The sequence below is a fragment of the Nonomuraea sp. NPDC050663 genome (assembly GCF_044456985.1).
Lineage (GTDB): Bacteria > Actinomycetota > Actinomycetes > Streptosporangiales > Streptosporangiaceae > Nonomuraea.
Genome location: NZ_JBITGL010000030.1, coordinates 1 through 56,007, shown reverse-complemented (window position 1 = coordinate 56,007; position 56,007 = coordinate 1). Strand labels below are relative to the sequence as shown.

Here is a 56,007-nt window from a genome sequence, read left to right as displayed (position 1 = left end):
CACCGAGTCGGCCAGCAGCGCCTCCTGCTCGGGATCGACCCCGCCAGCGGCGCCCACGACAGGCTCGGGCACGTAATCCTCGCGCCTGGAAGTGCGGGCGCGGAGCATGTCGAGGCACACGCGCCCCACCACCGTCGTCAGCCAGCCGGGCAGGTTCTCCACGTCGCTGACGTCCGTACGGCTCAGCCGGATCCAGGTCTCCTGCACCGCGTCCTCGGCCTCGGAGAGCGAGCCGAGCATCCGGTACGCCACGGCGTTCAGGTGGTCCCGGGTGGCTTCGAACTGCTCTGTTTCCGTCATCATCCTCACATTCTTCTCTGACGAAGGGAGTGCTCCGAATGTGACCGTCAGCCCACCATCCCCAGGAAGAAGGCCGCCGGGACAAGCGCGGCGACCAGCGCGACAAGCCACCACCTCGGCGCGGAGCCCTCCCTGAGCACCCTCACCCCGAGCGGCACCAGCGCCACCGCGAGCCCCGCGAGAGCGGCCAGCGACACCGGGTCGCTGCTCCCCTTCAGCACCCCGAGCGGCAGCGCCGCCGCCAGCGCCAGCCCGACGGCCGCCACCGGATGGAGCGCCTTCGCCCGGAAAGCCCCCACGGCCAGCACCACCCAGCCCGCCATGATGCAGACGTTCACCGCCTTGAACACGTGGAAGGCCCCGTACGTCTCGCTCACGACCCGCAGCGCCTCCTCCCGCCCCAGCGCGTCGACCAGCTGGAACGCCAGATGGCTCACCCCGGCGTGGAAGACCCTGCCGAACAGGCCAAGCACCACCAGCGACACGCCCCAGGCCGCCCAGCCCGGATGCGTCACCCGGATCCGCATGCCCAGCTCCACCACCCCCGGCGCCAGCATCACGACACCGGCCGCGAACAGGCTGTACGACCACACCATCCGCCCCGGATCGGCCGCGTAGGCGGCCAGCTGGTCGGGGTAGAAATCCCCCACCCCGATCCTGGCCAGCACCCCGGCCAGCAACAACAACGGCCCCAGGACCAGCCCGACTCCCGCGATCTTCATGCGTCCCATTGAAGCCACCGCGGGCCCCTCTGGCACTGGCGCGACCGCCCGGATCGATGGTGAAGCCAGCACCACCGGAAAATCACTGGCCCATCGTCGAGGGACGCTTCTAAGGTGCCCCTATCGGACTCGACCTCGTGAGGACTTCACCCGCGTGACGCCGCCTGCTCTTTAGACCTGACCCCGCTCCGTCGCATGCGACGCGTTCCTTCCGCATGCCCAACGTCAGGTCTTCAGAGAGATCATGTCTTCACGTCTTCATATCGTGCTGCCCTGGGCCGTACGACGCACCCGCCTGCCCCTGCTGGCCCTGCGTTGCGTCGGCTGCGGCAGCGGTACGGCCCACGTCGGCGACGGCCGCTTCCGCGTCAACGCCAACGGCAAGTTGCTCGACATCTGGCTCCTGGTCCACTGCGTGGACTGCGACTGGACGAGCAAGCTCACCGTCCACGAGCGCGTCTCCGTCCGGTCACTCGCTCCTGGACTGCTCGACGGCTACTCCGACAACGCTCCGGAGCTCGTGACCGCGTTCCTGTTCGACCCGCTCGTGGGCCGGCGCAACCGGTTCACGCTGCTGTGGGACGGGTGCTGGGAGTTCGTGCACTCGCCCCCGCCGGAGAGCCCGTGGCCGGTGCAGGTGTCGGTCACCTTCCACGATCCGGTCCCGGTGCGCCCTGACCGGCTCATCGCCCAGGGGCTGGGGATCTCGCGTGGCGAGATCGCCGGCCGCATCAAGATCGACATCCCGCTGAACCGCAAGACCCAGCGGGATTTCTCGTTCATCCTTCTGTGAGGATCGCTGTCCGGCGAGGCACGAACTCGCCGGACAGCACCTACGTCCGAGGCTCGCCCACCATGGCGAGGAACGCCCCCAGCCTCTCGGTCAGGAACTCCCCCAGCGGCCGGTCCGCGCGGAACGCCCACCACGTGAGCGATCCCTGCCACTGCGCCGCCAGCGCGCTGCCGACGCCCTCCCCCGCGAGCCGGGCGTCGAGCGCCGCCGTCAGCGCCTCCTCCCACGCGACCCCCCGCGCCCGGAGCACCGGATCGCGCACGTCCTCCCGGAGCAGCAGCAGCCCTTCCCCGTACGCCTCCGCCCCTTCGTACTGCCCCGACAGTCCGACGAGCAGTTCGATGGCCCCCGCGGGTGTGGGCGGCGCCGTCGCGGCCAGTTCGCCGGTCAGCGCGTCGAGCCGGTCCCAGGCGTGCAGGAGCGTGCGCTGGACGAGCTCCTTCTTGTTCGCGAACCGCTGCACCAGCGTCGCCGCCGACAGGCCGCATCGGCCGGCGAGCGCCGCGAACGTCAGCTCGCCCACGCCGCCCGCGTGCATCAGTGCGAGGGCCGCGTCGAGCACCTCGTCATCGCTCAGGGTCTTGGTTCGTGCCACCTTTGCATTATAACCGAATGTTCGTTTATAAATAAGGCATGAACCTCACAGGCAAGGTCGCCCTCGTCGCCGGAGCCACCCGTGGAGCGGGCCGCGGCATCGCCGCCGAGCTGGGCGCCGCGGGAGCGACCGTCTACGTGACCGGCCGCACCACCCGCGACCGTTCCTCCGAGTGCGGCAGGCCGGAGACCATCGAGGACACCGCGGAACTCGTCGACAGCCTGGGCGGCGCCGGCATCGCCGTACCCGTCGACCACCTCGTCAAGGACGACGTGCGCGCCCTGATCGACCGCATCCGCGACGAGCAGGGGCGGCTCGACGTGCTCGTCAACGACATCTGGGGCGGCGAGCACCTCTTCGAGTTCGACAAGACGGTCTGGGAGCACGATCTCGACAACGGCCTGCGCCTGCTGCGCCTGGCCATCGACACCCACCTCGTCACCAGCCACTACGCCCTGCCGTTGCTCATCGAGCGCCCCGGCGGCCTGGTGGTCGAGGTCACCGACGGCACGACCGAGTACAACACCGACCATTACCGCAACTCCCCCTTCTACGACCTGGCCAAGGTCGCCGTGAACCGCATGGCCTGGCAACACGCGAAGGACCTGGAGAAGTACGGCGCCACCGCCGTCTCGCTGACCCCCGGCTGGATGCGCTCGGAGAACATGCTCGACCACTTCGGCGTGACCGAGCCGACATGGCGGGAGGCGACCGCCAAGGAGCCGCACTTCGCCATCTCGGAGACCCCGCGCTACGTCGGCCGGGCCGTGGCGGCCCTCGCGGCCGACCCCGACCGCGCGCGGTGGAACGGCCGGTCGTTGTCGAGCGGCGGCCTGGCCAAGGAGTACGGCTTCACGGACCTGGACGGCTCGCGGCCCGACGCGTGGCGCTACATCGTCGAGGTCCAGGACACCGGCAGACCGGCGGACACCACCGGATACCGGTGATCGTCGGCGATCCGAGCTCGGCGGCGTGCAGGAGATCTTCAGCAGGCGTTGGGGCTCATCCCTTTCGCCATCGGCTCAGCAGGGACACCATTCCCATCAGCACGAGCCCACCGGCCGCCGCGATCGCCAGGCAGGTGAGGAGGGGGAGTGAGGTGAGGAGCGCGAGGGTGCAGAAGATCAACGGCCCGCCGATCGCCGCGTCCGCCATCGGATAGCGTCTCGCCCAGGCCACCGTCGTCGCGCGGGGCACCAAGCTGTGCACGACGAGCAGCCCGTACGTGGCCGCCGCGACGACGCCCATCAGCGGCCCGTGCTTGGCGGTCAGCGACAAGGTCATGCCTACCGTCATTAAGGCGATTACCACCGCTCCAGCCCACTGCCACCGCGACCTGGTCAAGACCGCATCCGGCTCGCTCATGCGAGGAGTGTCGCACCCAGGAGGCAGCCCGCCTAGGCCGTCCCGCAGAACGCCTTGACCGCCATCCCCATGACCTCCTCCGTCGACGGGTTGCGTGTCGACGGGTTGATCGACAACGTCAGCGACTTGCCCGAGTCCGACCGGAACGCGAACGTCAGGTACCCGATCAGCTCCCCGCTGTGCCCCCACACCGTGCCGCACGGCAGCGGATAGGCCTGCAGTCCCAGCCCGTACCCGAACCCCACGCCCGTCCGCACGGTCGCGCGCATCGCCTGGAGCGACTCCTTGCTGGTCAGCCTGCCTCCCAGCAGCGCGCCCATGAACCGCTCCAGGTCCCCCGTGGTCGAGATCATCTCCCCGGCGGCCCAGTCGAGCGAGGGGTTCATCCTCGTCGCGTCCACGAGCTCGGGCATCGGCTCGTATCCCTTGGCGTGCGGCGCGGGCACCCCGGCCCGGTCGCCAGGGACGATCGTGTGGCGCAGTCCGAGCGGCCGCAGGATGCGGCGCGTGATCTGCTCGCCGTACGGCATGCCGGTCAGCTTCTCGATCAGCAGCCCGAGGACCACGTAGTTGGTGTTGGAGTAGTGCCATCGGCCGTCGTCGGGCAGCTGCTTGGCGAAGGCCACCTTGAGCAGCTCGTGGGGCTGGTAGGAGCGGAAGCGCGCCTCGCCGCGCCACCGGTTGGTGGAGTAGCCGGGCTCGCTCATGTAGTCGTACAGGTGGCTGGTGTGGTTGAGGAGCTGACGGACGGTGATGCGCTCCCCGCCGGGCACCGTGCCGGGCAGGTGGCCGGCGATGGGGTCGTCGAGCCGAAGCCTGCCCTCGTCCACGAGCTGGAGCACCACGGTCGCGACGAACGTCTTGGTGACGCTGCCGATCCGGAAGTGGCCGTTGGCGGCCGGCCGTCCTCCGCGTTCGAGGTCGCGCACGCCCACGCTGGTCGTCCGGGTGCGCTCTCCGTCGGAGACGCGTGCCAGGGCGGCCGTGGCTCCCTGGCCGGTCACGATCTTGTCCAGGTCGGGGCGCAGGTCCACGACCTGCCCGCTCGCCGCCAGCACCGTCGCCACCATCACATTGATCATCATGCGATCAACGCTAGGGAGATCGTTGACGACGCGGAATGAGGTGCACCACCGACCTGACCTGTGGAAAACCACAGCCCCCGCGGAAAACCTGGTGCGCGTCGTGGGCGCGGTGGTGTGGGATCGGGCGCATGCCGATCGTGTTGCGCACCCCGGGAACAGACGGATTGGGCCAGGTCGTGGCCGCGCTGCGGGAGTGGCAGGTCAACGGCGCCCCGCTGCAGTTGCATCCGGGCGACCTGGGCTGGTTCTGGCGGTTCGGCGCGGAGGCGACGGCCGCCGCGGTCCGGACGTGGAGCAGGGACGGGCGGATCCTCGCCGCCGGGCTCCTCGACGGGGCCACCCTGTTACGCCTGGCGATCGCGCCCGGCTACCAGCAGGACGAGGAGCTGGCGCGCCACCTGGTGGCCGACGTGATCGAGCCGGAGCGCGGCGTCCTGCCCGCGGGCAAGGTCAACATCGAGGCGCCGATGGCAGCGCTGATCCAGGAACTGCTGGCCGAGCAGGGTTGGGGCACCGAGGAGCCGTGGACACCGCTGCGCCGCGACCTCACGGAACCGGCGAAGGATCCGGGTGTCCGCATCGAGATCATCGGGCCGGAGCAGGCTCACCTTCGCACCGCCGTACAAAGGTCCGCTTTCGAATCGTCGACGTTCACGGACGAGCGCTGGCACGCCATGGCGGGCGGCCTGCCGTACGCCGACGCCCGGTGCCTGGTCGCCTTCGACGGCCAGGGCGAGGCGGTCGCGGCGGTGACGGTGTGGTCGGCCGGGCCCGGCAGGCCCGGCCTCATCGAGCCGATGGGCGTGCACGAGGACCACCGGGGCCACGGGTACGGCAAGGCGATCACCGTCGCCGCTGCGGCCGCGATCCGGGAGCTCGGCGCGCCCAGCGCGGTGGTCTGCACGCCGAGCTCGAACACCGCCGCCGTGTCCACGTACAGGTCAGGCGGGTTCGAGCCGCTTCCCGAGGTCCTGGACCGGTATCGGGACGCCTAGCCCGCGGCCGCCGTGCCGTACGCCGGGGTGTGCGCGCGGCGGGAGGTGGCCGAAGCCAGGAGATACTGGGCGGCGATGTAGGTCGACATCACCAGCACGCCGCCCAGCGGCAGGTCGATCCCGGCCAGGCGGACCGCGATGAGGGTGTCGGAGAGCAGGAACAGGCCGCCGCCGATCGCCGCGGTCAGGCTGTGCCGTGTCGACATGACGGCGGTGGCGGTGAGCAGGAGCGAGTAGAGCGCGATGGGGATCTGCAGCGCGCCGAGCGACGGCCAGAGCAACGCCATGAGTACGGCCCACGCCACCGCGTAACCGACCACCGCGGCGATGCGGGGACGACCGGCGAAGTAGGTCACGTAGCAGACGTGCGCCAGGGCGAAGCCGCCCATCCCGGCGATGAACAGCCCGTCGAACTGGAGCAGGACGTCGCCGAGCCACGAGAAGCCGAGCGCGGCGACGACCAGGCGCGGGCCACGGCGGCTGATCACCCAGGCGGCGAGGAGCGGCATGAGCAGGGCCTTGGTGACCCACTCGAGCCAGGTCGGGCCGGTCATCAGGGAGACCAGGTGGATGGCCGAGCAGGCCCAGAAGGCGTTAAGGAACACGGATGGACTCCTGTTCTGGCTGCCCCGCGTCTTGCGGCGGCTGCCATCCTGGGGCTCGTAGCAGGCGGCCCCCTCGCTCGCGCCACGTCGCCGCGCTGACCAGGTCACGGCCGATGGCAGCGTACTCGTGGAAGGCGATGCGCAGCGGGTTGTGGGTGTCGATGTTCTTGGTCAGGCCGTAGACCGGGCGCTCGGTCTCGGGGGCGAACGAGCCGAACAGGCGGTCCCACACGATGAGGATGCCGCCGAAGTTGCGGTCCAGGTAGCCGCCCTGCGAGGCGTGGTGCACGCGGTGATGAGAGGGCGTGTTGAAGGCGAACTCGAACCAGCGCGGGAGCTTGTCGATGCGCTCGGTGTGGATCCAGAACTGGTAGACGAGGTTGACCGAGCCGCAGAAGGCGAGCGCGGCCGGGTGCACGCCGACGGCGATCAGCGGGAGGTAGAAGACCCAGCTCGTGGCGCCCGTCCAGGGCTGGCGCAGGGCGGTGGAGAGGTTGAAGCGGCGGCTGGAGTGGTGCACGACGTGCGAGGCCCAGAGGATGCGGATCACGTGGTGGCTGCGGTGCGACCAGTAGTAGAAGAAGTCCTGGCCGATGAGGACGAGCAGCAGCGTGGCCGCGGCGACGGGGACCTTGAGCGGGGTGAGGGTGTAGATCGCGGAGTAGACGAGCGCCGGGATGATGCCCCAGAGCAGGTCGAATGCCAGGCTGCCCAGGCCCATGCTCAGGCTGGCGGCGGTGTCCTTGGGGGTGTAGCCCAGCTCGTCGTCGTCCGGATGCAGCCTGAATGATACCGCTTCGAGCAGAGTTAGCAGGATAAAGGCTGGTATCGACCATAGGACGACGTCTGGGAGATCTGGCATGCGCGGATACTAGTGAGTAGGGAGGCGCCCTCACCAGAGTGATCACATACAGTAGTTATATGCTCACAGCATGAGCGGAAAAGTCGTACATTTCGAGATTCCCGCAGAGAACCTCGAGCGTGCCCGCGCCTTCTACACCGAGGCCTTCGGCTGGCAGCTCGGCCCGGTGCCCGGCATGAACTACACCATGGTCATGACCGCGCCCGCCGACGACCAGGGCATGCCCACCGAGCCCGGCGCCATCAACGGCGGCATGTTCGAGCGCACCGGCGAGTGGGCGAACTTCAAGTCACCGGTGATCGTCATCGACGTGCCCAGCGTGGACGCGGCACTCAAGAAGGTCGAGGAGCTCGGCGGCACGATCGTCTCGCCCAAGATGCAGGTCGGCGACATGGGCTTCGCCGGCTACTTCACCGACCCGGAGGGCAACGTCCTCGGGGTGTGGGAGTCGGCGAGCTAGCCGGGGCCGCCGTCTGAAGGGAGGGCTCTCGGGGGTCGCCGTCCGAGGGAGGGCTCCCTGGGGGAGCCCTCCCTTCAGCACGCCGCGGGGGCTGGTCGCAAGGAACCGAAGATCGCATGCTGATGGACATCGCCCCCTTCCCCGAGGCGATCACTGAACGACATCGCCCTTTCCCGAAGGCGATCACTGGAGGCCGAGTGATGAACCCCGCCATCGACCACATCTCCGCCGGATACCACCCCGACCCCGCGCTCTCGATGTCCCTGCACGCCGACGCCTACACCGATCCCGCCTGGTTCGACATCGACGTCCGCGCCATCTTCGCCCGCACGTGGCAGTGGCTGTGCCACGTCGAGAAACTGCGGCAGCCCGGCAGCTACGTGACCGCCACCGTCGCCGGCATGCCGGTCGTCGCCGTCCGCGACGAGTCCGGCGCCCTGCGAGCCTTCTACAACGTGTGCAAACACCGCGCCCACGAACTGCTCACCGGATCAGGCGTACGGCGCAGCATCGTGTGCCCGTACCACGCCTGGAACTTCGACCTGACCGGCCGGTTACGACGAGCACGCAACACCGACGGCATGCCCGCCTTCGACCCCGCCACCGTCTGCCTCGACCAGGTACAGGTCACCGAGTTCGCCGGCATGGTCTATGTCAACCTCGACCCGTCCGCCGCTCCCCTCGCCCAGCAGAGCGGAGACCTCCAGGCGGAGATCGAGTCCAGGGCGCCCGACATCGCCGACCTGACCCTCGCCAAGCGGCTCACCTACACCATCGAGTCCAACTGGAAGAACGTCGTCGACAACTTCCTGGAGTGCTACCACTGCCACGTCGCGCACAAGGACTTCGTCTCCCTGGTCGACATGAACACCTACAAGGTCACCACCTACGGGATCTACTCCAGCCACATGGCCCAGGCGGGCAAGGCCGAGAACTCCGCCTACGACGTCTCGGGCGCCACGGTCACCGAGCACGCGGTCTGGTGGCTGTGGCCCAACACCTGCCTGCTGCGCTACCCCGGGCGGGGGAACTTCATGGTGCTGCAGATCATCCCCGACGGGCCGCAGCGCACGCGCGAGATCTGGGACTTCTACCTGGAGACCGCCGAGCCGAACGAGGCGGAGGTGGACAGCATTAGGTACATCGATGAGGTGCTGCAGGTGGAGGACATCGCGCTGGTGGAGAGCGTGCAGCGGGGGATGCGGACACCGGCGTTCACGCAGGGGAAGATCGTTTTCGATCCGGAGGGGTCGGGATTGTCGGAGCACGCGGTTCATCACTTCCACGGGCTGGTTCTTGAGGCTTATCGGCGGGAGTTGGGGTGAGGCTTGGGCCTGATCCACTCCTGCCGAATCCCCGATGAGACGGCGTCCAAGCCCACATGAGGCACAGCGCATGCACCCCACATTCACCACCTCCGTAGATCACAGGTAACAACAACCCCACCACGCTCGACCGCCCCTGAAACGCACCCATCCCCCACCCCAACACCGGAGCCCGCCCCTCACCCCCGACAACCCAACACCCAATGCCAGAAAAGCCCCCTTCGTCACCATCTGCGCCACACACCATGGTTTGACACGGCTTATAGCCCGACATTCAGGTTTGCCCCCGCATAGGGCATCTCGCAGATACCGGCCCTCCCCTCGGGCATCTGGCTGAGTGACCAAGGGGGGATAAGCATGATTACCCAGACGCAGATCGACAACCTGATCGGTATGACGGTCTACGACACCAACGGGGACAAGGTCGGCGAGGTGAAGAACATCTACCTCGACGACGACTCCGGCCAGCCCGAGTGGATGACCGTCAAGACCGGCTGGTTCGGCATGCACGAGTCCTTCGTGCCGCTCCGCTCCGCCACCCGGATGGACGACAGGGTGCAGGTGGACTTCGACAAGTCTCACATCAAGGACGCACCGCGGGTCGACGCCGAAGGCGGCCAGCACCTGTCCCAGACCGAAGAGCACGAGCTGTACCGCTACTACGGCCTCACCCAGGGCACCGGCCTCACCTCGGGCACGGCGGGCCCGGCGGGCACCGGCCCCACCGTCCCCGGCCAGGGCACCCAGCCAGGCGCCACGATGCTCACCCCGGCCACCTCCACGAACGCGGCCTCGATCCCCACCCAGAGCCAGGTGGGCGATGACGTATCGCGCGACCTGACCGACGACGCCTCACTGACGCTGTCGGAGGAGCGCCTGCGCGTGGGCACCGAAAGCTACGAAGCCGGCCGGGTACGGCTGCGCAAGTACGTCGTCACCGAGCAGCAGCAGGTGACGGTACCCGTCACCCACGAAGAGGTCCACATCGAGCGCGAGCCCATCACCGAAGCCGAGCGCGCCCGGGCCATGGCCGACGTGGACATCTCCGAGGCCGAACACGAGGTGACCCTCCACGCCGAACGCCCCATCGTCGACACCGAAGCCGTCCCGGTGGAGCGGGTGCGCCTGGTCAAGGAGGAAGTCACCGAGCAGGAAACCGTCTCGGGCGAGGTGCGCAAGGAGCACCTCGAAACCGACGGCACCGTCGACCCGCCCGAGGAGCGCTACTGACCGGGAACGCCCCTGCGACCGCACGCCCGCTCCGGCGGGTGTGCGGCAGCGCCGCCGCTAGGCACGCCGGGCTGATCACTTCGGATCCTTCGCCACCCTGGCCGCAGCCCTCATCTACTACCGCCAAATCCCCAAAGGGGACGGTGTCTTAGACACACAGAAGCCCCCTGATGCTCCTCAGGGGGCTTCTGACCTGGAGCCGCCTTCGGGATTCGAACCCGAGACCCCTTCATTACGAGCGATTCAAACAAGTGTTCCGATCATGGCGACGTGTTCCGTGACCTGCAACCAACCGTCCACCGGCGTCCGCCCGCGTCCGTGATCAACTGCCGCCGTTGGCACCCAGTTGGGCACCCAGGCTGAACCACTTGGCAAAGTCTCCACCTGCGACCTTCAACAGAACCTTGTAGCTTCTTCCGTCGTCACCTCCCCGAACGCAAGCATGCGCGCCCGGCACCTGCTCGCCATCGAGCGTGAAGCGCGATGAGAAGGGGACCCTTGACCGACATCAGCGACCTCCCTCCCGCCGCCTACAGCCGAACTCGTCCCGTACCGCCGCCTTGATGGAACCGCCGCTACGCCGCGACCGGCCTCACAACAGGTCTGGGCATCTCGATCGCTCTCGCAGTCCTGGCGTTCGCTCCCGGCCCTCCCAAATCGGGGGCTCTCACTGGGCACGTGAGGACGGCATCCCCTTCACCATCCTCCAGCCCCATGCCGCAGCCGACAGTGGCTGTGACCCGAATCGTCGCTGCACCCCCATCCCCTCCGCAGGCGTCTCCACCTACGTCGAGATCGACGCCGTCGGTGAAGCACCGCGTAGGCGCCCCACGCACCGCCACGAGGGCCGCCAGGAGCACCGCGAAGGTCGAATGAAGGAGGAACCCCGGGCGCGACCGCGCCCGTTCTGCTCTCGCTTCGACGGCGTGCGCCGGCGTGTCTGTCGCGCTCTCCTCGCGGGGAGACGCTGATCCCCCGTGTTTCAACCCATGCGATCCCCTTCACGCGACTGCCGGGGACACCAGGGACAGCCTGTCCCCGGCAGTGTCCCTCAAATGAGCGCCTGTTTCCGCAGGTCAATCCTAATACGGGGACGCCAGGGACACTGGGGACACGTACCGCACCCCGTTAGGAGAGCGTGGGGGCTTCAGCTGGTCTATGTAGTGCGATCTGCGCGAATGTCACACTGCCCAGCCGCGAGCAGCGAGATCATCCCCACGGGTCTCGCCACGACTGTCCCGTGTGCCTCGATCAGCTTCAGCAGTAGTTCGTGAACTGCGTGGGGCGTGATCGTGACCTTGGGGGTCATGGTTATTGCGCCGTTGACCTGGGATTATGGCTGCTGATGGTTGTGGTTGTTCACGGTTGCTTCTCGCTGCGGTGTGCCCTGGATGTGCCCTGATCTTGAAGCAGGTCGAGTCGGTGGCCAGCAATGGAGCCCTGTGCCAAGGCCCGACGAAGGAGGGCGTTGGCGGCGATCGCCCCGGCCCATGCGGTGGGTACCGAAGTCGGCGATCGTCATGGCCTCAACCCGCTCACCTGGGTCGCCCCTGCAGCTCGTAATCAAGTTGATATGACCAATAATGCTAGCGAGTTCGACGTTGCAGCGGCGTTCTACGCAAGGCTTGTCCTCATGGGAAGGCGACACTTGGCCCAATCGGACGATTTTGGTCGTGCCTGATAAGCCATTTTATCCCATAAGCAGGTCTATCGGACTTGCGGGTCCTGTGTCATTATCGCGATCCACCGATCACCAAGCGAGGTGTCGGACCTCGTGAATCGAACTCCGATCCACGAGGTCTTCTTGGCGTGGGCGGAGACGGGCGCGGAGGAACCTGCATTGCAATATGAGCTATTCGACTACCAGGAGTCCGCAGCGGCCGCCGTATCCAAGCACCTCATTAAGGCTGCTCGTGACCACGTGGACGATGCTGATGAGCTTACAGCCGTGGTGCTGGCCGCGCCGACGGGGTCCGGCAAAACGGTCATCGCGACTTCAGTGATCGAAGCGGCCCTCGATGGCGATGAGACTACTCCGGGCATCGAGGACGCGACTTTTCTTTGGGTTACTGACGATCCCTCGCTAAATCGGCAGACCCTGCACAAGATGATGGCCGCCTCTTCGGCGTTGGCCCTGAACCGACTGATCACAATCGAGCACGATTTCGATGAAGAGGTCTTTTCCTCAGGTCGGGTCTACTTCCTAAACATTCAGAAGCTCAGTGCTTCAGCTACCTTATCTAGGTCACAGGTCGATGGACGAACCTACTCCCTCTGGGAGACCATCAGCAACACAGTAATAAAACGGCCATACGGATTCGTAATAGTAGTTGACGAGGCGCATCGTGGTATGGCGACAGCGCGTAAGACCAGAGATACCATCGTCACCCAGATCATCGGGGGTGGGGGCACTGGCCGCCCTCCAGTGCCGGTAGTTTGGGGGATTTCTGCAACCCCAAGGCGGTTCCTGTCAGCCATGTCCGAGCTCGGACGCACCACTAAGGCCCATTCGGTGCGGATCGAAGATGTTCGAGCCTCGGGTCTTCTAAAGGATCAGATCGTCCTGGGCCATACGCGTGGAGTCGATGCGGCCGAATCCACCTTAGTGCGGCACGCGGTAAAGAGGGTGCGTGAGTACGACCGCAAGTGGTTCGAGTACACCACGTCGACATCCGAACTACCGGTACATCCCGCTCTGGTGGTTCAGGTTGCCGACAAGCCGAGTGGTAAAGAGCTCGGCGATTTAGTCAGTACCATCCTCGAAGAATGGCACGAGATCACCGCCAACAACATCGTGCATACGTTCGCTGATCATACGCAGGTGGAGGCAGGAGCGTATCAAATCGCTTGGTGTCCACCGGAGGACATCCAGGACCGAAAAGATATCCGCGTCGTCCTATGCAAGACCGCTATAACTACCGGCTGGGATTGCCCTCGAGCTGAGGTTCTGCTCTCGCTACGCGTCGCCAAGGACATTGATTTGATCACCCAGGTCATGGGTCGTATGGTGCGTACTCCCTTAGCTCGGCGCATCTCCACGGACGAGGATCTGAACGCTGTTCACTGCATATTGCCAAAGTTCGACCAAGCCGCGGTTGATGCTATCGCGGACCGTTTCAAGGCTGGCGATGAAGAAACGCTTGCATCCGGAACCAAGGTAGTCACCAAGCCGATTGAGTTGACACGTAACCCAACGTTGAACTGCGACACGCAGGCCGCTGCCGCTATCACTACCGCGGTTGAGGACGGGACTGCGACCGATGTTAGTTTTTGGCAGGAACACGAGAACATAAGTCCATCCAGGCCTGCCGCACCTACGATGAAAAATGATCGGAGAGCCGAAGCTCGATCTGATACAACGCTGCCGGGAGCTAGAGGGCTGGCGCAGGAAGGGCTGTTCGCTGTTGCCGCACCAGACCAGGCGTTGATCGCTACAGGGGACAAGAGCGTTTTCGATATCATCGAAGCCCTTCCCTCTTACACCATTCCACGTCGAACGCGTTCGCGTTCAGCGATCCATCGGCTGTTCAAGTTGGCATTCCTACTGGCAGTAGAGTATGACGGCAAATCCATTGAGCCGTATGCCCTGAGGCGCGCTCGCAACGCGCTCGTGGCAGTCATCGATGCCCACCGAATCGACCTGGAGACAACAGGAGAACTCACGATTCTGCGAGAGCGAGCCGCCAGCGCGCGGTTGTTCGAACGCGCCGTGAGCTTGGCAAATCTAGGCGAAGGTCGGAGTGAGACGGATACGGTTCTTCATCTCGACGCCCGCGGCATCGGCATTCTCATGGATCGGGCGCGCGCTGCTCTCCCGGAGGGTCTGGCAAACGACTACGTGGATCGCTTGGCTCAAACGGATGAGGACGTGGCCGAAGCGATGATTACAACCATCGCACTAGCCAGTGATCCGAAACTTCCCGAGCAGATAGAGCTACACGCGTCCCGAATAGTCGAGGAATGGTTTACTACCCACGGCTCGGCCATTACTCGGCTTCCTGATGGAGAGAAAGATCGCTTCGACCGTATAAAAGAAGAGTCCGACCAGCCATTGTTGACCGCCATCCGCCTACCTACTCGGCGGACCGAAGAAGCCGAAGGAACGGTATGGGAGCGCCACGTACTCTCGGATGCAAACGGTAATTACCAGATCAAACTTAGAGATTGGGAGGAACACGTACTCGGCACCGAACTTGAAGCTGGGGCGATCGCTTGGTACCGCAACCCGCCCAGTGGCCGCCACTCCTTGCAGATCCCATATGTAACGGCAATGGGCATATCCGGGCTAGCACCAGACTTCATCTTCATCAGTCGCATCGGGCACAAATTGGTCGCAGGCCTTATCGATCCACACGGCACACATCTGGCGGATTCGGTGCCCAAACTCAAGGGCCTAACTGTATATGCCACCAAACATGCCTCGCGATTCCACCGTATTCAATCCATTGCCAAGCTCGAAGGTACCTACTGGATGCTAAATCACCTCGACGCACAGGTGCGTGCGGCAATAGAGACATATCAGGGCGGCGACGCCGCTGATCTATTTCGTCAGTTTGGAATTAGTTACTGAGGCAGCTATGGCGCACATCGATAATCTAATTGCCACAATTAAAGACCCACAACTACGTGACGCCCTGCGTGCGGAATACGAAAAGATCAATAAGACACGGCGCTTCGGATTGGTCTTCGACCGACACCAACCCGAAACTATCGTCCTTCCGGTTTTCCCGGTCCGGATCGGCGACAAGGTCCAGGCGTTGGCTGGGGATGCAAAAGACCGTACTGCTGTCGACGGCACAGGAATCTGGACGGTCATCTCGATTGGCCGGGAGGAGGGCAAGGCGAGGCTGCGCGACAACGATGGCAACACCCGAAACGAGCAACTTGACCGGCTTGTAGTGACGCGCGAGTTTGGCGACCCGATTTATCCCGGGCTGAAATCTACAGATGTGATAATTCGCGGAGGTGGCGTAGAGGGGGATCCCGGAGGAAAACCTTTTCACTCGGTTATAAACGGGGAGAACTATCATGCCCTGCAGGCACTACTCTTTCCCTACGAAGGTTTAGTAGATGCGATTTATATCGACCCGCCATACAACACCGGCGCTCGCGATTGGAAGTACAACAACAACTACGTCGACGAAGCCGACCCATACCGGCACTCCAAGTGGCTAAGCTTCATGGAGAAGCGTCTCCAACTGGCTAAGCGCTTGCTTAATCCAGTCCGGTCGGTGCTCATTGTGACTATAGACGAAAAGGAGGTTCATCGCCTCACTCTTCTTCTTGAACAATTATTCCCTTCTAGCAAGATTCAAGTGGTTACCTCCGTTATGAGTTCAAAGGGGGTTATCCGAGCCCGTGAGTTTTCCCGCGTAGACGAGTACATCATCACAGTCCTGATCGGCGATGAGTCGGTGACTCCATGGGACAAGAGTATGCTAGAAGGGGGCACCCTCAGAGGGAAAAAGTCAAGTGCCGTAGAATGGCTACCCCTTCGACGTCGTGAACCATCTAGCACGAGGGCATCACGGCCTAACCAGTTCTACCCAATTTTCGTTCGTAAAAGCGATGGGTCTCTCTATTCGATTGGTGACTCTCTAGGGGTGCGCGATGACCGACACTCTGTAGTTGTTCCAGTCGGAACCATTGCAGTCTGGCCACTGAAGCCGAGCGGCGAGGAAATGGTTTGGGGGGTTCGCCCGGAGAGCTTGAGGCGTTTATGGGATAAAGGCTTCGCTCGCTTGCGGAACTGGAATCCACAGAAACAAACTATCTCTGTGCAATACCTTCCCGCCGGCACAGTGGCTAATATCGAAGAGGGGCAGATACGCACACTCGGCTACGATGAAGACGGCTCCGTTCAAGCAGAAAGAGTAGAAGATAAGGCCGTCATGCCAAAGACGGTGTGGAACATGGATTCTCATAACGCCGAAAATTATGGAACGCTCCTGCTGAAAAAGCTAATCCCTGGCCATCGTTTTCCTTACCCAAAGAGCCTCTATGCCGTAGAGGACGCGCTCCGCTTCTTCGTGAGGTCAAAGCCAGATGCTTTGATTCTTGACTTTTTTGGCGGATCCGGAACTACCTTGCATGCGGTCGCACGGCTTAATCGGCAGGATGGCGGCCAACGCCGATGCATTATTGTGACCAATAACGAGGTGTCCGCAGCCGAAGCCGTACAACTGCGCACCGAAGGTTTGAATCCAGGTGACGCCGAGTGGGAAGCTTTAGGGATCTGCGCTCTCGTGACAATCCCCCGCATTCGGGCAGCCATCACTGGTATGACCTCAGAAGGAGACCAAATCGAGGGGAGCTACAAGTTCAGCGACCCCTTTCCGATGAGCGAAGGATTTCCTGAGAATGTGGAATTCTTCGACCTTACCTATGAAGATCCGGCCCTGGTTTCATTAGGCCGTCGGTTCGCAGCAATAGCGCCGCTACTCTGGCTCATGGCTGGCGCGAAGGGCGCCCGTGTCGACAGGATTGACCCGAGCGGGTGGGCGCTACCTGAGGATTCAGCATATGGTGTCTTGTTCGATACCTCTACCTGGCCCGGGTTTATCCGCACAGCCGCGAACCGGAGCAGATTTGCCGTGCCTCTCACCCATGTATTTGTCGTTACGGACTCAATCGTGGAGTTTCAACAGATCGCGGGTCGGCTAGACCAGAGTTTATCGATCAAGAGGCTCTATGCCGACTACCTGAGCAGCTTTGAGATCAACAACAGCCAATGAGTCCTGGCTACGCCGTGCACTCATCGAGTCTGCGCTCGCCTGGGTTTCGTCCGTTGATTGACCGCGCGCGGGCGGTGCCGGCCGGGACCGGCCGAAGAGCCGCATGCCCGGTCGGCTGGCCGACTGGCGCGCGAGGCGGGCTGCCGTAGGCGGCTCGCCCTTGAGGTTGTGGAGAGAATCCTCTTCCACCAATGGGTTTCAAATGGGTTTCAGCCTGTGCAAGGCATCCCATCGTGATCGCCGAGACACCCCTCCCGGCAGCGTCTTCAGGAGTCCGTGCCCCCGCCACCAAGATGAAGCACCGGGGCACAGAGAAGCCGCGTGAACAGCAATCAGCTGTCCGATGATGTCGGCCACTGCTCGCGAGGGGAGACGAACGTCCCGCGCTGCGGCAGCGTGAACACCCAACCCTGGCCACGCAAGTACTCCACGGCCTGGCGGGCCGTGTCACGCGCCACGCCGTGCTCCTGGACCATCTGCGACTCGGACGGGATCTGGTCCCGCACCTGGAGCTTGCCCGCGCGGATATCAGCAATGACCAACTCAGCAAGCTGCCGGTAGATAGGCGTCGGGTCAAAGCGATCAACAGTCACCTTGCGGACGTTAACCACGTCGCCCACGCTGCTCATATGGGCGACGTGGTAGACGAGGTAGACAAGGCCAACGTATGGTCACCTCATGGCCACCAGCACGAATGACCTTGGCTGGACCGCATACACCCCGCACGGAATCCGGCTCAGGGTCCGCGACATCTATCGCCACGGCGCAATCGAGTACGAGCTATGCAGCGAGGGCGGCCAGATGCTCATCCGCCGTCTGGACTACGAAGGGAAGACGACGGTCGTTTCGGAAGCCTGCCGCGGCCTGGCCAGGGACACCGAGGCCGCGTGGGCAACCCTCATTCGCTCGCTGTGCTGAATCCCCAGCACAGCGCGATTGTGGCGTCGTCGCTCACCTTGTACCGAGGCCATTGCTGCTTGCTCGCGTCCGCCAGCTCGATCTCACGCACCCGGCGAAGCCATGCCTCCGGGCCGTCGGCCGCGAGCATCGCCAGAGCCCTCCCCCACTCCATCGACTGGTAGACGTCGACCAGGCATGAGGCCCCGTCCGACATGACCGCGACGGTCCGCACCTCCCCAAGGGGAAGCGACCCGGCCACCGCGTGCTGTGCAGCCTCCGGCACGGCCCCGGCCAGCCAGTAGCCGCCCTCGACGTTCCGAAGCCTGCGCTGCGTGGTGATGAGCTCCTCCATGCGCTCCTTCTGATCCTCACTCCCCGGCGTCGCGAGCTTGGCGGCAAGGGACAAGTCCCCCACGAGGGCATCGACGCGCTTGTCTGAGATGACCTCGACGCCGGCCCCGGTCTCGATGGCGATTGTGGCGTCCGAGAGCACTAGGTAGTCGAGCTGTTCACCGTACGGCCGCGCGATGGCCACGGTCGCCGAGGGCGTGCCGTCGGCAGTCAGATCGCAGGTGTCGGCGTGGCTTAAAGCCACACTCTGAAGCGCCTCAAACAGCACGCCACGCAGGTCCCGGCCCGGCTCCCGAGAAGCCGCCGCCACGATCTGCGTGGCCAGCGAGTTGGCGTACCACGGGGTGCCGTGAATGCACCCCGTGGCCAGTCGGGACGTGCTCACGCCATCAACGACCGCCACGACGCCCGAGGTGGCCGCTACGGCATCCTCATTGGCCACATCGACAGACCCGGCCAGCGTGGCGAAGGACACGTCCATGTCAGGCCCCCGGAACCAGGTAGTAATCGGAAGCCAGCCGCGTGGCCACGATCTCCCGGCCGGTCGTGCCCGGGTCGAAGTCGCACTCGATGATGGCTGAGAAGCGCTTGCCCTTGAGCTGCTTGTACATGTCCGCGATGTTGTGCTCCAGGAAGTGCGCGATGCCCGCCTCGCCGACCGCGTGGATACCGGCGCCGTAGAGAAAGGTCCCCTTTCCATCGGGCCGACGAAGGCGGGCCAGATACGCATAGTCCCGCGGCTCCCCCGCGTCCATCGGCGAGCGGAACACGCGGCCCGCCCGGTGGTCGATGAGGTGCCACCCCTGGTCGTCTTTGTCGAAGGAGATCGACTCATCCGACTCGATGACCTCGCGCAGGTTGGGGAAGTGGCGCGGACCGCACATGACGAACAGGTTGTCGCGGTTCAGCCGGACGAAACCCCCGCTTGCCTCTACCTCTGAGGTGGCATCGAGACCGAGCACCTTCGCCAGTTGGCGGATGCGCTCGAAGGCAATCAGGTCATCATGCGGCACGACCGGTTGAGGGTCAGGCCGTCCGGTTTCGAGCTTGCCGACCATCACCACGGTGAGCATGTCGGTGCCGAGGAACGCGCGCTCAGGCGCTGGTCCTGACTTCAAGAGCTGGCCGACACGCTGACGGGTCATCCCGAGCGCCTCGCCGATCTGGGTGTTGTTCATGCCACCGTCCACGAGCTCTAGCAGCGCCTCGCGCCGGACTCGGGCCAGCTCTTCCCCGCCTTTCTGGAACTCGTCGTGGACTCGCCCGGCCTCCTTGGCCCGTTCGAGCGGCTCCTTGATGCTCAGCACCTTGAGCACGTCTGGGTGCATCTGACCCTCCATCGCTACGGGGACTTAACAGTAACACGCAAGGGGGGCTTGACATCAGCCTTGAGTGATGGTCAGCTACTCTACGTAAGCGCAAGTCCCCCTTTCGCTCGTTGCGAAGGGGAGACTTGCGCGAACGGAGCACAGCCGGAAGACCAGGGATTGGCGGCATAGCCGCGCGCCGACGGGCTGGAGCTCACGCCACTTCCATAACTCCATCCGGGCCTCGCCTCCCACCGAAAAGGCGAACCACCAAGGACCTCGATCCCTGCGATTCCGCTCACGGACCGTGGCGCCACACGAGGCGCCACGGACCCCGCCCTTACTCGAAGGAACACCCGTGGAAATCCGCCTCACCGGCACCAGTTCCGAAGTCGCCGACGCTGTCCTTCACCTGCGCGACGTCTTCACCGTCACCGCCGCATCCGGCCTGTGCTCGCAGGCCACCGACGCACCCGTCCGCATCTACCTGGAGCTTCAGACCTCATGATCTCCCGCCTGTCTGAACAGATGTCAGCCGCTCTGTCCTGTCTGAAGGGAATCCTCACCATGCCCAACCGGTCCGCCTACGCCGGTGTCTCCTGGACCGCTCCCGACGCCTACGGGGTCCAGTGGACCTGCGGAATCTGCGACGGCGCGGAGGAGTGCGCGCCCGGTTACGAGCCGCCCTCACCGCCCGTCTGCTCCACCTGCGCCCGGCTCTGCCTGCTGGACGCGCTCAGCGCCCTGGGGGTGGCGCTGTGACAGCCAGCATCGCCCCGGTCCTGGCCGCCGGTCCCGTCTGCCAGCCGGCCGACGCAGACCTGTTCACCGGCCCCGGCTTTGACGAATCCGAGCCAGTACGGCAGGCACGCGAAGCCCGCGCCAAAGCCATCTGCCACACCTGCCCCGCCCGCCCGGAGTGCCTGGACTACGGGCTCGCTCTCCAGCCCACCGAGGGCGTCTGGGCCGGATACACCGCCTGGGAGCTGTACAGGCTGTCCTACCTGCTCAAGAAGGTGGCCTGAGATGGGCCGCTACCGCTGCGCCGACTGCGGCCAGCGCTCAGCTTCCGTCATCGGCTGCCGCCGCTGCGGCAGCACGACGGGCCGCCAGACGGCGCACTGCCCGGTTCACGGACCGACCGGCCGCCCCATCCCCGGCTGCATGCCCTGCCGCCGAGACTTCCGCGCTCACCACTGAGAGGAGAACGAACATGCTCACACTCCACCTGCTCTACGACGACCTGGCCCTCTGGCTCAAGGTTCGCCGGATGATCCGCCACCGCCAGGCCGACTGGATACTCGCCATCTGGGCGTCCGACCCGGCCAACTGGTGCGCCAAACCGGCCTGCTCCCGCTGCTGGGGGTGCCACTCATGACCAAGACGCCATCACGCTGGCCCCTGCTTCTACTCGCCCTCCCCGCCGCCGTGGCCACCTGGTCCGGCTGGGTCGGCCTGGGCCGGATGACCGGGTTCGGCAAGGTCACGCCGCTGCCCGGCATCGCTGACAGCTTCGTCATCGACACCGCCATCACACTCCCGATCGGAGTGGAGACGTACGCCGCGTACGCACTCGGTGCCTGGTTCTCCTCCGCCGCCGCGATCAGTCCGAGCACCCGGGCCTTCGCCAAGTGGTCGGCGATCGGGTCGCTCGCGCTCGGGATGCTCGGGCAAGTCGCCTATCACCTGCTGGAGATTGCCGGGCAGACCAAGGCCCCGGTCCTCATCACGACCGTGGTCTCGTGCCTGCCCGTCCTCGTGCTCGGCATGGGCGCCGCGCTCGGGCACATGCTCGCCCGCGATCTCCGCACCGACCCTGCCGGGGAACCGCCCGCCGAGATCACCGAGGACATCAAGCCCCTCACCGAGGCGGCCAAGCCGACACGCCCGGCCCGACCCAGGCCGCCCCGCCGTACGGCCAAGGCACGGCGGACCGCGACACCCACGCCTGACGTGGACGACCTGATGCCGGTCGGCTGGCAGATCGCCGCCGAACTCGACCGCGAGGGCGTGCCGCTCACCCGCGAGCGACTCAAGGAGGCCATCAAGCAGACCGGTCAGAGCATCTCGACCGACCGCGCCGGGGCACTGCTGGCCCGGCTCAAGGCCGAAGCCCCGACCGGTCCGGACACCACGGTCGGACCGCTTCCGGCTGAGGCCGCATGACCGCCCGATCGAGCGCGGACGCTAGGCGGTCCGACCGCTCAAACTCAACAGCCACCGACCGCACAACCAGCGAACAGGGCACGGCCCCAACTCCGCCAAGAACCGTGACCGTGCCCTGTCACCCCGCGACCCGCAGCAACGAGCACGAGGTGCACTCATCATGACCCACCACCCGTACGAACCCGACCGCGACCCGACAATCCGCCCGGCCAGCGATGACATGCGGTCCGACCGACCGGATGCCGAGGTGGTGCCGCTCGACGAACGACGCCGCGCCCGCTACCCCGATGACAGCGGTCCGACCGTCCCGGACGAAGGCGGTCCGACCGACCGGCGGACCGCCAGCCGCGACACCTCTTATGAGATCGAACTCGACCTGCCGCCTGCCGAGGCCGGACCGGTCCCCGTGGACCTGCCCAACGCAGCGGTCCCGGCGCGCGTGACCGAGGCCAGGCGTCCAATCATCCCGACCGGTCTGCACCGCGCCAACATCGGCACGACCACGAAGACCGCGCTGGGCAGGTGGACGCACATCACGGCCTTCCACGCGGTCCGGTCCCCGTGGTACCTGGCGAAGGTCCTGGCCTACGCGCTGACCGGCCTGGGGCGCCTGACTGGTCGGCAGCTCAAGTGGTGGTGGGTGGCCGAACAGTACGCGCTCACCCAGCAGGCCGCGACCCGCAACGACGCGGACCTGTGGCTCAAGCTCCACCGAGAAGGCAAGGTCACCCGCCGTTGGCGTGGCGGGGTCCTGGCCGCCGAACTCATCGCCCTGGCGGTAGCCGTACCGCTGGCCGTCTTCAAGCTGGAACCGCTCTGGCAGGCCATCATCGTGGCCCTCCTGATTCCAGTGCTGGCCTGGTACGGCAAGCCGCACGGCCACGCGCTCATCCCGGCCGCCGTCGTCTCCAAGCGCTACCGCCGACTCAACAGCGACATCGTGCTCCGGGCGTATTACGCCGCCGGGCTCGGGCATCCGGACAAGCCGAACCTACGCATCGAGTTCGGCACCGCGATGGCCCGCGAGGGCAACGGCAGCAAGGTCCTGGTCAACCTGCCGTACGGCAAGACGTTCCAGGACGCCGTCAACGCCCGCGAGAAGATCGCATCCGGCCTGGACGTAGCGCTCGCTCAGGTCACCGTGTCGCGAGACCCGGAAAGCCACCGGTCGCACTGGCTGTGGGTAGCCGACTCCGACCCGCTGGCCAGCTCAGCAGGACGCACGCCACTGCTGACCGGCAAGCAGACCGACATCTGGCAGCCCGCCCCGCTCGGCCTGGACGAACGCGGCAACACGGTGACGCTGCTGATGCTGTGGAACTCCATCCTGGTCGGAGCTCAACCCCGGCAAGGCAAGAGCTTCACCGCCCGCCTCCTGGCCCTGTACGCCGCTCTCGACCCGTATGTCCGTCTCGACGTGTACGACGGCAAGGGATCGCCGGACTGGCGCAAGTTCGCCCTGGTGGCGCACTCATGCGGGTTCGGCTTCACCCTGACCCGCGACGGCGACCCGCTCCAGGCATTCGTGCAGATGCTCCGCGACCTCAAGGCCGACGTCCAGACCCGGTATCAGAAGCTCAGCGAACTGCCGGTGGACGTCTGCCCCGAGGGCAAGCTGACACGGGCCATCGCCCGTGACCCGAAGTACGGCATGCCGGTCCGGATCGTGGTGATCGACGAATGCCAGGAGTACTTCGACACCGGCGACAAGGAGCTGAACAAGGAGATCGCCGGACTGCTGGTGTTCCTGGTCAAGGTAGCCCCGGCCGCCGGGGTCATCGTGATCGACGCCACCCAGAAGCCCGGCGGGGTCGGCACCGGCGACACAGCCACCGCCTTCACCAGCTTCCGCGACAACCACCAAGTCCGCATCGCGCTACGAACCGGCTCCTGGCAGGTGTCGGATCTGGTGCTCGGCTCCGGTGCCTACTCCGAGGGGTTCGACTCCTCCACGCTGCTCGCTTCGTACAAGGGAGTGGGCATCCTGCGGGGGGCCAGCGACGACAATCCGACGGTTCGCTTCCACTTCGCCGACTCCGAGGACGCCGAACGCATCCTCCAGGCCGCCCGCAAGCTCCGGGAACGGGCTGGAACCCTGTCCGGCCACGCTGCCGGGCAAGCCGCCATACGTGAAATCCGTGACGTGCTGGCCGACGCGCTCACCGTCTTTGAGGGTTCGGAGTCCGGCCTGCCGTGGACGGTCCTGGCCGCTCGGCTGGTCGAACGGATCCCGGAGCACTACGGCGACCTGACCGCCGAAGCCATCTCAGCTCAACTCCGCGCGCTCGGAGTGCCCAGCGTGGACATCAAGCGGGACGGCAAGGCGCTCAAGGGAGCTAAGCGCGACGCCGTCCAAGTGGCCATCCGTCGCCGCGAGATCACCGGGTAGCCGGTACGGCTCGCGCCCGGCGAACCACCCGGCAGAGGGGTTCGCCGGGTCGCGACCCACCCGCGACCGGTCGCGCCCGCGCGACCCACCCCGCAACCCGCGAAACCGCGCTTGATCAGCGGAAATATCCGCAGGTCGCGGGTAGCGGCATGCCTCCCAACCCTGCTGAAACACGCTCTGGAGCCCTGCCATGACCTTCCTGGCCGCGACCGCGACCACCGACCCCGCGACCAACATCGCGACCCTTCTACCGCTCCTCGCGTTCCTCGCACTGGCGCTGTGGGCACTCGGCTACGCCGCCGCCTGCACCGCTGCTCCATTCGCCCGCTGCACCCGCTGCCACGGGCGCGGCAAGACCCTCACCCCGCGCGGCCACCTCAAGAAGTGGTGCCGTCGCTGCAAGGGAACCGGCCTGCGCCTGCGCTGGGGCCGCCGCCTCTACAACGTCCTGCACCACTTCTTCGGAGCCGCCCGATGACCAACTCACTCGCCTACGCCCTGGCCGCCGCCGCGCGCGGCTGGCACGTCTTTCCGCTCGCACCTGGCACCAAGGTCCCGCCCCGCGGCTTCACCTCGTGGGCGGCCAAGGCCACCACCGATCCCGACCAGCTCCGGGCCTGGTGGGGACGCGAGCCGTACAACATCGGCATCGCCACCGGCCCATCCAACCTCGTCGTGATCGACCTCGACACCCCGAAGGACACAGCAGACCTGCACACCGGGGCCGACACCCTGATCACGCTCGCCGCCGACAGACCCATCCCGGAGACCTTCACAGTCCGCACCGGACGCGGCGGCACACACCTGTACTACACCGCCCCGAAGAGCATCCACCTGGCCAACACCACCGGCACGCTCGGCCACCTGATCGACACCCGCGCGGCCGGCGGGTACGTCGTCTGCCCGGGAAGCCTGGTACCCGCCGGACCCTACGCCGTCACCAATCCGGCGCATGCCGTACCCCTGCCGGACTGGCTGGCCGTACTACTGACCCCGGCCCCGCTCCCGCCTCAACAACCGGTCACCATCACGCTCGGCACCGACCGCCGCGCCACCTACCTACGCGCCGCCATCGCCGGGGAAGTCGAACGGATCACCCGCTCACCCGAGCACGGCCACAACAACGCGCTCTACCAATCCGCCGTCGCACTCGGCCAGCTCGTCGCCGGTCGCGAACTGCCCGAGGCCGACGTGACCGCGCTCCTGCTCGACGCGGCCCGCGCAGTCGGCCAGCCGTACGGCGAAGCCTGCCGAACCATCGCCTCCGGCCTGCGAGCCGGTGCCCGGCGTCCGCGCACGGTCGCGGCCTGACCTGACCGCCGACGAAAGCGAGAACCCTATGGAACGTCCTTCTCACCTGCGGCTGGTCAACGGTGATGCGGTCAATGCGCCCAACGCAAGCCAGCAGTTCCGCACCTCGTGGACCGCAGACGAACTCATGGCCATGACCTTCCCAGAGGTGAAGTGGGCCGTGCCCGGCATCCTCGCCGAAGGTCTCACCCTGTTCGCCGGGCCGCCCAAGGTCGGCAAGAGCTGGCTGTCACTCGGTACGGCTGTCGCCGTCGCGAGCGGCGGCAAGGCCCTGGAGGCCATCGACGTGGAACCCGGCCCGGTGCTCTACCTCGCCCTGGAAGACACCCCGCGCCGACTCCAGAACCGCATGGGCAAGATCCTGGGCGGCCGGTCCGCGCCCAAGAACCTGACTCTGGCCACCTCGTGCCCGCCCCTGCCGAACAGCGGCGAGAAGGCCATCGCCGGATGGCTGGAGCGCAACGTCGGTGCCCGCCTGGTGGTCATCGACGTGTTCGCCAAGGTGAAAGGCAACCCCGCGCCAGGCCTGTCCGCCTACGAGGCCGACTACGCCGCGATGGGCTACGCCAAGCGCCTGGCCGACACCTTCGGCGTGGCCATCGTGCTCGTGCACCACGTCCGCAAGATGGGCTCAGACGACTTCCTGGAACAAGTGTCAGGCACCAACGGCCTGGCCGGTTCCGCCGACTCCACAATCGTCCTCAAGCGCGCCCGAGGGACCGCCGACGGTGTGCTCCACGTCACCGGCCGCGACGTCGAAGAAGCCGAATACGCCCTGTCTTTCCAACCGGCCGCCGGGGCCTGGCACCTGCTCGACGGCCTGCCCGAGGACCACACGCTCGGAGACACCCGCGCGGCCATCATCCGCTACCTGCGCACCAACCCGAACAGCCCGCCCAAGGTCATCGCCGAGGCCATCGGCCTGGCCCACGACAACGTCCGCAAGACCTGCCCGCGCATGGTCGCTGACGGACAGCTCTGTGTGGACGCCGCCGGACGCTACCGCCTGCCGGGGACCGCCGAGGGGACAGAGTCCCCCGGAAGTGTCACTCCTGTCCCCGGTGTCCCCGAACCGCTATCGACCTGCACCAACGTGCTCGATCTTGAGGGACACCCGGCGCTAACCGGTGTCCCTCCTGTCCCTGAACAGGAGAACCGGTGATCACCCTCGACGACACCCAGCTCTATCGGATCACCGACGTCATGCAGTTGCTCAGGCTCAGCAGAAGCCTGATCTACGACCAGATACGCACGGGCCGCCTGCCCTCCGTCAAGCAGGGCCGCGCCCGCCTCATCACCGCCAACGGCATCCGGGCCTACATCGCCCTTCTGGAACAGGAGTCCTCACGATGACAAAGCGACGCAGCAGAGGCGAAGGCGAACTCCGCTGGGACGAAACCCGTCAGCGCTGGATCGCCACCTTCACCGTGGGCTACACGCCCGACGGCAAGCGCATCAGGAAGAAGGCCACCGGCAAGACCAAGACCGAGGCCAAAGAGAAGCTCAGGGAGATCATCAGGGACTACGAAGACGGCCTGACCCTCGCGAAGGGAGACGCCACGGTCGAACAGGCCGTCAACGACTGGCTCGAGTACGAGCTGAGCCGCCGCGACAAGGCCACCTACGAGGTGGGACAGAACATGTGCCGTCTCCACGTCATTCCGGCCCTGGGCAAGCGGAAGCTTCGCGAACTCAGTGCACAGGATGTGGACAAGTGGCTCATGGCGAAGTCCAAGACCCTGAGCACGAGCACCCTCCGCCTCATGAGGTCCTACCTGAACAGGTCCGTCAAGCGCGCGATGGCCCGCGACCTCGTGAAGCGCAACGTCGTGGAGCTGTGCTCAGTCCCACGCGGCAAGGAAGGCCGCCCGTCCAAGGCCCTCACGCTGGCTCAGGCGGAAGCCGTACTCAAGGCAGCCGAGGGAACCCGTTTGCAGGGCTACATCGTCCTGGCCCTGCTCACCGGTGCCCGCACCGAGGAACTCAGAGCACTGACCTGGGATCACGTGGACCTTGAAGGCGACCCCGACGCAGAGCCCGTCATCCCGCCCTACGTCGCCGTCTGGCGCTCTGTGCGCGCCGGTGGCGACACCAAGACCCGCAAGTCCCGCCGCACCCTTGCACTCCCGCAGAGAGCTGTGGAGGCGCTCAACGCCCAGAAGACCCAACAGGAGGAAGAGAAGCAGGTCGCCGGGGACCGATGGACGGAAGAGGGACGCGTGTTCGCTTCCCTGGTCGGGACGGAACTCGACTCGCACAATGTCCGCCGCGCGTTCCGCCTGATCATCGCCAAGACCAACCTGGACCCGAAGCAGTGGACGCCCCGAGAGCTACGGCACAGCTTCGTGTCCCTGCTCTCCGACCAAGGCATCCCCCTGGAGGAGATCTCTCGCCTGGTCGGCCACAGCAGCACGGCAGTAACGGAACTCGTCTACCGCAAGCAGATCCGACCCGTCATCCAGGAAGGGGCGAAGGCAATGGACCGGATCTTCAAGGCATGAGATCCGAAGAGATAGGCACCCAGTTAGGCACCCAGAAGATCAAAAAGGCCCTTCCGGATCATCCGAAAGGGCCTTTCATCTGGGAGCCGCCTTCGGGATTCGAACCCGAGACCCCTTCATTACGAGTGAAGTGCTCTGGCCGACTGAGCTAAGGCGGCGTGCCGTACAGGCGAGTAGCAGTCTACAGGAACCATCCCACTCCTCGCTCACCCCCGATCAGCGAATGTCCGGACACACAACCCCCTCCCCCGGCACCACCCCCGCGACCAGATACCGATCCACCACCTCGTCCACGCACCCCGACCCGTTGAAGTAGGCCGTGTGCCCGTCGCTGTCGAACCCCAGCAGCACCCCCGACTCCAGTTGCCCGGCCAGTGCCTCCGCCCATGAGTAGGGGGTGGCCGGATCGCGGGTGGTCCCGATGACCAGGATGGGCGCCGCCCCCTCCCCGCGCAGTGGCCGCGTCCGCGGAGGTGTCGCGGGCCAGAAGGCGCATGGCAGTGAGCTCCATGTGAGGTAGCTGCCGAAGGCGGGTGAGAGCCGGCTCGCGGTGCGGGCGGCGTCCGCGTACGTCTGGGGGTCGCGCGGGTAGGGGGCGTCGATGCAGTTGATGGCGAGGTTGGCGGCCGTCTGGTTGGAGTAGGTGCCGTCGGCGAGGCGGCCGACGAGGTGGTCCGACTGCTGGAGGAGGAGGGTGCCGTCGCCTGTGCGGGCCTGGCGGAGGGCGGCGGTGAGGATGGGCCAGCCCGAGCGGTCGTAGAGCGGGGTGAGGGCGCCGAGGGTGGCGAGGGCTTCGGTGACGGGGCGGGCGGCTCGTAATGGGGCGGTGTCCGTACGGCGGAGCAGGTCGGCCAGTTCTTGGGCGGCTCCCGGGACGGTGCGGGAGCTGAAGGGGCAGCCTGAGTCGGCCAGGCAGTAGCGCAGGTAGGAGCGGAAGGCGGTGTCGAAGGCGAGCGCCTGCTCGGTGTTGAGGGTCAGGCGGGGCAGGGCGGGGTCGAGGGCTCCGTCGAGGACGAGGGCGCGCACCTTCGTCGGGAACAGCTCGGCATACGTGGCGCCCAGGAGGGTGCCGTAGGACTTGCCCAGGTAGGTGAGTCGCGGATCGCCGAGTGCGTCTCTGAGGAGGTCGAGGTCGCGGGCCACGTCGACGGTGCCGATGTGCGGCAGGAGTCTGGCCGAGCGGGTTTGGCAGGCGGCGGCGAAGTCGCGGGAGGCGGTCACCAGGGCGTTCTGTTCGTCCGTGGTGTCGGGGGTGGCGTCGAGGGCGAGGAAGGCGTCGAGGCCGGCGTCGTCGAGGCAGTGCACGGGCGAGGATCGGCCGACGCCGCGCGGGTCGAAGCCGACGATGTCGAAGCGCTCCAGGATCGGTTCGCTGACGATGGAGCGTGCCGCTCTGGCGTAGTCGAGGCCGGAGACGCCCGGGCCGCCGGGGTTGACGACGAGGGAGCCGATGCGGTCGCCGCCCGCGGGGAGGCGGGTGATGGCCAGCTCCAGCTGCTCACCCTGGGGGCGGGCGTGGTCGAGGGGGACGGCGAGGGTGCTGCACTCCATGTCGTCGCCGCAGGCGTGCCAGGCCAGCTTGGTGGGCTCCGCCCGGCCGCCGCAGGCGGTGAGGAGGGTGAGGATCGACGTCGCCGTGAGGAGGGCCGATGCCAGTCGCCTGGGGCGCACGGTGGAGCCCAAGCCGCCTCCCTGGGTGATGATCGGCGAGGAACGTCAGGTGGCCTGCTCCTTCCCCTCTGCCCCGCCGTACGCCTCGTCGTGTTGGATACGCGGGCCGCACACGCTGGCCTTGGAGCACGCGCAACGGCGGCCGCCGTCGTTGAGCCGGACGACCACCGAGTCGGAGGGCACGTTGTGGCCCACGACGACGCCGGCGCCCTCGGGGGTCTCGACGTTGGCCCCGAGCCGGGGGGTCGAGGCGCGGAACTCTTGGTACAGCGGGTGTTCGTACTTCAGGCAGCACATCAGCCGCCCGCACGCCCCGGCGATGCGCATGGGGTTGACCGGCAGGTCCTGGTCCTTGGCCATGCGGACGGAGACCGGTTCGAAGTCCTTCAGGAACGTGGCGCAGCACAGGTCGCGCCCGCAGGGGCCGATGCCGCCCTGGAGCCTGGCCTCGTCGCGGGGGCCGATCTGGCGAAGCTCGACCCTGGCCCGCAGGTTGCGGGCCAGGTCGCGCACCAGCGCACGGAAGTCGACGCGGTGCGGGGCGGAGAAGTAGACCGTGTAGACGTTGTCGGCGTCGAGGTAGTCGATGCCGACGACCTTCATCGGCAGGCTGTGGCGCTTGATCAGGCGTTTGGACACGCTGCGCGCCTCGGCCCTGCGGCGGCGGTTGGTCTCGTCGCGGGAGAGGTGCTCCTCCTCGGCGATGCCGCCGCACACGGGCAGGCCGTCGACGTCTTCGCTGACATATTGCGGCGCCCAGACGCATTCGGCGACCTCTGGCCCCGACTCGGTGGGGACCAGGACCCGGTCGCCCACCTTGGGAGAGTGAGAACCGGGATCGAGGTAGTAGAGCCTCCCGTAACGGGTGAAGCTCACTGCCATGATCATGCCCATGGGGAGGAGCTCGCTTCCTGACGGCCTCGGGGGTCCATAGGCCCTATCCTTGCCACCCTCTCGGTGTCTCACACCTCCATCACCCGCACTGCTCGGCCGGGATCGCTCCGGGATCGCACCTGTGGTCGACGATCCTGGAGACTCCCGGCATGCCGCCCACCTGGTCACGGAGCGCGCGGCTGCTCACCCCGGCGCGCAGGGTCAGGCGGAAGGACTCTGTCATGTCGGCGGGCCCGAGCACCTTCGCGAGCTGCTCTCCCTCCTCAGATCCCTGAAGGTTGGCGAACGCCTGAGTCTGGCCCTCGAAGACGATCGAGCGCACTTCGGGCTGGAGCGTGAGGTAGTGCTGGATGGCCTCCAGCTGTGTCGGGGTCGCGGATCGACCGTCGCATGCGTGGTCGGCCGAGCCACGCGTGCACAGGAACACGGTGACGTCGACCCCGAAAGCCCGCCCGCCCGCCTCCACGGGCGTGGGGCTTCTCACCATGAACACCCCCGCCCCCACCACCATGCCCAGCACCGCTGCGGCCCCCGCCACGTAGCGCACGTCGAACCGCAGGCGCCGCCTGGTCTCCCCCAGCGGCCTGAGCTCCAGCGGAGCGACGCTCGACCCGACCCCGTCGAGCGCATCGCGCAGACGGTCTTCGATGATGCTCATGACTGCTCCCCCAGAGCCTTGCCGAGGGCCGCCAGCCCTCGCGTGATCGTGGACCGCACGGTGCTGCCGCTGATCCCCATCGTCTCGGCGATCTCCTGATCGGACAGCTCGAAGTAGTAGCGCAGCACCAGCGCCTCGCGCTGCCGGCGCGGCAGCCCGCGCAGGGCGAGCAGCACCTCACGCCGCTCCTCGCCGATGAGGGCGGCGTGCTCCGCCGACCACACGGGCGGATCGTGGGGCACAGGTCTTCGGAAGGCCACGGCCCGGCGGCGCAGAACCGAGCGGCACTGGTTGAGCACCGCCGAGCGCACGTAGGCCAGCGCGCTGGCCGGATCTCGAAGCCGCGCCCGGCCCGCGTGGGTGCGCGCGAAAGCCTCCTGCACGACATCCTCGGCCGTCGCGCGGTCGCCGACCATCATCAGCGCGAGCCGGACGAGCCCCAGCTGGTGCAGGGCGAAGATCGACGCGACGTCGACGGGCTCGGCCCGGGAAAGTAGCAGTTCAGCTTCCACATCACAGAGACGCCCGAGAGCGCCGTCTGCTGCTCGCGCCACCGAGATCTTTTAGCGAGGCGCCCGCAGGGTCAGGGTCATCGCCTCGACCGCCATCTGCGGGTTGACGTTGGCCTCGAGGCGCTCGCGGCACTGCATGATCGCCTCGATGCGCAGCAGCGTCTCGTCAGGGGTCGAGGCACGCGCCAGCCGGTCGAGGTCGTAGCGGTGGTCGTCGTTGGCCAGCTCCACCCCGGAGCCGAACTGCATCGCCAGCACGTCGCGATAGAACCCGGCCAGCTCCAGCAGCGCGGCGTCGAGCGTGTCGCGCTTGATGCGGGTCGCGCGGGACTTCTGCCGGTCTTCGAGCTCCTTCAGGGCCCCGGCGCCGCCGCGCACGAGCCCGCGGTTGAGCCCCCTGCCCGTCGAGCCCTCGCCGTAGAGCTTGCGCAGCTCGGCCGTCTCCGTCTCGTTGAGCACCGAGGTGGCCGCCGCGGCCTCCTCCTCGGCGGTCTTGACCAGGCGCTCGGCGGCCACGACGCACTCGCCGACGCCCGTCAGCGCCGCCGGGATCGCCAGCACGGCCTCGCGGCGCCGGCGGGCGCCGTCGTCGAGCGCCAGTTGCCGAGCCCGGTCGAGGTCGCCCTGCGCGGCGCGCGCCGCGAACGCGGCGGTCTCCGGCGGCACGTTGTCGCGCGTGGCCAGGACGTGGGCCACCGCCTCCGTCGACGGGATCACCAGCGTGATCACGCGGCACCTGGACCTGATCGTGATCAGCAGGTCGTCGGCCGACGGCGCGCACAGCAGCCACACCGTGCGCGGCGGCGGCTCCTCGATGGCCTTGAGCAGGGCGTTGGCGGCGCCTTCCGTGAGCCGGTCGCCGCCCTCGAAGAGCATCACGCGCCAGCGGCCCTGCGTCGGCGCCCCGGCGGCTCTCAGGATGAGCTCGCGCGCCTGCTTCACGCCGTAGGAGAGCCCGGCGGGGCGCACGTGCTCGAGGTCGGGATGGGAGCCGATGTAGACCTGGTGACACTGGTCGCAGTGGCCGCAGCCGCCGTCGTGGCAGAGCAGGGCCGCCGCGAACGCCCTGGCCGCGCTCTCGCGGCCGGCTCCGGGCGGGCCGGTGAACAGCCAGGCGTGGGTCATGCCCGCGCCGCGCCCGCCGCCGACGACCTCGCGCGCCGCCGCGGAGGCCCGCTCCAGCACCGCTGTCGCGCGCTCCTGGCCTACGAGATCATCGAAAACGCCCACGCGGAAAGGCTATCCCTCCGCACCGACCGAATCTCACCGCGCGGGAACATGATCTTGTACGGCACGCACGGGTCACCCCCACCCGCCGCACGTGGCCGGGCCCTGTCCAGGGAGACGGCCGACCAGCGTGCGTGGCGGGCCGCCGAAACGCGCGCCCAGAAGCTCAGTCGCGGATCGCCGGCATCGTCCCCGTGATGTCCTCCGACGTCTGCGGCACCGGATCGGGAAGGATCTCCCGCACCCGGTCCTGGACCACCCGCGTGATCTCGTCCAGCCCCAGGGTCCCGTCGACCACGAGATACCGCTCAGGCGCCGCAGCCGCCAGCGCCCTGAACTCCTTGCGCACCCGCTCGTGGAACTCCACCGGCTCCGACTCGATGCGGTCGGCCGCGCCCCCGAGGCGACGCAGCCCGATCTCGGGCGGCGTGTCGATGAGGACCGTCAGGTGCGGCACCAGTCCCCCGGTCGCCCACGCGTTGACCTTCGACACGTCCTCGGGGTCGAGCGCCCGCCCCGCTCCCTGGTAGGCCAGGGACGAGTCGACGTATCGGTCCGTCACCACCACGGCCCCCCGGTGCAGCGCGGGGCGGATGACCTTCTCGACGTGCTCGGCCCGGTCGGCGGCGTACAGCAGCGCCTCGGAGCGTGCCGACAGCCCCTTCTCGGCCGCGTCGAGCAGGATGGCGCGCAGCCGCATGCCGACCTTGGTGGAGCCGGGCTCGCGGGTCTGGACCACGTCGTAGCCCTGGTCACGCAGCCAGATCGCGACCATGCGCGACTGGGTGGTCTTGCCGGAGCCCTCGCCGCCCTCGAAGGCGATGAACAGCCCGGGCACGTGCTCGCGCGGCTCGGAGCCGTACTTCTCGCCGCGCACGGCGGCCAGCAGGTCGGAGGTGAACGGGATCCCCGCGCGGTCGTCCATGTGGCGAAGGCCCACGACGCCGACGATCGTGGCCAGGGCGCCGCCGACGGCCAGGACCAGGTTGGTGCCGTCGAAGACGTAGACGAGGTCGGCGACTTCCAGCCGGTGGCTGCCGAACAGGGCCGCCAGGGGCCCGGCCACCGCCACGACGAGCAGCAGCACCACCCTGGCCGTCGACTGCAGGAAGGAGAAGGTGCGCCCGCGGAGCGCGTCGTCGACCTCGAGCCCGATCAGGGTGTAGCCGATGATCCAGGCGATGCCCGCGCACGCGCCCAGCAGCACCGTCAGCATGACCACGATCACCAGGTTGTGGATGAGCGCGATGGCGATCAGCACCAGCCCCGCGACCACGATCGCCAGGCCGAACAGGCGACGCCGAGACAGCTCGCCCAGCAGCCTCAGCCCGAAGAACATGCCCAGCGCCATGCCGACGAAGACCGCGCCGAACACCACGCCGTAGGCCGCGTCGCCGCCCTGGAGGGCGGTCACATAGGGCTTGGCCACGCCGATCACCGCGCCGCCGGCGGCGAAGGCGCCCAGCATGCCGATGACCAGGCCGCGGATCAGCCGGTTGCCGCCCACGAACCGCCAGCCCTCGATGATCTGCTTGAACACCGACGGCGTGGAGATCTCGCCCCTGCGCCGCGGGATGTCCTTGAGCGTGAAGACCAGGAAGGCTGAGACCAGGTACGCGCCGGCGTTCACCAGGAGCGCCCACGCGCTGGACAACCACACGTCCGCGCCGAACAGGCTCACCACGACCGACAGCGCCGCGAACAGGGCGGCGGCCAGCGGAGCGGTGCCGTAGGTCACCAGCAGGTTGAGCTGGTTGGCCTGCTCGAGCCGCTGCGGAGGCACCAGGTTCGGGACCGTCGCGTCCTTGGCGGGCACCCAGAACAGGTTGACGCACTCCACCAGCACCGTGGCGATGATGATCCACCGGTAGGCGACGTCGTTGGACGCGACCCACACCACGGCCGGGATGGACACGACCAGGACGAAGCGCGTCAGGTCGGCGACCACCATGGTCACCCGCCTGTCGAACCGGTCGGCGAACGCGCCCGCGACCGGGCCCAGGATGATCGCCGGGAGCATCTTGGCGATGAACACGCCGCCCACCGCCAGCGACTGCGCGCGGAAGTCGCCCTGGGCCATGAGGTTCCCGGCCAGGGCGGTCAGCGCCAGAATGTTCAGCCAGTCGCCCAGGCTGCAGGCTGACATGGCCAGCCACAACCTGCGGAAAGGGGCGTTTGCCAGCACATGTGCCGGCCTGCGGGCGGTCATAGTGTCAGCGTATCCAGGTGCTCACTCGGCCAAGTATGAAGATTCGCGCCGGATATGCCCGGCTGCTTGGCCAGAGGGTATTACGTCCTTCAACCGGCTGCCCCGATTTCTAGCAGGGTGATCTCAGGCGGCGCACCGACCCGGACCGGCGGGCCCCAGAAGCCTGCCCCTCGGGTGACATAGACCTGGACGCCGTCGACAGTCTCCAGCCCGGAGACGACCGGCTGCTGCAGCGGCACCACCAGGTTGAACGGGACCATCTGGCCACCGTGGGTGTGCCCGGACAGCTGCAGGTCGACGCCGAACGCGCTCGCCTGCCGTACCTGGAGGGGCTGGTGGGCCAGCAGCACGGTCGAGCGGCCGGGGTCGCGGCCGCCCAGTGCCGCCTCGAAGTCGGGACCGTCGTCGTAGGAGGTGCCGTTGACGTCGTTGACGCCCGCAAGGTCGAGCACGGCGCCGCCGTGGGCGATCTCGACCCGCGAGTTGCGCAGCGAGCGCACGCCGAGCTCGTCGAGCTCCTGGACCCACTCGTCGGGGCCGTTGGCCGTGTAGTACTCGTGGTTGCCGGTGACGAAGTAGGCGCCGTAGCGGGAGCGGAGCTCACCCAGCGGCTGTGCGAACCTGCCGAGCTCGGCCACCGTGCCGTCGACCAGGTCGCCGACGATGGCGACCACGTCGGGCTTGAGGTTGTTGATCATGCGCACGATGCGTTCCGAGTGGCCGAGCCCGGTGAGCGGACCCAGGTGGATGTCGCTGACCACGGCGAACCGCAGGCCGCTGAGGCGCGGGTCGAGCTTGGGGAGGGTGACCTTGACGGGTTCGATCACGGGGTCGCCGAGCGCGGTGCTGATGCCGTACCCGACCGTGCCGAGCGCGCCGACGCCGGCGGCCAGAGCGGCGGTGCGGGCGACGAACAGACGCCTGGTGACGAGCTCGGGACCAGGGGCGGTGGCCGGGGGCGTCGATGAGGCCGCGGCGGGCTCGGTGGCGACCTGGGCCGTGGCCGTCGGGGCATCGGCCGTCGCAGCACCCACGACGGAGGCGGAAGCGGAGGCCGCAGCCGGTGAGGCGACCGTGGCCGAGGTCGCGGCGGCGCCCGACGGCACGCCAGCAGGTCTCGCCAGCTTGGAACCCACCGGCATCCGATCCCCGACGCCGCGCCGTACGGCACGGTTGGCCACGAACCGCGGCACCTCGAGCACCACCAGGTAGACGACCAGATAGAACATGACCGCCAGCCACAGGAACCCCGGCCACGCCAGCCAGTGCCCCCACTCCATGCGCGACCCCACGAAGGTCACCGGCACCAGCACGCCCAGCGCGACCAGCGCGACCGTCAGCACCCGGCGCAGGCGCCCCGGCACGGTGGTGGCGCGCACCAACCGATGCCACAGGTAGAAGTGCACGCCCAGGACCACCAGGGCGACCGTCGCAGCGAAACCGAGAATCACGTCCGCAATGCTACGGGCCACAGGCTGAGACCATTCTCAGCCTGTGGATAACCCCGCCCCGTCAGGACTTGGCGGCGGGCTTCTTCGCCGGAGCCTTCTTGGCGGTGGCCGTCGTCTTCTTCGCCGGAGCCTTGCGCGCCGCGGGCTTCTTGGGCGCCGGGGCCTTCTCGCGGCGCTCCGCCAGCAGCTCGGCCGCCCGCTCCGTGGTGATCTCCTCCACGGTGTCGCCCTTGCGCAGCGAAGCGTTGGTCTCCCCGTCGGTCACGTAGGGGCCGAAACGCCCCTCCTTGACCACGATCGGCTTCTTCGAGGCCGGGTCCTCGCCCAGCTCCCGGAGAGGCGCCGCGGCGGCGGCCCGGCCGCGACCGCGCTGCTTGGGCTGCGCGAACAGCTCCTTGGCCTGCTCGATGGTGACGGTGAACAGGTCGTCCTCCGACGCCAGCGACCGCGAGTCGGTGCCCTTCTTCAAATAGGGACCGAACTTGCCGTTGAAGGCCTGGACCTCCTCGCCCTCCAGCTCGCCGACCAGGCGCGGGATCGACAGCAGCTTCAGCGCGTCGTCGAGCGTCACCGTGTCGAGCGACATGGTCTTGAACAGCGAGCTGGTGCGCGGCTTGGGCGCGTCGGCCTTCTTCGTGCGCCGCTTCGGAGCCGACTCGTCGACGGCCGGCTCGGGCAGGATCTCGGTGACGTACGGCCCGAAACGCCCGTCCTTGGCGACGATCGTGTGCCCGCTCGCCGGGTCCTGGCCCAGCACCCGGTCGCCGGACGGCCGGCTGTAGAGCTCCTCGGCCTTCTCGGCGGTCAGCTCGTCGGGCGCCATGTCCTCGGGCACGTTGACGCGGGCGCCGTCCCTGTCGAGGTAGGGCCCGTAGCGACCGACGCGCAGCATGATGTCGGTGCCCCGGATCGCGAAGGAGCTGATCTCGCGCGCGTCGATCTCGCCGAGGTCGGTGACCATCTCCTTGAGACCGTCGTCGCCGTTGTCACCGAAGTAGAACTTGCGCAGCTCCGGCACCCGCTCGGCGCGGTCGTTGGCGATGTCGTCGAGCACCTTCTCCATGGTCGCGGTGAAGTCGTAGTCGACGAGGTTGCCGAAGTGCTGCTCCAGCAGGTTGACCACGGCGAAGGCCAGGAAGGACGGCACCAGCGCCGTGCCCTTCTTGAACACGTAGCCGCGGTCGAGGATGGTGCCGATGATCGAGGCGTAGGTCGACGGACGGCCGATCTCGCGATCTTCCAGCTCCTTGACCAGCGAGGCCTCGGTGTAGCGCGCGGGCGGCTTGGTGGAGTGGCTGGCCACGTCGAGCCTGGTCAGGTCGAGGCGGTCGCCCTCGGCCAGGTTCGGCAGACGCTTCTCGGAGTCGTCGCGGTCGGTGGACGGGTCGTCCGCGCCCTCGACGTAGGCCTTGAGGAAGCCGTAGAAGGTGATCGTGCGCCCCGAGGCGCTGAACTCGACGTTCGCGCCGGCGACCTTCACGCTGACCGACTCGCCGACCGCGTCCTTCATCTGCGACGACACGGTGCGCTGCCAGATCAGCTCGTACAGGCGGAACATGTCGCCCGACAGGCCGGTCTCGCCGGGGGTGCGGAACTCCTCGCCGGACGGGCGGATCGCCTCGTGAGCCTCCTGCGCGTTCTTCACCTTGGAGGCGTAGACGCGGGGCTTGTCGGGCACGTACGCCGCGCCGTACAGCTTGATCGCCTGCGAGCGCGCGGCCGCCACGGCCGTCTCCGACAGCGTGATGCTGTCAGTACGCATGTAGGTGATGAAGCCGTTCTCGTAGAGCCGCTGCGCCACCTGCATCGTGTACTTGGCGGAGAAGCCCAGCTTCCGGCTGGCCTCCTGCTGCAAGGTGGTCGTCCGGAACGGGGCGTACGGCTTGCGCGTGTACGGCTTGCGCTCGACGGACCTGACCGAGAACGAGGCGCCACGCACCTGCTCGGCCAGCTGGGCGGCGGCCTGCTCCGACAGGTGCACGACGTCGGCGTTCTTCAGGCGCCCGTCGGAATTGAAGTCACGGCCCTGCGCGACGCGCTTGCCGTCGACGCCGGTCAGCGTCGCGGTGAAGTCACGCGGCGTCTCCTCGGGCTTGTTGCTGTCGAACAGCGCCTGCAGGTCCCAGTAGGACGCCGAGGTGAAGGCCAGCCGCTCGCGCTCGCGCTCGACCACCAGCCGGGTCGCCACCGACTGCACGCGGCCCGCGGACAGGCGGGGCTTGACCTTCTTCCACAGGACCGGGCTGACCTCGTAGCCGTAGAGGCGGTCGAGGATGCGCCGGGTCTCCTGCGCGTCGACCAGGCGCAGGTTGAGGTCACGCGGGTTGGCCACGGCCTCCTGGATCGCCTGCGGGGTGATCTCGTGGAAGACCATGCGGTGCACGGGCACCTTCGGCTTGAGAACCTCCTGCAGGTGCCAGGCGATCGCCTCGCCCTCGCGGTCCTCGTCAGTGGCGAGGTAGAGCTCGTCGGCGTCCTTCAACAGCTGCTTGAGCTTGTTGACCTGGGCCTTCTTGTCGTGGTTGACGACGTACAGAGGTTCGAAGCCGTGGTCCACGTTGACGCCGAGCCGCGCCCAGGCCTCCCCTTTGTACTTCTCGGGGATGTCGTCGGCCTTCTCCGGCAGGTCACGGATGTGACCGATGCTGGACTCGACTATGTAGCCGCGCCCGAGGTACCCCGCGATCGTCTTCGCCTTCGCAGGCGACTCGACGATCACCAGGCGTGTTCCGCCGGCGCTGCCGTTGTTGGCTGGCACGCTGCTTCCTACCTCGCTGTTCGCTCGCTTCATCCCCACCCGTGTTTGGGCACAGATCTGAAAGGTAACCCGGATCGCCGGTATTGCCTCCCCCCGGGGCTACCCGCTGGCTTTCAGGTCCACCCACAAGAACGCAGAATAAGGCCCACGGAGCGGCGTATCGCCTTGACTCACCCAGGAGACTAATCGTTGTGCCCGACTACTCCTACATGGATATCTACATCCCGCGCGGCATCTCTCGCGAAGCCGCACGTCAGCTACTGACCGAACATGCCGAACACGGACACTGGGAACTGGCCCGCACCCGGATCTATTCCGACGGCAGCCGTCGTGTACGGCTTCGCAGAAGGATCTACAAGGTCCGTAGCACCCTCTAAACAGGGCTTTGCCCGCCCCCGGGGCCATCGCCCCCCGAGAACGGGCAAAGCAGCTCTTGCGAGTCGTACGGCTGGCCGGCTGCCAGCCGCCGATCGTTACTTCTTGCCGAAGCGCACCCGGCGGGTGGTCGCGAACAGCGTCGCCGAGGCGGCGAACATCGCGCCCAGCACCAGAGCCAGCAGCGAGCTGGAGTTCATCCCGGTGACGCCCTCGTCGGTCGCGGCGCTCATCAGGCCGAGGTCACCGACGGGAAGGGTGCCGGTCGCCTGGCCGACGGCTCCGCCGACCGGGGTCGACTGGACGAGCGAGGTAGCCGGGCCGAGGGCCGACAGCGGGCTGGCCGACTTGGCCTTGCCGCCCTGCTGGCCGGGCACGGCCGGAGCTCCGGGGAGCCCGGGCAGGCCGGGCAGCGAGGGCAGGCCCAGCGTGCTGGGCAGGTCGCCGACGACGGGCAGGGCGGGCAGGCCCGCGCCGCGCATCGGCTGGGCGATGTTGCCGACGTCCTTCAGGCTGCTGGCCGCGGGAACCACGGGCAGAGCGGGCAGCAGGCCACCGGCCTGATACTTCGACCCGCCGCGCGGACGGGCCCAGTGGTCGTAGCCGTCGCCGCTGTCGTCGACCGGCTTGCCGACGCGCGAGCCGCCCAGGCATCCGGCGGCGGCGTCACCCAGGACGGCCACCGCGTTGCCGCAGACGTTGATCGGAGCGGTGATCGGGGCGATCACCTGGTTGCCGGCGAGCACGCCGGAGCGGCCGGAGGTCTTGTTGCCACCCGCGTTGACGCCGTTCTGCGGGGAGACGGTCGCCCCGCCCTTGCAGTGGGCCTCGGCCAGGCCCAGGGCCGCCACGGCGTTGCCGCAGGCGTTGATCGGGGCGGTGATCGGGGCCACGACCTGGTTGCCCGCGGCCACGCCCGACCTGCCGGAGGTGACGTTGCCACCGGCGCCCTTGCCGCCGTTCTTCACCGACACGCCGCCCTTGCAGCCGGCGAAGGCCTGGCCGGCGAGCGCGACGGCGTTGCCGCAGACGTTGATCGGGGCGGTGATCGGGGCGACCACCTGGTTGCCGGCGAGCACGCCGGACTGCCCTGAGGTGTTGTTGCCGCCCGCACCCGAGCCGGCCTTGGTGTTCTCGACCGAGCTGCCGCCCTTGCAACCGGCGGGAGCGTTGCCGACCGCGTTGCCGCAGGCGGTGATGGGCAGGCTGATCGGGGCGATCACCTGGTTGCCGCTGCCGGCGCCGAAGCGGCCGTCGGTGTCGTTGCCGCTGGAGCCGTGGCCGCCGTGTCCGGCGTGGTAGCCCTTGCCGGGCTTGCCGCCGTTGGTGACCGAGGAGCCGCCCTTGCAGCCGGCGAAGGCCTCGCCGAAGACCGCGATCGCGTTGCCGCAGATGTTGATCGGGCCGCTGATGGGCGCGATCACCTGGTTGCCGCCGAGCGCGGCGTTCCTGCCCGACGTGGTGTTGCCGCCGGCGCCGAAGCCGTTGTTCTTGACGGACGAGCCGCCCTTGCAGCCCGCGGTCGCGTCGCCGAAGATGGCCAGCGCGTTGCCGCAGGCGTTGATCGGAGCGCTGATCGGCGCGGTGATCTGGTTGCCGCCGAGCAGGCTGCTGTCGCCGGAGGTCTTGTTGCCGCCCGCTCCGCCCTTGCCAGAGGTCTTGACCTCGGCGCCGCCCTTGCATCCGGCGTCGGAGTTGCCGAACAGCGAGACGGCGTTGCCACAGGCGTTGACCGGCGCGCTGATCGGCGCGTTGACCTGGTTGCCGCCCAGGACGCTGCTGTTGCCGGAGGTCTTGTTGGCGATCCCGCCGGGACCGGAGTTCTCGACCGAGGCGCCGCCCTGCGAGGAGGCGGTCGACTCGCCGGCGACGCCGACGGCGTTGCCGCTGATGTCGATCGGCAGGGAGATGGGGAGGTTGACCTGGTTGCCGCCACCCACGGAGGAGTTACCGGAGGTGTCGGCGACAGCGGTGCCGCTGCCGAACGACATGACCGCTGCGGCGAGAAGAGCCGCCGGGGCCGATGCCTTCGCCCACGTACGCATGATGAATGCTCCTAGTGGTTCTTGGGGGGAATACCTGACTGGTCGCGGGCAGGCCGAGGTCATGCTTCCTGTCCAGAAGCACAGCGGTGACCCAGGGGCTTGTCGCGAACCGAGATGACTGACATGACGGACGGGAGGGCCTGCAGACGGCCACGCTCCGCTTGTCCGGGAAGGCGCACTGAGAAGGCGCACTGGTGGGAGGCACGCGTGGAAGGCGCGCTCAGGGTGTGTCAGTCAGGTGAGAAAGAAGGGTCGTCCGCCGCTGTGCGGACGACGGGGGGAAGCACGCACGCCAGGGGGGCGCGCTGTGCGAGCAGCCGCGGGTCGAAAGCGGACCTCGCGACGTCCCCCATGCCAGGCCCGAAGGGGCCACTGCCACCGCCGTTGGGCACGAGTCCGTTGGGACCGTGCGAGTCACCGGCGGTGGAAGGAACTGGGGTGCCGGGCTTCGACTGGCTGGTGAGCCCGTCGACGTTGAGCCCGGCCATGGCCTCGGCATTCACCGAGGAGCTGTCAGCCGCGGGGAAGATGTCCGTCGCGGACGCGGTGACGGCCTGAGTCGTCTCGGCGGTGGCGGGAGACGCTCCGAAGAGCATGGCGAGCAGCCAACCGGCGATCATCAGACCGCCTACCGTGAGTGCTCGCACCAGGATCCGACGGGCGCCGGCCGCGAACCGCGCCATCCGGCCATCCCTGGCGGACCTGGTGTCGGCAGCCACGGGCACGCACGGAGCAGCCGGGGACTGGGTCCCCTTCTGCTGCTCCACAGTGCGTGCCACGTGACCTCCCGAGATCCAGAACCGGCCCCATTACAGGGCCGGTCCTTGGACTCACCCCTCAACGATCCGTAACCGTAGCAGCACCCAACGTAGGCGCAAGTGTTTTTCAGCAGAGATCCAGGAACCGGTCAAGAACCCGGGTCCCAAAGTGGAGCGAATCCACCGGCACTCGCTCGTCCACCCCATGAAACATTCCTGCGAAGTCCAGGTCGGCGGGCAGCCGCAGCGGCGCGAAGCCGTACCCCTTGATGCCCAGCGAGCTGAACGCCTTCAGGTCCGTCCCGCCACTGAGCGTGTACGGCACGGCGGTCCCTTCCGGGTCCTCCTGGACGAGTGCGTCGGCCATCGCCCTGACGATCGGCGTGTCGAAGCCGAACTCCAGAGCCGTCTGGTGCTGGATGAACTCCCTGGAGACGTCCGGGCCGAGCAGCTCGTCGATCGTGGCGAAGAACTCCTCCTCGAAGCCGGGCAGGAACCTGCCGTCGATCACGGCCTCGGCCGTCTGCGGGATGACGTTGGCCTTGTAGCCGCCGCTGACCATCGTCGGGTTCGCCGTGTTGCGCAGCACCGCGCCGATCATCTTCTGCAGCGCGCCGAGCTGGTCGAGGTTGGTGTGATCGAGCTCGATCGCCCGGAAGAAGGCCTCCATCGTCGGCGTCAGCCGCGTCGGCCATTCGTACCGCCCGATACGCGCCACCGCCTCCGCGATCGCGGTCACCGCGTTGTCGTCGTTGAGCATGCTCCCGTGCCCGGCCCTGCCCTTGGCGGTCAGCCGCATCCAGGCCATGCCCTTCTCGGCCGCCTCGATCAGGTAGAACCGCCTGCCGCCCGCCGTGACACTGAACCCTCCGACCTCCCCGATGGCCTCCGTGACGCCCTCGAAGACCTCGGGATGCTTGTCGACGAGGAACTTCGCCCCGTAGTCGCCTCCCGCCTCCTCATCGGCCGTGAAGACCAGCACGACGTCGCGCGCCGGCCTCCTGCCCTCCCTGAGGCGCTTCCTGACCGTGGCCAGGATCATCGCGTCCATGTCCTTCATGTCGACCGCGCCGCGCCCCCAGACGCAGTCGTCCCGGATCTCCCCCGACAGCGGATGCACCCGCCAGTCGTCCGCATCGAACGGGACCACATCGAGGTGCCCGTGAAGCAGCAGCGCATCGCTCCTGCTCGCATCCGTGCCCTCGATCCGCGCCACGAGACTCGCTCTTTTCGTGTCGCTCTCCAGGATCGTCGTCTGCAGGCCCACCTCCGCGAGCTTCTCGGCGACGTACTCGGCCGCAGCCCTCTCACCTGGGCCTGCGTTGTCACCGGCGTTCCTGGAGTCGATTCTGATCAGGTCTCGGCACAGGTCTACGACCTCGTTTTCGGGCATTCCCGGCTCCTTCCGTCTACCGCCCATCCTGCCGTCGTGGATTCTCGGTATGACTCACCCCCGAGAGTTTGCTAACCTTGGCATCGCCGACGCGGGATGACGGTCCCGCGTGCAGGCACCAAGTCCGGGTGGCGGAATAGGCAGACGCGCTAGCTTGAGGTGCTAGCGCCCGTTAAGGGCATGGGGGTTCAAGTCCCCCCTCGGACACACTTGGTTCCCCAATAAGGTGCGAGCTCCATGTGAGCTCGCACCTTATTGCTTTCCGGATGGAAAGCGGCGCGCAGGTCTATACACCGCTCCGCTCCCTGCGGCGAATCGGCGGACCGATCCGAAGGTTCCTAGACCGACCACATCCAGGCCAGGCCGACGGATGGGGAGTGCACTGCGGGTAGCCAGATGGCCATGGAGTCGTGACAGATCCGCTTAGCCACTCCCACGGTGGCCGGGTTGGGCTCCAGGACATGGAATCTCTCAGCCCGCGACCGCTTCGGCAGGCTTGAGGTGCGGGCCGAACCGACCACGTCCGCGTCCTCTGCGGAATGGCCCAACATAAGGGCGCACGAACCGGCTTCATGATCACAACCTCGGAATACGGTCCGGACAGTCCTGAATTTGCGCAGGCAAACCCCTCAACCTCGCCGACAGGACCGGCCTGCCGGCTCCTTGCCATGATCACGACATCTGGCACGCGTCGCGCCCCCAGGGGACGACACCGAAGCTCTGACGGGACGCGGGATGAGTTCTACTGGTCCAGATCGGGCCAACTGCTTACTGACATGCACATATCAAGCACGAGGTCGATCAGATTCACCACCGGCGTGGGCCGAGTCAACTTGCCCGCTGGAGTGGCTGGAATTGGACGTTCAGCCGCATCTCGAGTGCCTCGGCGAGACGTTCCAGCATGGGGATGGTAGGCATCGTGCCTCCCGCCTCGAACCGGGCGACCGCCGGCTGCTTCAGGCCGGCCCGCTCAGCCAGCTCCGCCTGCGTGAGCCCGAGTTCCTCGCGGCGCTGCCGCACAGCGTCGCCCAGCTCGAACCGAAGACGAGCGGCCTCATATGCGGTACCGGCACCCGGACGACTCATGATCTCGGCACGCTTGTCGACCCAAGCCTTGCGCTCTCCCACGACCCTCACTCCTCGTCTGCCGTGTGCGCCTAGGCGATGCACCTCTGCATGGCCCGCATCGCCCGCTCGATCTCGCCGGCTTCGCGCATTCGCTGCTTCTTGAACACTGTGAGCAAGATGATCCTCCTGCCCGAGGCGATCCAGTAGGTGATGCGCACTGCCTCGCGAGCGAGATGGAAGCGAAGTTCCCGAAGCTTGCCGTGTAACTGCCTGGTGCACGGCTCACCGAGAAGCACGCCCCGCTCCGCCAGGAGGTCAACGTAAAAGACGGCCGTCTCCTGATCGTCCTGACTGAGCGAGTCGAACCACTTGTCGACCTCGGACTCCAGTTCCACCTCTCCCCAAGTCATAACACGGACGTTATACGGCAGCAAGTCCCGCGTCCTGCTAATCGCGCATCAGCCTAGATCACCGGCCAGCGACACCGCGGTGGTGCAGACGCAGCTGCGGGTCGGGATCATGGCCGGAGGCGCATGGCTTCGCGAAGCACGGATCTGACTCATGACCATTTCGTAGACGTGCGCGCTGAGCTGCTTCCACGGTTTCGGGATGCGGTGACCACCCTGCCACCGCTGCGGAGCCCGGCAGTCAGCGAGACCCGTGTCTGAGCGGGCCGACACCGATTAGCCGCAGGTGCAGGGCAAATCGGCCCAGTGCAGGGCGATGTACGGCTCGGCCTGGCCGTGGTACTGCACTCGCTCGTGGGTGACGCGGTAGCAGGCGTGCTGCTCTGGCTCGTCGGGTGAGTGGCGTGGGATGGGCACGTACAGGATGCCGATGTCCTGGTCGATGTGGGTGACCAGGCCGTGGCAGGGGCCGCCGAGGCAGATCGCGTTGCACTCGTGGCGGCGTTCCGGTGGCGTGCTCATGCCAGGGTTCTGTCGCCGCCGACTGTGATGGGGGTCCTCCAGGAGGACGGACGCGCGGCCGTTGAGCAGCAAGGGGCGTGGCCGTACGGCGAGAGCCCGGCGGGCCTGCGGCGCAGGCCTGGCGGGTTCTCGGACGTGGGAGCGGTCATCAAGGGGCTTCGAAGCCCGCCTTCGTCAGCACGTCCTTGCCCTGCTGCGACAGCACCAGGTCGACGAACTGCTTGGCGAGGTCGGCAGTGGGGGCCTTGGACAGGGTGGCGATCGGGTAGTCGTTGATCGCCTTGTCGGCCTCGGGGAACTCGATGCCCGTCACCTTGCCCGCGGAGGCGATCACGTCGGTCTTGTAGACCAGCGCCGCGTCGACCTCGCCCAGCTCGACCTTGGTCAGCGTGGCCTTGACGTCCTGTTCCAGGGTGACCGGGGTGACCTTCAGGCCGGCGGCGTCCAGGGCCTTGACCGCGGCCGCGCCGCAGGGGACCTGCTCGGCGCACAGCGCCACCTTGATCGCAGGGTCGGCCAGGTCCTTCAGCTCGTCGACCTTGGCCGGGTTGGCGGCAGGAACCGCGATCTGCAGCTTGTTGCGCACGAACGTGGCCGGCGACGCGGCCAGCGTCGCGTCGGTGACGGTCTTCATGGTCGCTGGGCTGGCGGCAGCGAACACGTCGGCCGGGGCGCCCTGGACGATCTGCTGGGCGAGGGTGGCGCTCGAACCGAAGTTGAATCTCACCGTGACACCCGGGTGCGCGGCCTCGAAGGTCTTGCCGAGCTCGGTGAACGTGCCGGTCAGCGACGCCGCGGCGAACACCGTCAGCTCCTTGGCCCCGCCACCGGCCGCCGCCGTGGAGGTGGAGGGCTCACCGGAGCCGCAACCGGTCAACGCGACCAGAGTGAGCGCGACCGGCAGGGCGGCAACCCAGCGAGAAAGACGACTGAACACAGGGGGGCTCCTTACGTGTACCCGGCCACACGCTCGTGAACGGGAGTCTCCACGACGACGCCGGTGGACTCGATCACGGCGACCGCCACCCCTGACAAGCCCACGTCGTCACGGCTCCACGATACATTCCGCACTTGCGAGACAGAACTCAGCATCACACCCGTACTAGCGGCAGATATCAGGGCTATGCCATGGCATTCGCGATCTGGGCTAAGCGCGGTTGCAGCCGGATCGGACCGCTACCGCACCCCCATGCCGTGTCAGGCGGGGAGCAGGCGCATCATCGTGTTGCGTGGACCCTGCAGGCGGTGACCCGCGAGCTTGGTCATCCACCTCGACATGGTCACGATGCGCTGGGAAGGCTTCCTGCGGCGGGCGTCGTACTCGCGCAACGCGGTCGCCACGTCGCGGCCGGAGCCGAGGCAGTCGGTGAGGGCGGCGGCGTCCAGCAGAGCCTGGCAGGCGCCCTGCCCCAGCGAGGGGGTCATGGCGTGCGCCGCGTCTCCCACCAGCGCGACGTTGCCGGTGACGAAGGACCTCAGGTGCGGGGACAGGTCGTAGATCTCGTGTCGCAGCACACTCCGTTCGTCGGCCTCGGCGAGGATCCGGGTGATCGGGTCGTGCCAGCCGGTGAACCGGGCGCGTAGCTCGTCGAGCGTCTCTTCGCGGCCTTCCTCGGTGGCCACGGCGGCGTACCAGTTGGTGGAGCCGGGCTCCTGCGGAGTGATGCCGAAGACCTGGCCGGCGCCCCATGTCTCGCCGTACGAGGGAGGGGTGAAACCGGCGACGCCGCGCCAGGCCACGATCCCCGAGTAGGCGGGTTCGGTGGTGGTGCCGAACGAGGAGGTGCGAACCATGCTGCGCAGCCCGTCGGCGCCCACGACCAGGTCGTGATCGTCGCGCAGGGCTCGAAGGTCGGTGATGTCGGTCCCGGTTCGGACCACGTTCTCGCCCAGCGCATCGAGGAGCATGGTCATGAGCGAGGGCCTGGACAGCATCAGCACCGGCGAGCCGCCCTTCTGCTCGATGCGTTCCAGCGGGAGGCGGGCGATCCTGCGGCCCGTCGGCGTGCGGATGTGGGCGTCGCGGTAGGGGACGGTGCGGCGGCGCAGTTCGTCAAGGAGGCCGAGCTCGGCCAGCGCGGCTTGGGCGTCGGGGCGCATGCCGAGTGCGGTGCCTTCGGGGTGGATCCGCGGCCAGCGCTCGAGCACGGTCACCTGCCAGCCGTGCCTGCGCAGGCCGATGGCGGTCGCGAGGCCGCCGATCCCGGCGCCGACGATTGCGGCTGTCTTGGTCATGGTTGTGTCCTCTCCGTCGAACTACCATATCTGTGGTACCACTGTTGTGGTGGATGTAGCAAGCTGGGAGGATGGAGGCATGGCGGAGAACCGTGATCGACGGGATCTACTGCGGGACACCGCGATCGAGGTGCTGGCGCAGCAGGGCGGCAGGGGGCTGACCCATCGCGCGGTCGACCGCGAGGCGGGGTTGCCCGAGGGCACGGCGAAGAACTACTTCCCGAGCCGCGACGCGCTGTTGCAGGCCGCGGCCGAGCGCTGCGTGGAGCGCTACTGGACGGACCTGCGGCAGGCGCAGGCCACCACGATCAGCGGCCGCGAGCAGCTGGCCGCCCTGCTTCGGGCGTTGATCGACCGCGCGCTGACGGTCAACAGGTCACGGATCCTCGCCTACCTCGAACTGCACGCCGAGGCCGCCCGCAGCCCCGAGGTGCGCCAGACCCTGGCCGAGCTCACCAGGCTCGACCTGGCACTGCACCTGGAGGCGCACGAGGCCGCCGGGCTGCCGGTGACCAGGCGGAGCGCCGCGACGGTGACGATGTGCCTGAACACCGCGCTGATCTATCTCCTGACCCAGCCGCAGGAGACACTTGAGGCGTACGGCCTGGCCGACCTCGACACCTTCGTGACGGATCTCCTCGACACCGCCTACCCCGACGGCGCCGGCGTCGGCTGACCTTCCGGATCCCGGTTCCCCCCCGAGGGCCGGGCAGGGGGACGATCCCACCTGGGGGTCCGAGCGGGCCATCGTCGAGCGGTCCATATGGTCACTCTCCGGCCCACCCGCCGTCGGCACTCCCGTGAGTGTGCCGACGAGGCCTGGAGGAAACCAGGATGGATCTGAGCATCACCACGACCCTGCACAGCCCTCAGACGGCCTGCGTGGTCCTGGCCGGCGGACTCGATCCGGACTCCCGGCCGCTGCTGTCGGCCATCCTGACCCGGCTGATCGACGACGGCGTGCGCCACGTGCTCGCCACCTCGAACGGCCGCACCGGCGTCGCCAAAAATCGACGCCGCCCACCTGACCTTGTGCGACGTCGGCGGCGCCCGTCTGCTGCAGCACGCTCACCAGCGGCTTCGGCCCGGCGGCGCCCTCATCGTCGTGGCGCCGGCCCCCATCACCCACCTGCTCGACCAGCTCTGGCCCATCCGGCACCGTGACTTCCCGAGTGTCGTGCACATACCGCGCTCCGAAGCCCCTGACCTGCGCTCGCCGTCGGCCTGGACGCCACTCGCCCTGCCACGGGTCGACGGCACGGCCGCGGGCTCCCAGGAAGCCCACGGCCCCGGCTGAAGTGCAAGGTCCAGCCACAAGGGTAGGGGCGCCTCTACGGGACCCACCGGCTCGTGGGTCCGCACGTCGTGGATGGGCACGAACGTCGAGGTATGTCTTTCTGCGGTGATCCGCCCTCTTCGAGGAAGGCAGTCCCGTGAACGACATCCTCGTCTGCGCCACCTCCGCACCGACCGCGTTCGTCGTCCAGCTCAACGGCGAGGTCGACCTGTCCAGCGTGCTCGACACCGGCGAGAGGCTGCTGGCCGCCTGCCGCCGGCTGCCGCCGCCTCACTCCGTGGTGCTCGACCTCAGCGCGATCACCTTCTTCTCCGTCGCCGGCCTGCGGGCCGTACGCGCGTTCGCCGCCGTCATGGCCGGGCGTGAGATCGACGTGGTCATCGTCGCCCCCCGCGACGGCTTGGCCTACCGGCTGCTGACGCGGCTGACGCCGCAGGAAGCCGCGGCCTCCTTCCCCAGCGTGAGCGCCGCCCTGAGCAACTGAGCGTCCTCGGGTCCACACGATCGCGTCAGCTATTCGGTGTTGCTAGCTACCAGTAGTCAGTGTTACTTTGTAGCGGTAGTCAGCAGCATTAAGTAGCCGAGAGGACCCCCATCCGATGAAAGGCAACCAGCCCGCGATCCGCGTGCAGGGCTTGGAGAAGTCCTACAAGGACCTGCACGTCCTGCGCGGCGTGAGCTTCGAGGTGGCGCGAGGCAGCATCTTCGCCCTCCTCGGATCCAACGGGGCGGGCAAGACCACCGCCGTGAAGATCCTCTCCACCCTCCTCAAGGCCGACGCCGGAACCGCGGCCGTCAACGACTTCGACGTCGCCACGCAGGCCGACCAGGTGCGCGAGTCCATCAGCCTCACCGGCCAGTTCGCCGCGGTCGACGAGATCCTCAGCGGCCGGGAGAACCTCGTGCTCGTCGCCAGGTTGCGGCACCTGAAGGACCCCGGCAAGATCGCCGATGATCTGCTCCGGCGCTTCGCGCTGACCGAGGCGGGCGGGCGGAAGGCCTCGACCTACTCGGGAGGCATGCGCCGCCGCCTCGACATCGCGATGAGCCTCATCGGCAGCCCGCCGATCATCTTCCTCGACGAGCCCACCACCGGACTCGACCCCCAGGCCCGCATCGAGGTCTGGCAGACCGTCAAGGAACTGGCCGGCAGGGGCACCACGGTGCTGCTCACCACTCAGTACCTGGACGAGGCCGAACACCTGGCCGACCGGATCGCGATCCTCCACGAGGGCCGGATCCTCGTCAACGGCACCCTGGACGAGCTCAAGCAGCTGCTCCCGCCCGCCAAGGTCGAGTACATCGAGAAGCAGCCCACCCTCGAAGACGTCTTCCTCTCCCTCGTCGGCGCGGAGCGCTAAGGACCCATGATGACCAAGCACTTCTTCGGCGACACCGCCGCCCTCACCGGCCGATCCCTTCGCCACATCTCGCGCAGCGTCGACACCATCATCACCACCACGATCACACCGATCGCCATGATGCTGCTCTTCGTCTTCGTCTTCGGCGGCGCCATCGACACCGGCCCGGTGTCGTACGTGAACTACATGCTGCCCGGCATCCTGCTCATCACGATCGCCTCGGGCATCGCCTACACCGCCTTCCGCCTCTTCCAGGACATGCAGGGCGGCATCTTCGAACGTTTCCAGTCCATGCCCATCGCCCGCTCGTCGGTGTTGTGGGCGCACGTGCTGACCTCGCTGGTCGCCAACGTGATCTCGCTCGTGGTCGTCGTGGTCGTCGCCCTGCTCATGGGCTTCCGCTCAAGCGCGGGCGTGCTCGACTGGCTCGCGGTCGCCGGCATCCTCATCCTGTTCACCCTGGCCCTGACCTGGCTCGCCGTCATCCCCGGCCTCACGGCCAAGACCATCGACGGCGCGAGCGCCTTCTCCTACCCGCTGATCTTCCTGCCGATGATCAGTTCGGCCTTCGTGCCCACCGACACCATGCCCGGCCCGGTGCGCGCCTTCGCCGAGCACCAGCCGACCACCTCCATCGTCAACGCCATCCGCGACCTGTTCACCCAGCAGCCGGTCGGCAACGACATCTGGATCGCCCTTGCCTGGTGCGTCGGCATCCTGGTGGTCACCTACGCCTTCGCGATGCGCGCCTACCGCAGCAAGATCTCCTGACGACGCGAATCGAGGCCCCGCCATGAGTGAATCCGTCCACACCGTCGCCGCGATGCCGACCGAGCGTCGGCCCGGCTGCCCCTTCGACCCGCCCGAGGCGCTGATGGAGGCCCGCGAGCGCGGCCCGATCAGCCGCATCACCCACCTGGGCGGCAGTGCCGGCTGGCTGGTCACCGGCTACGACATGGTCAGGTCCGTCCTGGCCGACCCGAGGTTCAGCAACCGCAAGGAGCTCATGAACTTCGGCGACTTCGAGATCCCGCCGGCGGCGCCCGGCGAGTTCCTCCTCATGGACGATCCGCAGCACAGCCGCTACCGCAAGCCACTGGTCGGCAGGTTCACCGTACGGCGCATGCGGCTGCTCACCGAGCGCGTCGAGCAGGTCACCGCCGAGTGCCTCGACGCCATGGAGAAGGCCGGGCCCGGAGTGGATCTGGTCGCGGCCTTCGCCAGGCCCATCCCCGCCATCATCATCTGCGAGCTGCTCGGCGTGCCGTACGAAGACCGGGGCTCCTTCCAGGAGAACGTCGACATGTTCATGAACGGGGAGGCCGGTGACGAGGAGCTGATCGCGGCCTACGCCGCAGTCCAGGACTACCTCGCCGGCCTCGTGGCCGCCAAGCGTGCCAACCCCACCGACGACGTGCTCAGCGAGCTCACCGACAGCGACCTGACCGACGAGGAGTTGAGGGGCGTCAGCCTGATCCTGCTGGCCGCCGGGCTCGACACCACCACGAACATGCTGGCGCTGGGCGCCTTCGCCCTGCTGCGGCACCCCGAGCAGCTGGCCGCGCTGCGGGCCGAGCCCGCACTCGTCGACAAGGCCGTGGAGGAGCTGCTGCGCTACCTCAGCGTCGCCAAGACGTTCTGGCGCACGGCGCTGGAGGACGTCGAGCTGGGCGGCGTGACCATCAAGGCCGGCACGACCGTCACCCTGTCGATCAACACCGCCAACCGCGACCCCGAGCGCTACGCCGACCCGGACGTGCTCGACGTCCGCCGCCAGGAGAGCGGCCACCTGGCCTTCAGCCACGGCGTGCACCAGTGCCTCGGTCAGCAGCTGGCACGTGTCGAGATGCGGGTCGCCTTCTCCGCGCTGCTCGGCCGCTTCCCCACGCTGCGCCTGGCCGTGCCCGCCGAGGAGGTCGACCTGCGGCCGGAGACGGCCGACATCTACGGGGTCAAGAGACTGCCCGTCGCCTGGGGATAGCAGAAGGCCACGGGGAGGGCCGCTACGGGACGAATCGATAGCCCATCCCCGACTCGGTGATGAGATGCGCCGGCCGTGACGGGTCGCGCTCCAGCTTCTTGCGCAGCTGCGCCATGTACTGGCGCAGGTAGTGCGTCTCCTTGATGTGCGTGCGCCCCCAGACCTCGACGAGCAGGTGACGCTGGCTGACCAGCTTGCCGGGGTTGCGCAGGAGGATTTCCAGCAACGCCCACTCGGTCCTGGTCAGGTGCACGTCGCCGGAGATCGTCTTGGCGGTCAGGTCGATGGTGTGGTCGCCGAGCTGGATGCGCGCCGGCTCCGCCTCCTGCAGCCCGGCCCGGCGGGTCACCGCGCGGATGCGGGCGAACAGCTCACCGACGTCGAAGGGCTTGGTGACGTAGTCGTCCGCTCCGGCGTCCAGCGCCAGGATCTTGTCGCGGCTGCTGTAGCGGCCGGTCAGCACGAGGATGGGCACCCGCGTCCATCCGCGCAGGCCGTGGATGACGTCGATGCCGTCGAGGTCGGGCAGGCCGAGGTCGAGCAGGACCAGGTCGGGGTGGAAGTCGGCCGCCAGGCGCAGGGCCGAGCTCCCGTCTGGGGCGACGGCGACGTCGTAGTTCCGCGCCACGAGGTTGATGCGCAGGGCCCGGAGGATCTGCGGTTCGTCATCGACGACCAGGATGCGGGTCATCGAGCCCCCGCCCGGGAGGAGATGGGCAGTGTGAGGATCATGGTGAGACCTCCCCCTGGTGTCTCGTCGGCCACGAGAGTGCCGTTCATGGCTTCGGCCAGCCCACGCGACAGCGCCAGGCCGAGACCGACTCCCGTGTGGTTGTCACGGTCGCCCAGGCGCTGGAAGGGCAGGAAGACGCGCTCCTGCGCCTCGGGCGGGATTCCCGGCCCGCGGTCGGCCACCCGGATCTCGACGTGGTCGCCGTGCCGGCTCGCGTTGATCAGCACGTTCCGGTCGGGCGGGCTGTAGCGGACGGCGTTCGACATGAGGTTGACCAGGATGCGTTCGAGCAGGGCCGGGTCGGCGACCACCTCGGGCAGCTCGAAGGGGATGTCGCCGTCGACGCGGTCGCCGAGCGGGCCGAGGTCGTCGATGGCACGGGGCACGACCTCCTCCAGCGCGGTCGGCTGCAGCACCAGTCCGAGCACCCCTGCCTGCAGCCTGCTCATGTCGAGCAGGTTCTCCACCAGCCGGTTGAGCCGGATGAGCGACTCGTCGGCGGTGGCCAGCAGCTCCTGCTCGTCCTCCTGAGACCAGTCGATCTCGGTGTTGCGCAGCGACTCGACCGCGGCCTTGGCGGAGGCGAGCGGGGTGCGCAGGTCGTGGCTGACGGCGGCCAGCAGGGCGGTGCGCATCTTGTCGGCCTCGGCCAGCGGTCTGGCGCGCTCGGCCTGCTCGCGCAGCCGTTCCTGATGGAGCGCGACGGCGACCTCGGCGGCGAAGGCTTCCAGGACGCGCCGGTCGGCGGCCTGGAGCAGCCGGCCCTTGGCGCACAGGACGAGGTCGTCGCCGATCACGACGTCGGTGTCGGACTGGTGGGGGCAGGTGGCGGGCGCGGCCCCGGAGGTGGCGATGATGCGCCAGTTCTCCGGAGCGGTCGTGTCGTCGGGCTGCGGCGCCCCGATCCGCTCCAGCAGGGTGACCGAGGTCAGCCCGAACGTCTCCCGCATCCGGTCCAGCAGGGTGGGCAGGGCGGCCTCCCCTCGCAGGACGTGCCCGGCCAGCGTGGACAGCAGCTCGGCGTCCGCGCCGGCCCGCGCGGCCTCCCTGGTACGGCGGGCGGCCAGGTCGACGATGGTGCTCACCGCCGCGGCGACGAGCACGAAGACGATGAGCGCGAAGAGGTTCTCCGGGTCGGCGATGGTGAACTCGCCCAGCGGCGGGGTGAAGAACCAGTTGAGCAGCAGCGAGCCGCCGACGGCCGCGGTGATGGCCGGCCACATGCCGCCGGCCAGCGCCACCACGATCACCAGGCACAGGAACAGCAGGATCTCGGTGGGCAGGGAGATCATGTCGCGGAACGGGCTGAGCGCCAGCGTCAGGAGCGGCATCCCGGCGACGGCGAGGATCCAGCCGGCGATCCTGCGACGTCGCGTGAGCGCGGCGCGTGAGCGGGAGGTACGGCGGCGCCCCTTCTTCGCCTCGCCGTGGGTGATCATGTGGACGTCGATGGAGCCGGATCTGACCGTGGTCTCCACGCCGACGCCGCGCGAGAAGAGCTGGGCGAAGCGCCCTCGTCGCGATGCGCCGAGCACGAGCTGGGTGGCGTTGACGCCGCGCGCGAAGTCGAGCAGGGCGCGCGGGATGTCGTCGCCGACGACCTGGTGGTAGGTGCCGCCGAGCGATTCCACCAGGGTGCGCTGGCGCGCCAGGTTCGTCGGGTCGGCGCCCGCCAGGCCGTCGGCGCTGGTGACGTGGACGGCCAGCAGGTCGGCGCCCTTGGTGCGGTCGGCGATGCGGGCGGCGCGCCGGATGAGCGTGTCGCCCTCCGGGCCGCCGGTCAGGGCGACCACGACCCGCTCGCGTGCCTCCCAGGTGCCGCTGATGCCGTGTTCGGCGCGGTAGCGGTCGAGCTGCTCGTCGACCTTGCCGGCGACCCACAGCAGGGCGAGCTCCCGCAGGGCGGTGAGGTTGCCCTCGCGGAAGTAGTTCGACAGCGCGGCGTCCACCTTCTCGGGGGCGTAGACGTTGCCGTGGGCCATGCGGCGGCGCAGCGCCTGCGGCGACATGTCGACGAGCTCGATCTGGTCGGCCCGCCGTACGACCTCGTCGGGGACGGTCTCGCGCTGCGGGATGCCGGTGATCTGCTCGACGACGTCGTTGACCGACTCCAGGTGCTGGACGTTGACGGTCGAGATCACGTCGATGCCGGCGTCGAGGAGCTCTTCGACGTCCTGCCAGCGCTTGGCGTGCTTCGAGCCGGGCACGTTGGTGTGCGCCAGCTCGTCGACCAGCACCATCCTGGGCCGGCGTTCGAGGATCGCGTCGGTGTCCATCTCGGTGAAGCTCGTCCCCCGGTGCACGACGTGCTTGCGGGGGACGAGCTCCAGCCCTTCGAGGAGTTGCGCGGTGCGGGGGCGGCCGTGGGGGGGGGCCGGGCCCCCCCCCCCCCCCCCCCCCCCCCGCCGGGGCCGCCGGCCGAAGCCGAGCGACGCGAAGCTGGTGGCGGCGGCGGG

General features: G+C 67.8%; 57 protein-coding genes, 2 tRNA genes and 1 pseudogene (1 of these 60 only partly in view). 30 read left to right on the top strand and 30 right to left on the bottom strand.

Annotation, left to right across the window (positions count from 1 at the left end; all coding sequences use genetic code 11):
- On the bottom strand, window positions 1-303 hold the start of the coding sequence (locus ACIBH1_RS47330) for a sigma factor (protein WP_397320702.1). 552 nt of this gene lie to the left of the window's left edge; the window shows 303 of its 855 coding nt (coding positions 1-303); it begins with the start codon at window positions 301-303; the stop codon falls past the left edge of the window.
- Between the two features lie 44 nt (window positions 304-347).
- The gene (locus ACIBH1_RS47325; RefSeq protein WP_397320701.1) at window positions 348-1,022 is read right to left on the bottom strand and encodes a hypothetical protein; all 675 of its coding nucleotides are present in this window, start codon (window positions 1,020-1,022) and stop codon (window positions 348-350) included.
- Between the two features lie 244 nt (window positions 1,023-1,266).
- On the opposite strand from ACIBH1_RS47325, the gene ACIBH1_RS47320 reads away from it, so the two are divergent.
- Entirely contained in the window at window positions 1,267-1,815 is a 549-nt protein-coding gene (locus tag ACIBH1_RS47320) for a DUF1062 domain-containing protein (protein ID WP_397320700.1), read from the top strand.
- A gap of 40 nt (window positions 1,816-1,855) precedes the next feature.
- Here the strand turns inward: ACIBH1_RS47320 and ACIBH1_RS47315 are convergent, their stop codons facing one another.
- Window positions 1,856-2,410, bottom strand: a complete 555-nt coding sequence (locus ACIBH1_RS47315) for a TetR/AcrR family transcriptional regulator (RefSeq protein WP_397320699.1) — start codon at window positions 2,408-2,410, stop codon at window positions 1,856-1,858.
- Window positions 2,411-2,448: 38 nt separating this feature from the next.
- Here ACIBH1_RS47315 and ACIBH1_RS47310 point away from each other — a divergent pair, with 38 nt between their 5' ends.
- Window positions 2,449-3,357: an SDR family oxidoreductase gene (locus tag ACIBH1_RS47310; RefSeq protein ID WP_397320698.1), complete on the top strand. Its 909-nt coding sequence runs from the start codon at window positions 2,449-2,451 to the stop codon at window positions 3,355-3,357.
- Between the two features lie 55 nt (window positions 3,358-3,412).
- Here ACIBH1_RS47310 and ACIBH1_RS47305 read toward each other — a convergent pair whose 3' ends face one another.
- Both ACIBH1_RS47305 and ACIBH1_RS47300 read right to left on the bottom strand, forming a co-directional pair.
- Window positions 3,413-3,694, bottom strand: a complete 282-nt coding sequence (locus tag ACIBH1_RS47305; RefSeq protein WP_397320697.1) for a hypothetical protein — start codon at window positions 3,692-3,694, stop codon at window positions 3,413-3,415.
- Between the two features lie 113 nt (window positions 3,695-3,807).
- Window positions 3,808-4,860, bottom strand: a complete 1,053-nt coding sequence (locus ACIBH1_RS47300; RefSeq protein ID WP_397320696.1) for a serine hydrolase domain-containing protein — start codon at window positions 4,858-4,860, stop codon at window positions 3,808-3,810.
- A gap of 128 nt (window positions 4,861-4,988) precedes the next feature.
- On the opposite strand from ACIBH1_RS47300, the gene ACIBH1_RS47295 reads away from it, so the two are divergent.
- Complete coding sequence (locus tag ACIBH1_RS47295; RefSeq protein WP_397320695.1) at window positions 4,989-5,855, top strand: GNAT family N-acetyltransferase; 867 nt, start codon at window positions 4,989-4,991, stop codon at window positions 5,853-5,855.
- On the opposite strand, the gene ACIBH1_RS47290 is transcribed toward ACIBH1_RS47295, so the two are convergent.
- Window positions 5,852-6,460 carry a lysoplasmalogenase gene (locus ACIBH1_RS47290; RefSeq protein WP_397320694.1) on the bottom strand — a complete coding sequence of 203 codons (609 nt, stop codon included), beginning with the start codon at window positions 6,458-6,460 and terminating at the stop codon, window positions 5,852-5,854. The two genes, ACIBH1_RS47295 and ACIBH1_RS47290, sit on opposite strands and share 4 nt — an antisense overlap.
- Complete coding sequence (locus ACIBH1_RS47285) at window positions 6,450-7,322, bottom strand: sterol desaturase family protein (RefSeq protein ID WP_397320693.1); 873 nt, start codon at window positions 7,320-7,322, stop codon at window positions 6,450-6,452. The genes ACIBH1_RS47290 and ACIBH1_RS47285 overlap by 11 nt, the downstream gene beginning before the upstream one ends.
- Window positions 7,323-7,392: 70 nt before the next feature.
- Between ACIBH1_RS47285 and ACIBH1_RS47280 the strand changes: the two genes are divergently transcribed.
- From ACIBH1_RS47280 to ACIBH1_RS47255, 6 genes are all read left to right on the top strand, one after another.
- Window positions 7,393-7,782: a VOC family protein gene (locus ACIBH1_RS47280; RefSeq protein ID WP_397320692.1), complete on the top strand. Its 390-nt coding sequence runs from the start codon at window positions 7,393-7,395 to the stop codon at window positions 7,780-7,782.
- 200 nt (window positions 7,783-7,982) lie between these two features.
- A complete protein-coding gene (locus ACIBH1_RS47275) occupies window positions 7,983-9,107 on the top strand; it encodes an SRPBCC family protein (RefSeq protein ID WP_397320691.1) in 1,125 nt (374 codons plus the stop codon).
- Window positions 9,108-9,464: 357 nt separating this feature from the next.
- Complete coding sequence (locus ACIBH1_RS47270; protein ID WP_397320690.1) at window positions 9,465-10,337, top strand: DUF2382 domain-containing protein; 873 nt, start codon at window positions 9,465-9,467, stop codon at window positions 10,335-10,337.
- A 1,468-nt stretch (window positions 10,338-11,805) separates the two neighbouring features.
- Window positions 11,806-12,018, top strand: coding sequence for a hypothetical protein (locus ACIBH1_RS47265; protein WP_397320689.1), 213 nt, complete (start codon window positions 11,806-11,808; stop codon window positions 12,016-12,018).
- Between the two features lie 93 nt (window positions 12,019-12,111).
- Window positions 12,112-14,907: a DEAD/DEAH box helicase gene (locus tag ACIBH1_RS47260; RefSeq protein WP_397320688.1), complete on the top strand. Its 2,796-nt coding sequence runs from the start codon at window positions 12,112-12,114 to the stop codon at window positions 14,905-14,907.
- Window positions 14,908-14,914: 7 nt separating this feature from the next.
- Entirely contained in the window at window positions 14,915-17,071 is a 2,157-nt protein-coding gene (locus ACIBH1_RS47255) for a site-specific DNA-methyltransferase (RefSeq protein WP_397320687.1), read from the top strand.
- Between the two features lie 332 nt (window positions 17,072-17,403).
- Here the strand turns inward: ACIBH1_RS47255 and ACIBH1_RS47250 are convergent, their stop codons facing one another.
- Window positions 17,404-17,700, bottom strand: a complete 297-nt coding sequence (locus ACIBH1_RS47250) for a GntR family transcriptional regulator (RefSeq protein ID WP_397320686.1) — start codon at window positions 17,698-17,700, stop codon at window positions 17,404-17,406.
- Between the two features lie 49 nt (window positions 17,701-17,749).
- Between ACIBH1_RS47250 and ACIBH1_RS47245 the strand changes: the two genes are divergently transcribed.
- The gene (locus tag ACIBH1_RS47245; protein ID WP_397320685.1) at window positions 17,750-17,989 is read left to right on the top strand and encodes a hypothetical protein; all 240 of its coding nucleotides are present in this window, start codon (window positions 17,750-17,752) and stop codon (window positions 17,987-17,989) included.
- On the opposite strand, the gene ACIBH1_RS47240 is transcribed toward ACIBH1_RS47245, so the two are convergent.
- Together ACIBH1_RS47240 and ACIBH1_RS47235 are read right to left on the bottom strand one after the other, a co-directional pair.
- Window positions 17,970-18,803, bottom strand: coding sequence for a hypothetical protein (locus ACIBH1_RS47240; protein WP_397320684.1), 834 nt, complete (start codon window positions 18,801-18,803; stop codon window positions 17,970-17,972). The genes ACIBH1_RS47245 and ACIBH1_RS47240 overlap by 20 nt on opposite strands.
- A 1-nt stretch (window position 18,804) precedes the next feature.
- Window positions 18,805-19,650, bottom strand: coding sequence for a hypothetical protein (locus tag ACIBH1_RS47235; protein WP_397320683.1), 846 nt, complete (start codon window positions 19,648-19,650; stop codon window positions 18,805-18,807).
- 337 nt (window positions 19,651-19,987) lie between these two features.
- Here ACIBH1_RS47235 and ACIBH1_RS47230 point away from each other — a divergent pair, with 337 nt between their 5' ends.
- The 11 genes from ACIBH1_RS47230 (at window position 19,988) to ACIBH1_RS47180 (ending at window position 27,996) form a co-directional block, all read left to right on the top strand.
- Window positions 19,988-20,137, top strand: coding sequence for a hypothetical protein (locus ACIBH1_RS47230; RefSeq protein WP_397320682.1), 150 nt, complete (start codon window positions 19,988-19,990; stop codon window positions 20,135-20,137).
- Window positions 20,138-20,196: 59 nt separating this feature from the next.
- The gene (locus tag ACIBH1_RS47225; RefSeq protein WP_397320681.1) at window positions 20,197-20,391 is read left to right on the top strand and encodes a hypothetical protein; all 195 of its coding nucleotides are present in this window, start codon (window positions 20,197-20,199) and stop codon (window positions 20,389-20,391) included.
- Entirely contained in the window at window positions 20,388-20,654 is a 267-nt protein-coding gene (locus ACIBH1_RS47220; protein WP_397320680.1) for a WhiB family transcriptional regulator, read from the top strand. Before ACIBH1_RS47225 ends, ACIBH1_RS47220 begins: the two co-directional genes overlap by 4 nt.
- Window positions 20,655-20,842: 188 nt before the next feature.
- Entirely contained in the window at window positions 20,843-21,007 is a 165-nt protein-coding gene (locus tag ACIBH1_RS47215) for a hypothetical protein (RefSeq protein WP_397320679.1), read from the top strand.
- Window positions 21,004-21,795, top strand: a complete 792-nt coding sequence (locus tag ACIBH1_RS47210) for a hypothetical protein (RefSeq protein WP_397320678.1) — start codon at window positions 21,004-21,006, stop codon at window positions 21,793-21,795. Before ACIBH1_RS47215 ends, ACIBH1_RS47210 begins: the two co-directional genes overlap by 4 nt.
- 160 nt (window positions 21,796-21,955) lie before the next feature.
- Window positions 21,956-24,184, top strand: coding sequence for a hypothetical protein (locus ACIBH1_RS47205; protein WP_397320677.1), 2,229 nt, complete (start codon window positions 21,956-21,958; stop codon window positions 24,182-24,184).
- A gap of 190 nt (window positions 24,185-24,374) precedes the next feature.
- Window positions 24,375-24,662 (top strand): hypothetical protein, encoded by a 288-nt coding sequence (locus tag ACIBH1_RS47200; RefSeq protein WP_397320676.1) that lies wholly within the window; start codon window positions 24,375-24,377, stop codon window positions 24,660-24,662.
- The gene (locus ACIBH1_RS47195) at window positions 24,659-25,495 is read left to right on the top strand and encodes a bifunctional DNA primase/polymerase (protein ID WP_397320675.1); all 837 of its coding nucleotides are present in this window, start codon (window positions 24,659-24,661) and stop codon (window positions 25,493-25,495) included. Before ACIBH1_RS47200 ends, ACIBH1_RS47195 begins: the two co-directional genes overlap by 4 nt.
- A 28-nt stretch (window positions 25,496-25,523) precedes the next feature.
- Window positions 25,524-26,657, top strand: coding sequence for an AAA family ATPase (locus ACIBH1_RS47190; RefSeq protein WP_397320674.1), 1,134 nt, complete (start codon window positions 25,524-25,526; stop codon window positions 26,655-26,657).
- The gene (locus tag ACIBH1_RS47185) at window positions 26,654-26,848 is read left to right on the top strand and encodes a helix-turn-helix domain-containing protein (RefSeq protein ID WP_397320673.1); all 195 of its coding nucleotides are present in this window, start codon (window positions 26,654-26,656) and stop codon (window positions 26,846-26,848) included. The genes ACIBH1_RS47190 and ACIBH1_RS47185 overlap by 4 nt, the downstream gene beginning before the upstream one ends.
- Entirely contained in the window at window positions 26,845-27,996 is a 1,152-nt protein-coding gene (locus ACIBH1_RS47180; RefSeq protein WP_397320672.1) for a tyrosine-type recombinase/integrase, read from the top strand. Before ACIBH1_RS47185 ends, ACIBH1_RS47180 begins: the two co-directional genes overlap by 4 nt.
- An 84-nt stretch (window positions 27,997-28,080) precedes the next feature.
- Here ACIBH1_RS47180 and ACIBH1_RS47175 read toward each other — a convergent pair.
- The 9 genes from ACIBH1_RS47175 to topA all read right to left on the bottom strand — a co-directional run bounded on the left by ACIBH1_RS47175 (window position 28,081) and on the right by topA (window position 39,409).
- Window positions 28,081-28,154 (bottom strand) — tRNA-Thr (locus tag ACIBH1_RS47175).
- A gap of 58 nt (window positions 28,155-28,212) precedes the next feature.
- Window positions 28,213-29,679, bottom strand: coding sequence for an alpha/beta hydrolase (locus tag ACIBH1_RS47170; protein WP_397320671.1), 1,467 nt, complete (start codon window positions 29,677-29,679; stop codon window positions 28,213-28,215).
- A 33-nt stretch (window positions 29,680-29,712) separates the two neighbouring features.
- The gene (locus tag ACIBH1_RS47165) at window positions 29,713-30,549 is read right to left on the bottom strand and encodes a stage 0 sporulation family protein (RefSeq protein WP_397320670.1); all 837 of its coding nucleotides are present in this window, start codon (window positions 30,547-30,549) and stop codon (window positions 29,713-29,715) included.
- A gap of 91 nt (window positions 30,550-30,640) precedes the next feature.
- Entirely contained in the window at window positions 30,641-31,219 is a 579-nt protein-coding gene (locus ACIBH1_RS47160) for a permease-like cell division protein FtsX (protein WP_397320669.1), read from the bottom strand.
- On the bottom strand, window positions 31,216-31,731 hold the full coding sequence (locus tag ACIBH1_RS47155) for a SigE family RNA polymerase sigma factor (protein ID WP_397320668.1): 516 nt from the start codon (window positions 31,729-31,731) through the stop codon (window positions 31,216-31,218). The genes ACIBH1_RS47160 and ACIBH1_RS47155 overlap by 4 nt, the downstream gene beginning before the upstream one ends.
- A 51-nt stretch (window positions 31,732-31,782) precedes the next feature.
- On the bottom strand, window positions 31,783-32,961 hold the full coding sequence (locus tag ACIBH1_RS47150) for a DNA polymerase III subunit delta' (protein WP_397320667.1): 1,179 nt from the start codon (window positions 32,959-32,961) through the stop codon (window positions 31,783-31,785).
- Between the two features lie 163 nt (window positions 32,962-33,124).
- Window positions 33,125-35,167 (bottom strand): dTMP kinase, encoded by a 2,043-nt coding sequence (gene tmk / locus ACIBH1_RS47145; protein WP_397320666.1) that lies wholly within the window; start codon window positions 35,165-35,167, stop codon window positions 33,125-33,127.
- Between the two features lie 89 nt (window positions 35,168-35,256).
- Window positions 35,257-36,618 carry a metallophosphoesterase gene (locus ACIBH1_RS47140; protein ID WP_397320665.1) on the bottom strand — a complete coding sequence of 454 codons (1,362 nt, stop codon included), beginning with the start codon at window positions 36,616-36,618 and terminating at the stop codon, window positions 35,257-35,259.
- 61 nt (window positions 36,619-36,679) lie between these two features.
- The gene (gene topA, locus ACIBH1_RS47135) at window positions 36,680-39,409 is read right to left on the bottom strand and encodes a type I DNA topoisomerase (RefSeq protein WP_397320664.1); all 2,730 of its coding nucleotides are present in this window, start codon (window positions 39,407-39,409) and stop codon (window positions 36,680-36,682) included.
- Between the two features lie 158 nt (window positions 39,410-39,567).
- Between topA and ACIBH1_RS47130 the strand changes: the two genes are divergently transcribed.
- On the top strand, window positions 39,568-39,753 hold the full coding sequence (locus ACIBH1_RS47130; protein ID WP_312894456.1) for a DUF5703 family protein: 186 nt from the start codon (window positions 39,568-39,570) through the stop codon (window positions 39,751-39,753).
- Between the two features lie 96 nt (window positions 39,754-39,849).
- Here the strand turns inward: ACIBH1_RS47130 and ACIBH1_RS47125 are convergent, their stop codons facing one another.
- The 3 genes from ACIBH1_RS47125 to ACIBH1_RS47115 all read right to left on the bottom strand — a co-directional run bounded on the left by ACIBH1_RS47125 (window position 39,850) and on the right by ACIBH1_RS47115 (window position 43,947).
- Window positions 39,850-41,796: a chaplin family protein gene (locus ACIBH1_RS47125; protein WP_397320663.1), complete on the bottom strand. Its 1,947-nt coding sequence runs from the start codon at window positions 41,794-41,796 to the stop codon at window positions 39,850-39,852.
- A 230-nt stretch (window positions 41,797-42,026) separates the two neighbouring features.
- Window positions 42,027-42,479, bottom strand: coding sequence for a hypothetical protein (locus ACIBH1_RS47120; RefSeq protein WP_397320662.1), 453 nt, complete (start codon window positions 42,477-42,479; stop codon window positions 42,027-42,029).
- A 202-nt stretch (window positions 42,480-42,681) separates the two neighbouring features.
- Window positions 42,682-43,947, bottom strand: a complete 1,266-nt coding sequence (locus tag ACIBH1_RS47115) for a M20/M25/M40 family metallo-hydrolase (protein WP_397320661.1) — start codon at window positions 43,945-43,947, stop codon at window positions 42,682-42,684.
- A 122-nt stretch (window positions 43,948-44,069) separates the two neighbouring features.
- On the opposite strand from ACIBH1_RS47115, the gene ACIBH1_RS47110 reads away from it, so the two are divergent.
- A tRNA-Leu gene (locus ACIBH1_RS47110) sits at window positions 44,070-44,154 on the top strand.
- A gap of 320 nt (window positions 44,155-44,474) precedes the next feature.
- Window positions 44,475-44,861: pseudogene (locus ACIBH1_RS47105) on the top strand (hypothetical protein); the annotation flags it as partial.
- Here ACIBH1_RS47105 and ACIBH1_RS47100 read toward each other — a convergent pair.
- From ACIBH1_RS47100 to ACIBH1_RS47080, 5 genes are all read right to left on the bottom strand, one after another.
- Window positions 44,776-45,075, bottom strand: coding sequence for a helix-turn-helix domain-containing protein (locus ACIBH1_RS47100; protein WP_397320660.1), 300 nt, complete (start codon window positions 45,073-45,075; stop codon window positions 44,776-44,778). The pseudogene ACIBH1_RS47105 and the gene ACIBH1_RS47100 sit on opposite strands and share 86 nt — an antisense overlap.
- A 29-nt stretch (window positions 45,076-45,104) precedes the next feature.
- Window positions 45,105-45,410 carry a type II toxin-antitoxin system RelE/ParE family toxin gene (locus tag ACIBH1_RS47095; protein WP_397320659.1) on the bottom strand — a complete coding sequence of 102 codons (306 nt, stop codon included), beginning with the start codon at window positions 45,408-45,410 and terminating at the stop codon, window positions 45,105-45,107.
- A 288-nt stretch (window positions 45,411-45,698) separates the two neighbouring features.
- Complete coding sequence (locus tag ACIBH1_RS47090; RefSeq protein WP_397320658.1) at window positions 45,699-45,944, bottom strand: hypothetical protein; 246 nt, start codon at window positions 45,942-45,944, stop codon at window positions 45,699-45,701.
- A gap of 148 nt (window positions 45,945-46,092) precedes the next feature.
- Window positions 46,093-46,881, bottom strand: coding sequence for a molybdate ABC transporter substrate-binding protein (modA, locus tag ACIBH1_RS47085; RefSeq protein ID WP_397320657.1), 789 nt, complete (start codon window positions 46,879-46,881; stop codon window positions 46,093-46,095).
- A 260-nt stretch (window positions 46,882-47,141) separates the two neighbouring features.
- Entirely contained in the window at window positions 47,142-48,179 is a 1,038-nt protein-coding gene (locus ACIBH1_RS47080; protein WP_397320655.1) for an FAD-dependent monooxygenase, read from the bottom strand.
- 79 nt (window positions 48,180-48,258) lie between these two features.
- Between ACIBH1_RS47080 and ACIBH1_RS47075 the strand changes: the two genes are divergently transcribed.
- A complete protein-coding gene (locus ACIBH1_RS47075) occupies window positions 48,259-48,855 on the top strand; it encodes a TetR/AcrR family transcriptional regulator (protein ID WP_397320654.1) in 597 nt (198 codons plus the stop codon).
- 193 nt (window positions 48,856-49,048) lie between these two features.
- Here ACIBH1_RS47075 and ACIBH1_RS47070 read toward each other — a convergent pair whose 3' ends face one another.
- The gene (locus ACIBH1_RS47070; RefSeq protein ID WP_397320653.1) at window positions 49,049-49,174 is read right to left on the bottom strand and encodes a hypothetical protein; all 126 of its coding nucleotides are present in this window, start codon (window positions 49,172-49,174) and stop codon (window positions 49,049-49,051) included.
- Between the two features lie 110 nt (window positions 49,175-49,284).
- Between ACIBH1_RS47070 and ACIBH1_RS47065 the strand changes: the two genes are divergently transcribed.
- From ACIBH1_RS47065 to ACIBH1_RS47045, 5 genes are all read left to right on the top strand, one after another.
- Window positions 49,285-49,476: a hypothetical protein gene (locus tag ACIBH1_RS47065; protein ID WP_397320652.1), complete on the top strand. Its 192-nt coding sequence runs from the start codon at window positions 49,285-49,287 to the stop codon at window positions 49,474-49,476.
- A gap of 136 nt (window positions 49,477-49,612) precedes the next feature.
- Window positions 49,613-49,960 (top strand): STAS domain-containing protein, encoded by a 348-nt coding sequence (locus tag ACIBH1_RS47060; RefSeq protein ID WP_397320651.1) that lies wholly within the window; start codon window positions 49,613-49,615, stop codon window positions 49,958-49,960.
- A 115-nt stretch (window positions 49,961-50,075) separates the two neighbouring features.
- On the top strand, window positions 50,076-50,837 hold the full coding sequence (locus tag ACIBH1_RS47055; RefSeq protein WP_397320650.1) for an ABC transporter ATP-binding protein: 762 nt from the start codon (window positions 50,076-50,078) through the stop codon (window positions 50,835-50,837).
- A 9-nt stretch (window positions 50,838-50,846) separates the two neighbouring features.
- Window positions 50,847-51,608 carry an ABC transporter permease gene (locus ACIBH1_RS47050; protein WP_397320649.1) on the top strand — a complete coding sequence of 254 codons (762 nt, stop codon included), beginning with the start codon at window positions 50,847-50,849 and terminating at the stop codon, window positions 51,606-51,608.
- Between the two features lie 22 nt (window positions 51,609-51,630).
- Complete coding sequence (locus ACIBH1_RS47045; RefSeq protein WP_397320648.1) at window positions 51,631-52,818, top strand: cytochrome P450; 1,188 nt, start codon at window positions 51,631-51,633, stop codon at window positions 52,816-52,818.
- Window positions 52,819-52,840: 22 nt separating this feature from the next.
- On the opposite strand, the gene ACIBH1_RS47040 is transcribed toward ACIBH1_RS47045, so the two are convergent.
- Both ACIBH1_RS47040 and ACIBH1_RS47035 read right to left on the bottom strand, forming a co-directional pair.
- On the bottom strand, window positions 52,841-53,509 hold the full coding sequence (locus ACIBH1_RS47040) for a response regulator (RefSeq protein WP_397320647.1): 669 nt from the start codon (window positions 53,507-53,509) through the stop codon (window positions 52,841-52,843).
- Window positions 53,506-56,007 (bottom strand): DUF4118 domain-containing protein (locus tag ACIBH1_RS47035; protein ID WP_397320646.1); only part of this gene is annotated, 2,502 nt, incomplete at its 5' end. The genes ACIBH1_RS47035 and ACIBH1_RS47040, both read right to left, overlap by 4 nt.

Bases quoted from the DNA above. Each gene is read 5' to 3' on its own strand.
- ACIBH1_RS47325 (WP_397320701.1), bottom strand. From the start codon at position 1,022: ATGAAGATCGCGGGAGTCGGGCTGGTCCTGGGGCCGTTGTTGTTGCTG.
- ACIBH1_RS47320 (WP_397320700.1), top strand. From the start codon at position 1,267: ATGTCTTCACGTCTTCATATCGTGCTGCCCTGGGCCGTACGACGCACC.
- ACIBH1_RS47310 (WP_397320698.1), top strand. From the start codon at position 2,449: ATGAACCTCACAGGCAAGGTCGCCCTCGTCGCCGGAGCCACCCGTGGA.
- ACIBH1_RS47305 (WP_397320697.1), bottom strand. From the start codon at position 3,694: ATGACCTTGTCGCTGACCGCCAAGCACGGGCCGCTGATGGGCGTCGTC.
- ACIBH1_RS47300 (WP_397320696.1), bottom strand. From the start codon at position 4,860: ATGATGATCAATGTGATGGTGGCGACGGTGCTGGCGGCGAGCGGGCAG.
- ACIBH1_RS47295 (WP_397320695.1), top strand. From the start codon at position 4,989: ATGCCGATCGTGTTGCGCACCCCGGGAACAGACGGATTGGGCCAGGTC.
- ACIBH1_RS47285 (WP_397320693.1), bottom strand. From the start codon at position 7,322: ATGCCAGATCTCCCAGACGTCGTCCTATGGTCGATACCAGCCTTTATC.
- ACIBH1_RS47280 (WP_397320692.1), top strand. From the start codon at position 7,393: ATGAGCGGAAAAGTCGTACATTTCGAGATTCCCGCAGAGAACCTCGAG.
- ACIBH1_RS47275 (WP_397320691.1), top strand. From the start codon at position 7,983: ATGAACCCCGCCATCGACCACATCTCCGCCGGATACCACCCCGACCCC.
- ACIBH1_RS47270 (WP_397320690.1), top strand. From the start codon at position 9,465: ATGATTACCCAGACGCAGATCGACAACCTGATCGGTATGACGGTCTAC.
- ACIBH1_RS47255 (WP_397320687.1), top strand. From the start codon at position 14,915: ATGGCGCACATCGATAATCTAATTGCCACAATTAAAGACCCACAACTA.
- ACIBH1_RS47250 (WP_397320686.1), bottom strand. From the start codon at position 17,700: ATGAGCAGCGTGGGCGACGTGGTTAACGTCCGCAAGGTGACTGTTGAT.
- ACIBH1_RS47245 (WP_397320685.1), top strand. From the start codon at position 17,750: ATGGCCACCAGCACGAATGACCTTGGCTGGACCGCATACACCCCGCAC.
- ACIBH1_RS47240 (WP_397320684.1), bottom strand. From the start codon at position 18,803: ATGGACGTGTCCTTCGCCACGCTGGCCGGGTCTGTCGATGTGGCCAAT.
- ACIBH1_RS47235 (WP_397320683.1), bottom strand. From the start codon at position 19,650: ATGCACCCAGACGTGCTCAAGGTGCTGAGCATCAAGGAGCCGCTCGAA.
- ACIBH1_RS47225 (WP_397320681.1), top strand. From the start codon at position 20,197: ATGCCCAACCGGTCCGCCTACGCCGGTGTCTCCTGGACCGCTCCCGAC.
- ACIBH1_RS47215 (WP_397320679.1), top strand. From the start codon at position 20,843: ATGCTCACACTCCACCTGCTCTACGACGACCTGGCCCTCTGGCTCAAG.
- ACIBH1_RS47210 (WP_397320678.1), top strand. From the start codon at position 21,004: ATGACCAAGACGCCATCACGCTGGCCCCTGCTTCTACTCGCCCTCCCC.
- ACIBH1_RS47205 (WP_397320677.1), top strand. From the start codon at position 21,956: ATGACCCACCACCCGTACGAACCCGACCGCGACCCGACAATCCGCCCG.
- ACIBH1_RS47200 (WP_397320676.1), top strand. From the start codon at position 24,375: ATGACCTTCCTGGCCGCGACCGCGACCACCGACCCCGCGACCAACATC.
- ACIBH1_RS47195 (WP_397320675.1), top strand. From the start codon at position 24,659: ATGACCAACTCACTCGCCTACGCCCTGGCCGCCGCCGCGCGCGGCTGG.
- ACIBH1_RS47190 (WP_397320674.1), top strand. From the start codon at position 25,524: ATGGAACGTCCTTCTCACCTGCGGCTGGTCAACGGTGATGCGGTCAAT.
- ACIBH1_RS47180 (WP_397320672.1), top strand. From the start codon at position 26,845: ATGACAAAGCGACGCAGCAGAGGCGAAGGCGAACTCCGCTGGGACGAA.
- ACIBH1_RS47165 (WP_397320670.1), bottom strand. From the start codon at position 30,549: ATGGCAGTGAGCTTCACCCGTTACGGGAGGCTCTACTACCTCGATCCC.
- ACIBH1_RS47160 (WP_397320669.1), bottom strand. From the start codon at position 31,219: ATGAGCATCATCGAAGACCGTCTGCGCGATGCGCTCGACGGGGTCGGG.
- tmk (WP_397320666.1), bottom strand. From the start codon at position 35,167: ATGACCGCCCGCAGGCCGGCACATGTGCTGGCAAACGCCCCTTTCCGC.
- topA (WP_397320664.1), bottom strand. From the start codon at position 39,409: ATGAAGCGAGCGAACAGCGAGGTAGGAAGCAGCGTGCCAGCCAACAAC.
- ACIBH1_RS47125 (WP_397320663.1), bottom strand. From the start codon at position 41,796: ATGCGTACGTGGGCGAAGGCATCGGCCCCGGCGGCTCTTCTCGCCGCA.
- ACIBH1_RS47120 (WP_397320662.1), bottom strand. From the start codon at position 42,479: ATGGCGCGGTTCGCGGCCGGCGCCCGTCGGATCCTGGTGCGAGCACTC.
- ACIBH1_RS47115 (WP_397320661.1), bottom strand. From the start codon at position 43,947: ATGCCCGAAAACGAGGTCGTAGACCTGTGCCGAGACCTGATCAGAATC.
- ACIBH1_RS47090 (WP_397320658.1), bottom strand. From the start codon at position 45,944: ATGAGCACGCCACCGGAACGCCGCCACGAGTGCAACGCGATCTGCCTC.
- ACIBH1_RS47080 (WP_397320655.1), bottom strand. From the start codon at position 48,179: ATGACCAAGACAGCCGCAATCGTCGGCGCCGGGATCGGCGGCCTCGCG.
- ACIBH1_RS47075 (WP_397320654.1), top strand. From the start codon at position 48,259: ATGGCGGAGAACCGTGATCGACGGGATCTACTGCGGGACACCGCGATC.
- ACIBH1_RS47055 (WP_397320650.1), top strand. From the start codon at position 50,076: ATGAAAGGCAACCAGCCCGCGATCCGCGTGCAGGGCTTGGAGAAGTCC.
- ACIBH1_RS47050 (WP_397320649.1), top strand. From the start codon at position 50,847: ATGACCAAGCACTTCTTCGGCGACACCGCCGCCCTCACCGGCCGATCC.
- ACIBH1_RS47045 (WP_397320648.1), top strand. From the start codon at position 51,631: ATGAGTGAATCCGTCCACACCGTCGCCGCGATGCCGACCGAGCGTCGG.
- ACIBH1_RS47040 (WP_397320647.1), bottom strand. From the start codon at position 53,509: ATGACCCGCATCCTGGTCGTCGATGACGAACCGCAGATCCTCCGGGCC.